Source organism: Yinghuangia soli (genome assembly GCF_021502675.1).
Lineage (GTDB): Bacteria > Actinomycetota > Actinomycetes > Streptomycetales > Streptomycetaceae > Yinghuangia > Yinghuangia soli.
Window position 1 is genome coordinate 76,644 of sequence record NZ_JAKFHA010000003.1, and the last position, 56,711, is coordinate 133,354.

Consider the following 56,711-nt stretch of genomic DNA (forward strand, 5'->3'; position numbering starts at 1 on the left):
CCTCGTCCGCAGACGGAGGGGTGCGCGTCCCCGTGGGGAGCGGCCGGCCGATCACCACTATGAACTCGACGGCCGGAACGTCACCGACGAGCCCGGCCTATACCTGGCACTCGGCGAGGCGGTGAACGGTCCAGGCGGCTACTTCGGCTGCAACCTGGATGCCCTCGTCGACTGCCTGCGCGGCCGGTTCGGGTACACCGCCCCGGGAACCCTTCTCTGGCGGGACGCCGCGACCGCCCGCGCCCACCTGTCCAGGCGCCTGACTCCGCACGGCCGGACGTACGATTTGTTCGCCGAGACCCTGCAGATCCTGGCCGAGGGCGGTATGCGCGTCGTCCTGGAGTGAGCCGTATGGCCTGCTCCGCGAGTCGTACGACCGTTCCCCAAGCGTCGGTGAGACCGGGAGACCCGCTCAGCAGCATCAAAGGATCCCGAACTGTGTGCATCTCACCGGCGTACCGCTCCTGAGCAGGCAGTCGCCGCGGCGTCGCGGTCGGGCCGCTGCAGGCCTGCTGCGGCCTCCGGGTGCAGGACGCCACGGCACTGATGCGAGCATTGCGGATATGGATCTTGAGCTCGACCCGCCGAACGGCGTCGGTGCGCTGCGCATAGGCATGTTGACCGCTGAGGCCCACACGGCTCTCGAGTCTTTCCGCGACCCGGCAATGCCCTCGGCGTCCGACGCCCCCGGCCGGCACATCACTCGTCCCAGTAGCCTGATGATCAGCATCGGTTGCCTCAACGGGAGGCTGCAGGCCATCGAACTCTGGCGCCCGGAAACAGCCGAGGATGCAGTCCTCTTCCGAGGCATCAATCTCTTCACCCTGTCCGCGCGCGAAGTCGTCGAGACCCTCCGACGCGAGGTCCGTATCGAGGCCAACGCCGACGATCCCGCATCGTTCGTCGCTCCGGATCTGCTCTTGTCGTTCTGGCGGCCCTTCGAGGCGGACGACAACCCCGACGAAGAGCAGGGCTACTACTTCAATTCAGTCCTGCTCGCCAGACCCGGGTACTACGACGGGCCCGGCGCCAACGCTTAAGCGCCACCACTGGATCAGGACGAACGACCGGCGCGGGCCGGTGTCCGCGCCCGTCGGAAGATCCGGCTGCGGTCGGGGATCACGGGGTAGATGGTGCGCGGCAGGTACGCCGAAGGGGCGGTGCATCGCGCTTGGTCTTTCGCGGGTCAGTCCCGCAGCCAGTGCAGTTCGTGTGCCACGGTCTTGGCGACGGCGCGGATGCGGTGGCTCAGGGGCGACTGCTCGTGTGGGAGCACCAGGTGGATCGTCAGGCGGGGTGCGCCTCGTAGGGGTCGCCAGGTGAGGCCGGCCGGTTGTGTCGTCGCTGCGGCTTCTCCGGCCGGGGCGAGGGTGGCGCCGTCGCGCAGGTCGTGCTGGGACATGTCGAAGGACACTGCGGGCGTGTGGAATCGCGGATGTGGGCGGATGTCCCGGAACAGCTCGGTGAGCTGATCGTGAATCACCGGGTTGGCCGCGCGGTCCGGGAGTCGTAGCGGATACGCAGCCGCGTCGGCGATCTCGATCTCCGGGTGTTCGGCCAAGGGATGGTTCTGCGCAAGCTGGACCCCGATGCGCGAACTCCGCAGCAGGAACCGGCGCACGCCGCGGCCCGGCTGTTCACCGCGGGTGATCCCGGCATCGATGCGGCCGTCGGCGACCGCGGCGGAGATCTCCGGCGTCGCCATCGGCACCGCGCCGACCTCGAGTCCCGGACTGCTGCGGATGAGCCTGTCCACCAGGGCCGGTACCGTTTCGGCCCCGGTGCTGACGCTGTATCCGATGCGCAGTGTGCCCAGTTCGCCGGCCGCCGCGCTGCGGGCGGTGTCCCATGCCCGGTCCAGCGCCGCCAGCGCGGGCGGCGCGGACTCCGCCAACGCCGCACCGGCCGCGGTCAATACGACGCTACGGGTGTTCCGGATCAGCAGGGCCGTGCCGAGTTCCCTCTCCAATCGGCGCATCCGGGCACTGAGTGCGGGCTGGGCAATGCCGATCCGTGCCGCCGCGCGGGTGAAGTTCAACTCCTGTGCCAGCACCAGGAAGTACCGCAGGCTCACCGTGTCCGGCGCCACGCGCGCCCCCTGCCGATTGATAACGATCCGTTCTGAGTCTATCGCGTACTGGTCTTTCCCTCGGCGGCAGATCCCGACCTAGCCTGCGCATACGCCGTTTCGAACGGCATCAGTACGCGTCGCCGGGATCGATCGATCCGGGTGTCACCTCGACGTCGGATGCGTCCGGCCGAGCACAGGAGGTTCCATGGCCAAGGGCTACTGGGTCAGTGTCTACCCCGCCATTTCCGACCTTGAGCTGACTGCCTACTTCGGCCTGGCCGGTCCGGCTGTCCAGGCCGAGGGCGGGCGCGTCCTGTCCGGCGGCGGTCGCGTCGTCGCGCACGAGGCCGGCCTCGCGGAACGCGTCGTGCTGGTCGAGTTCGACAGCTTTGAACAGGCCGCCGCGGCGTACGAGAGCGAGGCGTACCAGAAGGCGTTGGCGGCCCTGCCCGACGGCTTCGAGCGCGACTTCCGCATTGTGGAAGGTGTCATCGGCTGACCGGTCGACCCGGTTCGGCGCCGGTGTCCTGGATGGCTTGGCCGCATCGGGGGCATCCGCCGGATCGGGGCATGAGAGAAGACCCGACACGCCGCCAGATGTAATGTGACATGGCATCAGGTGCCGAGGGGGCGACCCCTCTGCATCGCGTTGCCTTGCCCTTTCGCGTTGATCTCGGGAGTTCGCATGTACGCACGGCCGCTCGGTCCTGATGCCACCCTCTCGCCCCTGGAGCCTTGGCAGGCAGAGGAGTTCCTCGCCAACCTGGACCGGTGCCGTGACCACATCTCACCCTGGGTCGGCGCATCGTTCGTGGCTGTCGATCTGGAGGCCGCGGAGAGGGTGCTGGGCCGGTACTGGGAGCGCCAGGCGCGGACCGGGGGCGGTATCCACGGCATACGGGTGGACGGTGTTCTCGTCGGCGGCGTCATGTTCGTCTCGGTCGACACCGCGACCGGCGAGGCCGAGATCGGCGTGTGGGTCGAAACGGCCGCCGAGGGCCGCGGTCTGGTGACGCGGGCCGCCGCGCTGCTGATCGACTGGGGGTTCCGGGAGCGTGGTCTGCGTCGGATCGTGTGGCACACACTCTCGGACAACAAGCGCGGCATCGCCGTCGCCCAGCGCCTCGGCTTCACGTTCGAGGCAACGGACGAAGCGAGCGAGATCCCCATGGAATTCTGGACGATCGGGCCGGACGCCTGGCTCGGCACTCGCCCCGATGCCCCGGAGATGTCGGACGAGGAGCAAGTGGATGCGCTCGGCGAGGCGTTCCTCGGTGCGTTCACGAACGCCGGCGGACGTACGGTCGACCTCCCCGCCCTGCTCCCGTCCTTCGCGCCCGGCGCCGTGATCATCAGCCACGGCGATCCGGTGAAGCACGAGTCCCCGGAGGAGTTCCTGACGCCCCGCCAGGCGCTGCTCACTGGCGGCGAGTTGACCGATTTCCGGGAGTGGACGACGAGCCGCTCCACGGTGGTCTCCGGCAACGTCGCGCAGCGCCTGGTGCGGTACGCCAAGTCCGGCATGCTGCGCGGCGCCCCCCTGACCGGTGGCGGCACCAAGTCCATGCAGTTCGTGCGTACCGCCGACGGCTGGCGGATCAGCGCGATCACGCTGGCCGACGACAGCACCGGCTGACGCGGCGGCATGCCGTCCCTCGGCCGCGAGGCCGGTGCCGCCCGTTGTCCGGATTGCGCGGCGGCGGTTTCGAGTGTCGGTCGGCCGTGCCATCCTCGCCTCGCGATCAGCGCCGGGTCACGCCCACGTCGGGAGGCCAGAGCATGGCGGACTACGTTCGTACGTACCGCTTCGGCATGACGCCGCGCGAAGCGTACGGGGAGGCGGCCGGCGACAGCATCGCGGCCATGCTGGACCGCGCGGAGGCCGACCGGCGCCGGCCGCCCGCCCCGGATCCGGAGGGTCCGGAGGGTCCGGCCGGCGACGGTACGGGTCGCCGGACGCTCGGCCGGGCACTCGATCTGGGTTGCGGGCGCGGCGAGTTCACCCCGCTGCTGGCCGCTCGCGGCTGGCAGGCGGTCGGTATCGACGGCGTCCCGGCGTCGGTCGAAGCGGCCCGGCGGCGCGGCAATGCCGGGGTCTCGTACGTCGCCGGGGACGTCACGGATCTGGCATCCGCCCGCCTGGGCACCTTCGACCTCTTCTTCGACGTCGGCTGCTTCCACGGCCTCGACGCACGACGCCGGCACGCCGTCGGGCAGGGCGTGACCACACTCGCGCGCCCCGGCGCGGTGCTTCTGATGCTGGCGTACGGGCCGTCGCAGTTCCGCACAATGGTCGGCGGGGCGAGCCGGGAGGAGGTGGAAGAGGCCTTCCCGCGCTGGGAGTTGCGCGCGATCGATCCGGCGGACACCACCGGCTTGGGCTGGCCGATGAACCGGACGAAGCCGCGGTGGTACCGGCTGCGCCTCAAGCCGTAGGCCTGAGCGCTCATGCCCTCAGGCCTACTGCCTTGGAGCCCTGAAGCCCCCGGATCACACCCGGTACGCGAACCCCGTCCGGTACGCCCACACCACCGCCTGGGTGCGGTCCCGCACCTCCAGCTTGGTCAGCACGTGCTTGACGTGCGTCTTCACCGTCTCGACGGACAGGTGCAGGGACGCCGCGATCTCGGTGTTCGACTGCCCGGCCGCCATCGCCCGCAGGACGTCCGCCTCGCGGTCCGTGAGCCGGGCCGAACGCTCGTGGTCGGGTGCGGTCCGGGCCGCGTGCGCGTCGAAGAGGCGGCGGGCGACGGACGGGGAGACCACCGTCTCGCCGTCCGCGACCGCGCGTATCCCCGCGACCAGTTCCTCGGGCGACGCGCGCTTGAGCAGGAACCCGTCGGCGCCGGCCACGATCGCGTCGTCCACGACGTCGTCGAGGTCGAAGGTCGTGAGCACCAGGACGCGCGGGCGCGGGTCGGCGGCCATCAGCTCGCGGGTCGCCGAGACGCCGTCGCGCAGCGGCATGCGGATGTCCATGACCACCACGTCCGGCCGGTGCAGCGCGGCCGCGTGCACGGCTTGGTGGCCGTCGGACGCCTCGCCGACCACGGCGATGCCCTCCTCCGCGGCCAGCAGTGCGCGCAGGCCGCCGCGTACGAGGGCGTCGTCGTCGGCGAGCAGTACGCGGATCATGCGCGTCCCCCGGCCGGCAGCGTGGCGCGTACCCGGAAGCCACCCTCGAACGGCCCCGCGTCCAGCTCGCCGCCCGCGGAACGCGCCCGCTCGCGCATGTTCGCGAGCCCGCGTCCGGGCACGACCGTGGGACGGTCGCTCTCGTTGACCACGTCCAGGACGACCTTGTCGCCGACGCGGGCCAGTCCGACGTCGATGCGTCCGCCGGTGCTGTGCCGCAGCGCGTTGGTGACGGCCTCCTGGACGATCCGGTGCAGGGCCTGCGCGGCGCCCGGGCCGAGGTCGACGTCTTCGGCCTCCAGCCGCATCTCGCGTCCGGCGGCGCGTACGCGGTCGGCCAGCAGCCCCAGGTCGGGCGCGGCACGTTCGTCACGGACGACACGCACCAAGCGGTCCAGCTCGCCGAGCGCCTCGCGGCCCACGCTCTCGACATGCCCGAGCGCCTCCAGGGCGAACGCCGGGTTGTCGGCGAACACGCGTCGCCCGACGCCGGCCTGAAGGACCATCACGTTCACCGCGTGCCCGAGGGAATCGTGCAGCTCGCGCGCGAGTACCTCGCGTTCCTCGGCCCGGAGGCGGGCCTGTTCCGCGGCGGTGGCGATCCGGCGGCTGTACGCGGCGTCCCCGGCGGCAGAGGCGATCAGCGCGCACATGGCGATCCCGAACAGTTCGAGGGTGCCCACCGGCCCGCGGTCGAACGCCGCGTACCCGGCGACCGCCCCTACGGTCAGCACGACCGCGACGACCCGCGCACGCCGCCCGCGCAGCGAGAAGCAGGTGAACAGCGCGATCCACGGGAACCAGTGCACGACGGTCGCCGCGTATCCGGCCGCCGCATTCGCCACCACGACGACCGCCGTCGCGGCCAACACGGCCACCGGCGCGGACTTGCGCCACCACAGCACCGCGGCAGCCGCCATCGCGAACCCAACGCCGAAGATGTCGGCCCCGCGGTACGGCTCGCCCGCATCCAGGACCGCGGCGGCCGATCCGGCCGCGAGTACCAGCGCGGCAACCAACCCGGCCTCGGGGCGCCGCAGCGCGTTGTATGCCTTTCGCCTCACGGGCCAAGTCAACCTGCTGGTCCAGCTACGCCGCCTCCCTCGCAAGAGGGAGACGGAACCCCTGCGACGAGGGGCGCAGCGGACGGCCTGCTCTTTCTAGCGTGAGACATCGGGACAGGCGGTCAGCCGGACGCCGGTCCGCCGGGAGGGGTGTGCGGCGTCGACGGTCGTCGTCGCCTAGCACCGTCGACCGCCCACCCCACCGGTCTCCCCCCACCCGGCACAAGCCACCGCGCCCGCCGCTCACCTTGCCCCCTGCTGCCCGCATCCGGCGGCCCCAGCCGACTCCGAAAGGCCTCGCCTCATGCCTGCCGTCCCCGGTCCGCCTGCCCCTCCGTCCCCTGCCGCCGCCCCGCTGCTCACTCCGGTGGCAGGACGCGCACCGCGCTCGCGGCGGCACAGTGTCGGCATCTGGTGGCTGGCGCTCACCGCCCTGGCCATCGCCGTCGTCGCGCCGCTGCCGTACCTCACCGAGACGCTCGACCGCCTGGCGAACGAGGACGCCGACCTCGCCGCCAACTACGCGGACCGGCCTGCCTGGGTGCAGGCGTTCTTCTACACGCACATCGTGGCGGCCGGCATCGCGCTGTTCCTCTCCCCTTTGCAACTCTCCGGGCGGATCCGCCGCCGCGCGCCCCGGCTGCACCGGGCAACGGGACGGGTCGTCATCGTCGGCATCTTCATCGGTGGCGCCGCAGGGCTGGTCCTCTCCCCCATGAACGTCGCCGACGAGATCGGCTTCGCCGGCTTCGGCGCCCTGGCGCTCCTGTGGCTCACCTTCGCCGCCGCAGGCCTGCGCGCGATCCTGCACGGTGACGTCGCGGCCCACCGCCGCTGGATGCTGCGCGCGTTCGCCATGACCTATGCCGCGGTGACGCTGCGCCTGTGGCTGCTGATCCTGGTCCCGGCGATCGGCGACTTCAGGGACGCGTACGTCTTCGTACCGTTCCTGTGCTGGGTCCCCAACCTGATCGTGGTCGAACTCGTCCTCCGCCGCTCGGGCACCGCCCGGGCACAGCTCCGGCCGCAGTCCGGCTGACGCACAAATCCGATTGCCGGGGCGGGCGCCCCCCAGCAAACTGCCGCGGTGGAGATGCCTTCGCCGTGGACCGGCCCGACCGTCCTGCCCGCTCCGGATGCGCGCGTTCGGGACCTCGTCATCGACTACGGCGGCATGGACGAAGTGGTGGCCGGACTGGTGCTGCCCACGGGTGCGCCGATGGCTGTCCTCAGCGCGTTGGAGACCGCGCGGGAACTGGTTCGGCACTCGTACTACCGGTACGAGTTCGCCACAGTCGGCGTCCTGCAGTCCCTGGTCGCGCTGGAGATTGTGCTCGATGGCCGGGCGGCGGAGCTGCCGGCCGAACTGGTCGAGCGGATCGATCGCGTTCGGCTGCTCCGCGACAAGGTCTCCCGGGTCGCCGCCGCGCGCCACACGCCGTCCGCGGGAGCGACGTACGACGACGCCTAGCCTCATCAATGCGCAACCCTGAGGTTGCGTATTCTATTTCGACGTGCAACCCTGAGATTGCACCTGATGGGACGACCGCATAGGGAGACACCCCATGACCGAGGACCGCATCGAGCGCGAGACCCTGATCGACGCGCCCTTGGAACGCGTCTGGAAGTTGGTCGCCGAACCCGGCTTCTGGGTCGCCGAGGCCGGCTCCTTCGAAGGCACCGTGGCCGAGGAAGGCCTGGAAATCGTCGCCCGGAACCCGCAGTACGGCGACTTCCCGGTACGCGTCGAGAAGGTCGACGCGCCCACTTACCTCTCCTACCGCTGGGCCAGCGCCTTCCCGGGCGCGGAGCTGACCGAAGGCAACAGCACGCTCGTCGAGTTCACCCTCACCTCCGAGGGCGACAAGACCCGGCTGCGGGTCGTGGAGAGCGGGTTCGCGGCGCTGGTCGCCGCCGAAGAGGTCCGCGCGCAGGCCGTACGGGACAACACCGGCGGTTGGGCCGACGTCCTCGAGGCGTTCAAGGGCCGCGCCGAACAGCCGCCCGCGGCGTGACCGGACCCGACGACGAGCCCGTCCCGGCCAAGGACTCCGGCGCCGACACCGGCACCGGCAATCGCAGCAGCGACGTCGACAGCGTCCTGGCCGCGCTCGCCGATCCCACCCGACGGCAACTCCTCGACCTGCTCGCCGCCGACGGCGAGGCCACCGCGACGCAACTGGCCGAACGCCTCCCCGTCAGCAGGCAAGCCGTCGTGAAGCACCTGGCCGTCCTGGACGCCGCCGGACTCGTCACCGGCGGCCGCGTAGGACGCGAAGTCCGGTACGCCGTACGCCCCGCCGCACTCGACTCGACCGCGCGCTGGATGTCCGCCCTGGCCGCCGACTGGGACCGCCGCCTGGCCGGCCTCAAGCGCCGCGCCGAAGCGGACCCCGGCGGCGGCTGAGCAGCCGGACCCGCACACCCGCACCCGCACCCACACCCACACCCACACCCACACACGCGCTGCCCCCGCCCCCCGCACGCATGCGGGGGGCGGATGCGCTTCGAAGCCGCGGTCCGGCTGCACGAGGACACAAGGAGGAATGTCCGAGCAGACGCAGAGCACGCCGGGGAACTCCCCACGTTCCCGGTCGCCGCGACCGAGTCGCGATCGAGTACAGCGTCATCGGCTCCGACAACACGGTCGAGCAGGAGCATGCGCCCGCGTGTGTGCGCGGTTGTGGGGATTTGGTGAAAGCGTTGGTTGGCAGTCGTCCCATTGGTACGTTCCGTAAACGAACCACCTTGCTGTGTAAAGGCTTTACCCGCCGTCGCTGACGTGGGGGCCAACACGGGGTTCGGGGGCGCTGGACCTCCCGCCCGTCGTCGCACGGGTGCGGCAGCCGATGAGCTGCGTCATTTCCTGGATGGCTGCACGAACCGGTGACCGGTGCTGTCTCCCGGTCCCGATCAGCTGTAGTGGGGCCGCCGCTTGCCCGAGAAGGGCGGTGGCGGGGTGTTCGGGTTTCGCGGACTGTCCATGGCCCGCCTGGGTGCGGGCACGACGGGTGGGGGTTTCGTGGCGCATGACGAGAGCTTGACGAGGGTGTACGCCGACCGGAAGTACGTGTCGACGACGATGGTGCGGCACTCGGGTACGACGGTGGCGTTCGCGATGGACGCGGACCGCAAGATCGTCTACAGCGTGCTGGACCTGGAGCAGGCGTCGGCGAAGCGCGGTCCGCTGGACGCGCGGTACTGGAACGAGGAGCCGGCGGCCGTGCCCTTCCCGGGCGAGCTGGTGGAGGTTCCGGCGCCGGGGGCGTCCGCAGCGTCGGGTGTGCTGCGAATGCCGTGGGTGCGGTCCGGAGGACGCATCGAAGCACTGGCGGGTGTGCCGCTGCCGGTGGCCGAGCGCGACCCGTTCTTGTCGACGACGGCGCGGCTGAGCGCGGCGGCACCGTTCCAGGTGGTCTCGGACGGCCGCTACATCCTGGTCTTCCGCCAGGGCGTGGACGCGAACCACAAGGACGTCGTGTTCTACGCCGAGGGCGGCACGGTCTCCGGTGACCGGGCCACCGCGGCCGCGGGGACGAAGGCGACCGCGGCCGCCGTGGTCGACGGGTCGCTGCTCTGCGACCGGTTCGTCCTGGTGGGTTCGGTGCTGAAGCCGGTGGTGGAGGTGCGGTACCAGCGGTCGCGGTCCAAGCTGCGCGGCGCCTCGGAGAGCGACACGCTGGGCACCCGCGACATGGAGGGGAACCCGTTCTTCGAGCCCACCGCGAAGCTGTCGTTCGTCGCGCCGCTGCAACGCGGCGCGTTCACCGTGCTCTTGCTGCCGACCGCGGTCGCCGGGGAGTCCCGCTGGCAGGTGTTCGCAGCCAACAAGGCGACGGGCCGGGTGGAGGGCTACAACTGCGCGCAGGGCTCGGACGGCCTGTTCGACGTGGTCGGCGCCCAGCTGTACACCAGTCCCGACCCGAAGTTCGCCCCCTCGGTCCTGGAGCGCGGGCCGGGGACGTGCCCGCACACCAAGCGGCCGCTGGTTCCGGTGCCGGCGACCCGCGACCGGGCCGGCACCGCGCTGCGGTTCGACCCGGCGAAGAGCACGCATGTGCTGCTGCCGGCCGCGCCGGCCGGATCCGCGGCGGTGGCGTCGGCCGGTTACACAGTCGAGGCGTGGGTGCGCACCGCTGCGAGCTCGGGGACGATCCTGGCGCACCACACCGGGGCGTCGCCGAGCAGCACGTTCGCGCTGGAGTTGGACGCGGACCGGAAACTGGTGGCGGACCTGGCCGGAACCCGGGTGGTGTCGGCCGCTGCGGTCCCCCTGAACGCCTACGTGCACGTCGCGGCGGTGTTCGACGGCAAGAACGCGGCCGTGTACATCGGCGGCGTGCAGGCGGGCGTACGCGCGGTGACGGCGGTGCCGGACGCGCGATCGGCGGCGAGTGTCGGCGCGAGGCTGGTGTCGGGCACCCCGGACGCCGGGTTCAAGGGCGACGTCGACGAAGTGCGGGTGTGGGAACGGGCGCGGACCGAGGCCGAGTTCGGCGACCGGGGGCTGCGTCTGTCGGGCATCGAGCCGGGCCTGGCGGTGTACTGCCGCTTCGACGAGGGGGCCGGCACGGTGGTCGGCGACCACACCCGGGCGATGCGTGACGGCACGGTGCAGGGCGGCGCGGTGTGGGCGGCCTCCGACGCTCCGGTGGGTGACGGGCCGGGGCTGTCGCGGGACGTGTTCGGGTTCGCCGGCCGCGCCGTGTCGACCGGTCTGGCCGCGGTCGTGTACGCCCAGCAGGAACCCGCCACCTCCGGGTACGGCACGGCGGTGGGGCACGAGAAGCGGCAGACGCGGGTGCTGGTGGCGTGCGGAACCTCCGGCCCGGCACCGGCGGGAGGTTCGGCGAGTCGCAGCTACGTCGCCGCGGTGGACTTCGCGGTCGCCCGGGACGGGCGCCTGGCCACGGCTCCGTCGCTGGTCGCGCTGACCGAGGCGGGCAAACCCGCGATGGTGGGCGACGCGGCAGCGGTGGCCGCCGCGCAGGCGGCCGTGGACGCCGCGCGGGCGAGTCTGGACAAGGACCGGCAGTCGGCCGCGCAAATCCCGCAGACCCAGGCGAACATCAGCTACTGGGAAGGGATGTTCGGCTACGCGTACGTGTCGTTCTCCGGCTGGTACCGGCAACTCCAGGAGCAGCAGGCCGCGCAGCAGCGGCTGGGCGCGCGTCAGACGGCCCTGGACGCCGCGGAGGACGCGTTGGTGACGGTGTCGGGCGGCACCCGCGGCGGCGGCGACACGGTGGTGGCCATGCCGGTGGTCTCCACCGACCGGCAGGGCCTGACGGTCTACGGTGCGTTGCTGGCGTTCGCATGGACCGAGGACGCGCCATTCCTCCTGGACGGCGCGGGCGGCGACGTGGTGCTGTACTTCCGGGGCGGGGCCGGGCAGTTCTTCTCTGCCTACTACTCCACGCTGGTCACCCGGGCGACCCGGAGCATGGGGGCGGGCTCGGACCGGCTGGAGTTCGTCGCGCGCGACACCTCCACACGCGCCAAGGACTTCGCCGTGCGGGTCACCGCCGATGCCGGTTCCGCCGCGGACCTGTGCACGGTGACCGTGACCTGCGGGTCGCGCACCGATACCTACCTGCGCGTGCCGCGCGCCGCGGCCTCGCTGGCCGCGGTCCTCAACGGCAACCTGCCGACCGGCACGCTGCTGGGCACCGTCCTGTCGGTCAAGGACCGGCTCGTCGAACTGGGTTCCCCCCTGCCTGCACCGCTCGCGGTCGGCAGCCGGGTCCTGGTCGGCGGGAAGGTGCGCAAGATCGACGCCGCCGCGCCGGCGGGCGCGACCACGTTCACCGTCGCCGGCGACCCGGTCACCGCCGCGGCCGGATCGCAGGTGACCGCGGTGCTCTACGACTACGCCGACGCCACCGCCAGCGTGACCGGCACCGACCTGTCCTCGGGGTCGCAGATCGTCGCCGTCACCCGCGTGGGTTCCACCACCGCCGTGATCGCCGACGGCGACGCGAAGGACGCCGGCGACGGGGTCGGGCCGCACTGGCGGGGCCATGCCCCGGGCCGCGCACCGGCGTTCGACGGAACCACGCAGTACCTGACCGCCGTGAACGGCGCGGACTTCGGCACGGACGGCGACCTGACGCTGGAGGCGTGGCTCAACCCCGCCGCGGCGACCGGCACCGTGCTGCGTGCCGCCGGTCCCGCCACCCCCTACGGCCTGGCGCTGCGCGGCACCACGTTGTCCAGCGGCATCAGCCTCGAACCGGACAACGTCATCGAGTGCGGCGACCGCCTCACCCTGACCGGCACCAGCTTCACCATCGAGATGTGGGTCTTCCGCCAGGCCGCAAACCGCGACGACGTGCTGTTCAATACCGGCGCCAGCCTGCTGGTCGGGATCAACGCATCCAACAACTTCCTGTTCGCCGGCGACTTCGGCACCCCCGGCCAGGCCGACCTCACCGTGGCCGTGACCACCGCCACCGTCCCCGCCCAGGAATGGCATCACTGGGCGGTGGTCCACGACGCCTCCGCGGGCACCCGCCGGGTGTACCGGGACGGCGTGGAGATGGCGTGCACCTCCGAAACCGGCGGCGCGGTCGCCACGGGCACCTTCGGCGGCCAGAGCCTCGCCGGCCCCAACGACTCACGCACCTTCAATCTCGGGTGTCTGGCCCAGGACGGCAACTCCGGTGCGCGCATCTGCCTGGACGAGGTGCGGGTGTGGGGCCGCGCGCGGACCGCGGACGAGATCAAGGAGACGATGCGCCGGCGGCTCCGCGGCCGAGAGGACGACCTGCTGGCGTACTGGCAGTTCAGCAACGGATCGACGCTCGACCGGTCCGGCCGCGGCAACCACGGGACCCTGGTGGGCCCGTACCGGCCGTCGATCTCCGGGCTGGACGCCTACGCTCCCGTGGCCACGGTCGGTGCGCAGACCTTCGCCTTGCCGGAAGGGGTCCCGATCGGCGACTGGAGCCATGTCGCGCTGGCGTTCAAACAGCACTGGGCCATGGCGATGGACGGCGGCGGCCACCTGGACGCGGGCGGGCCCGAAGGGCTGAACCTGCTCGGCGACCTGACCATCGAGGCCGGCGTGCGCCTGGACGCACTCGGCGTCGTGCACGGTCTGGTGGGCAAGGGCGTGGTGGAAGGCGGGGCGGCGGGCACGGCCGTGCCGTACGCGCTGGTCGTGGAAGCGGACGGGCAACTGGCGTTCATGTTCGAGAAGGGCGGCGGAGGCAAGGACAGCCTGGTCACCGTCCGCTCCGGGACGAAGCTGCAGGCCGGCAAGTTCACCCGGGTCGCGGTCACCCGCAAGGGCGGCCACAACGACAAGGGCGGGGTGGCGATCCGCCTCTACATCGACGGCATCCCGGTCGGGTCGAAGCCGTTCGTGTACGAGGGCGCCGCACCGGTGGGCAACGACGAGAACTGCGAACTGGGCCGCCACCGCCAGGGCCGGACCACCAGCCATCTGCGCGGCTGCCTGACCGACGTGCGGATCTGGAACATCGCTCGTGACGAGAAACAGATCGGCGCCGCGATCACCCCCAAGGCCCCGGGGCTGACCGCGTGGTGGTCCTTCCCCGAGAAGGAGGGCGCCGTCACCGCGGACGCCTGCGACACCTTCCCCGCCAAGGTGCGCGGCGCCCGCCGCGTGCGCACCCCCGACCCCAACGGCAACCTCGCCACCTTCTACGTCGACGGCACCCCGCAACCGGCGTCGATCGCGCCCATGTACGCCCAACCGACGTACCCGGGCGAAGCACACGCCACCATCGCGGGCCGACGCCACAGCGGGACGCTGGCCAACGGCTACACCGGGGCCGTCGACGAGCTGCGGATCTGGCGGACCTGCCGCACCCGGGAGCAGATCCTGGACAACATGTTCGGCCGGCTGCGCGGCGAGAAGAAGGACCTGGTCGCCCACTTCCCCTTCGACGGCGCCTCCACCCAGGCCGGCGCCACCGTCAAGGACTCCGGGCCGCGCGGCAACGACCTGAACCCCTCGCCCGACGCACCGCGGAACATCATCTCCAGCGCACCCATCGCCGCCGACGCCGCGGAAGTGCGCTCCGCGCTCACCGGAATCGGCAGCACCTTCAACGCCCGCATCGACGCGCCGCCCGCCGCGTCCGAGTACGGAGACCTGCAAGCCGACGCCGACGGGCGGGCGTTCGGCGTCATGAAGCGCGCCTACGCCTTCGTCCGGCACGGCAGGTGGGAGCTGCACACCGGCTTCAAGACCGGGGAGCTGACCAGCACGTGGGTCGGCCAGGCGCAGTTCGACCCGCAACTGGTCGGCTTCCTCGAAGGCGCGCCACCGATGCCCTCGGAGAACATGGTCTGGGGAACCGCCGACGACTACGCCGAGAAGGCGTCCGTGTCCTTCGTCCAGGCCGACTCGGTCACCAACACCATCTCCAACGACGAGAAGCGGAGCCTGGACGCGTCCGCCAAGGGAACGGTGGAATTCTGGGTCAACGACGACACCTCCATCGTCGTCGCGCCGCTCGGCGTCGGCACCGCGAAGGAGGCCGTCAAGGTCAAGGTGGGCCTGACCGTCGAGGCCGAGATCAAGTTCTCCAACAGCTGGGCCACCAACCTCGCGGTGTCCCAGAGCACCGAGACCACCCGCACCAGCGGCGTCGTGCTGACCGGCCAGTGGGAGGAGGACGCCCGGACCGGGCAGGTCAACCCCGACGCCGGGCGGCGCTGGGTCCCCGCCAACACCGGCTTCGCGATCGTGCAGTCCGCCACCGCCGACCTGTACGCGCTGCGTCTGGCCCACACCGGCGTCCTGGTGGCGTACCGCCTGATCCCCAACGCCGACATCCCCCGCGACTGGAACATCATCGCGTTCCCCATCAACCCCCGCTACACCAAGCAGGGCACCCTCGACGGCCTGGTCGGCTTCGCCCCCAAGAGCACCGGCGGGCTCCAGCCGTTCCCCGACCCCGCGTTCCCCGGCGCCGGGGACGGCGGCGAACACAGCTACTACCGCCCCCGCGAGGCATACGCGATCAAACGACGTATCCAACGCGAGGAGCAGCAGCTCCAGAGCTTCTACGAATCGGTGTCCACCGAGAGCGCCACCTTCGCCGCCCACAACCCCGTCCGCGACCAGGCCAACCGGGTCCTCGGCGGCATGATGGGCGGCACCGGGACCGGCCTGGCGAACGACACGGCGAACCCGGCCGACGTCCGCAAGGCCGCGACCAACGCATCGCGCCGCCACATGGTCAACACCTACGTGTGGACCGCGGCCGGCGGCCTGTTCTCGGAGACGATGTCCACCACCGACCAGGTCACCCAGGTCACCACCGGCGACTACAACGTCTCCGGCTCTCTCACCGTCGGCGGCTACGCCAACATCGAGGCGGGACCGGTCGGCGTCAACCTCTCCGGCAGCGTCACCCTCGGCGGCGGCTACGCGGTGACCCGCAGCAAGACCAAGGAAGCCAAGCGCACCTTCAGCCTGGAGGTGAAAGCCGAACCCGGGCGCGACCTGCAAAAACGTAAAAACGACAAGCCCGTCTTCGACATCGCCCGCAACCCGGTCCTTGTGCCCGGCCGCGTCGATGCCTACCGGTTCATGACCTTCTACCTCGACAGCTCCACCGACAACTACGAGGACTTCTACGGCAAGGTCGTCGACCCCGACTGGCTGGACCGCAACACCGGACCGGACGCCCGCGCACTGCGCCAGACCCGGCAGGCCGACCGCAAGCCCCCGTGCTGGCGCATCCTGCACCGCGTCACTTTCGTCAGCCGCGTCCAGGACACCGCCACCGCGACCCCGTCCCTGGCCAAGGCGATGGGCTCCCTCGGAATCACCAGCGACTACCACCTGATGCGGCAGCTCGAACCCCACCTGGCCGGCGCCACCAGCGACCGTGCCGCACTCACTGCCGCCGCCAAGTCCACGATCGCCACCCGGTTCCCGGCACTCGCCCCCTACACCGACACCATCACCGAACGGCTGACCGCCTACTACAACCTCCCCGCCGAGACGGCACCGGTGCTCACCCCGGTCGCCCCGGCCCCGAATCCGACGCCGGCAACGACCAGCACCCTCACCACAACCACCCCCACCGTCGCCGCCGGTGGCACCGTCACCATGCGTTACTCCACCCCGGCCGCCACCCTCGCCCCCAAGAACTGGATCGGCCTCTACCGCGACGGCACCTCACCCGGCAACGGCGAAGCAGCCGACTGGGGGTACGCACCCAACGCCGACAGCAGCCTCACCTTCCCGATCAGGGTCGCCACTCTCACCCCCGGCAACTACCGGGCCTGGTACCTCCACAACGACGGCTACACCGCACTCGCCGGGCCGATCACCGTGACCGTCACCTGACCCACCCGAGCATCGGCGCATCCTCGGCCGCACCGCGCCAGGGCCGCACGCACGCGGCCGCCCCCGTCGCACACCGACGGGGGCGGCCCAAGCCCGGTTCCGTATCCCCCGACCGGAAGCACCCGGTTCAGAACAGCGACAGGCCGCTGATGTCAGCGAACGCCTCCAATGCCGCCGCGCCCGACACCGAGTTCCCCTTCGGGCCGAGACCCGGCCCCCACGCCGCCACCGCGCAGCGGCCCGGAACGACGGCGAGCATCCCGCCGCCCACCCCGCTCTTGCACGGCAGTCCGACCCGGTACGCGAACTCGCCCGCCTCGTCGTACGTCCCGCAGGTCATCATGACCGCGGTGAGCCGCCGGGCCTCCGCGTCGCCGAACAGCCGCGTCCCGTCCGCGCGGACCCCGCGCCGGGCCACGAGCAGTCCGGCCCGGGCGAGTTCGGAGCAGGTGATCATGATCGAGCACTGCCGGATGTAGTGGTCCAGGGCCTCCGCCACCTGGCTGCGCATGTTGCCGAAGTCCGCCATGAGGTACGCCAGCGCCCGGTTGCGGTTTCCGCACTTCGCCTCTGACTCCGCGATGACGCTGTCCATGTGCAGGTGCGGGTTGCCGGTCTCGGCGCGCAGCAGTTCGCGTACGGCTGCGTAGGCGTTGCCGGTCAGCGCGTGCAGTTGGTCGGTGACCACGATCGCGCCCGGGTTGATGAACGGGTTGCGCGGGATGCCCTTCTCGATCTCCAGGAGGATCAGCGAGTTGAACGGCTCGCCGGACGGCTCGCGCCGCACCCGCCGCCACAGGCCGCCGGCGCCGCTGCCGACCGCGGTGCCGTCGCATTCGGCGTCGCGCGCCAGGACCAGCGCGAGCGCGAAGAGTTTCGAGATGCTCTCGATCGCGAACGGGGTGTCGGCGTCCCCGGCGGTGTGCATCGCGCCGTCGACGGTCGCGACCGCCAGGCCGAACTGGCCCGGGTCGACGCGGGCCAGTTCCGGGATGTAGTCGGCGACCTTGCCCGCGCCGACGTGCGGGGCGACGGCATCCATGACCTTCGCGACCACGGCCGCGTAGTCGACCGGTTCCGGGGTCCGGCCGATTCCGCCGAAGTCGCCGACCGCCGCGTCCGGCATCAGTGGTGGAACCCGGCCCGGTCGGCGTCCGCGGGCACGCCCTGGGTCAGCCGGGCGAGCGAGCGCCGCATGTCCTGGGCGAGCAGCGCGATCTCGTCCAGGCCCACGCCGTGCCGGATCAGGACCCGCTGGATGACGGTGTCCTCCTGGTTCGCGGGCAGCGGGTAGGCGGGTACCTGCCAGCCCCGCATGCGCAGTTGGTCGGACAGGTCGTACAGGCTGAAGCCGGCGTTCTCCGGGTCGGTGAGCTTGTACGAGACGGCCGGCAGCGCGCCGTTGCCGTCGTACAGCAGGGTGAACGGGCCCATCGCGGCGACTTCCCCGGCCAGGTACTGCGCGGTCTCGGCGCAGGCCTGCTGCACGCGCCGGTAGCCGCCGCGGCCCAAGCGCAGGAAGTTGTAGTACTGCGCGACGATCTCGCCACCGGGGCGGGAGAAGTTGAGGGCGAAGGTGGGGATGTCGCCGCCGAGGTAGTTCACCCGGAAGATCAGGTCTTCCGGCAGCAGGTCCGCGGTACGCCAGACGGCCCAGCCGACGCCGAGCGGCGCGAGGCCGTACTTGTGCCCGGAGGCATTGATGGACGCCACCCGCTCGAGGCGGAAGTCCCAGACCACGTCCGGGTGCAGGAACGGGGCGATGAAGCCGCCGCTGGCCGCGTCCACGTGGATCGGGATGTCCCAGCCCTTCTCGGCCTGGATCCGGTCCAGCTCGGCGGCGAACTCCTGGACGGGTTCGTAGTCGCAGGTGAAGGTGACGCCGAGGATGGCGACGACGCCGATGGTGTTCTCGTCGACGTAGTCCTTCAGCTGGTGCGCGCGCAGGCCCGTCGCCCCCGCTTCCAGGGGGACCTGGCGCAGTTCGACGTCGAAGTAGCGGGCGAACTTGTCCCAGCAGATCTGCACCGGGCCGCAGACCAGGTTGGGCCGGTCCGCGGGCTTGCCCTCCTTGCGGCGGCGCTCGCGCCAGCGCCATTTCAGGGCGAGGCCGCCCAGCATCGCGGCCTCGCTCGACCCGGTGGTCGAACAGCCCATCGCATTGGGCGAGTCCGCGCCGGTGGCCGGGGCGTGCCACAGGTCGGCGAGGATGTTCACGCAGCGGGACTCGATCTCCGCGGTCTGCGGATACTCGTCCTTGTCGACCATGTTCTTGTCGAGGCACTCGTTCATCAGCCGGTGGACCTCGTCGTCCGCCCAGGTGGTGCAGAACGTCGCCAGGTTCTGGGCCGCGTTGCCGTCGAGCATCAGCTCGTTGTGGATGAGCGAGTACACCACCTCGGGCGGCGCGTGCTCGTCCGGCATGCGGTACTTCGGCAGGACGTGCTTGCTGAGCGGCGACGTGAACAGGTCGGTGGCGCCGTCGCCGGCCTGACCTCCTGCAGTCGCGTCCTTGGTCTCGTGCAGGGCCACGGGCGTCATCCTCCGACAGCAGGGAGCTGAGGTCTGGATAACGATATATATCGGACAATTAGCCCATAAGCGATGCGGCGCACCGGCGCTCAGGTGCCTTGGTACGGGCGGTCAGACCTGCGCGGACACCGGCCGCGGGTCCCGGTCCAGCTGCGACCACCAGCGGTCCGCCGCCTCGTGGCAGTCCAGCCAGGTGCGCACGAACACCTCCGCCGCCTGCCGCCCCGGCCAGTCGTCCGGCAGCAGCAGACCCGGCAGCCGCGGGTCCTTGTCGAACGTCAGGCGCCACGCGTGCACCAGGCGCGTCCGCAGGACGAACGCGTCCTCGTCGCCGTCCGCCCGGGCATCCGCGAAGCGCTCCAGGAAATCCGCGTGCAGCGGACGTACCGCATCCAAGTCCCAGGCCTGCGCGGCAAGTTCGCAGTCCGGACGGACGTCGCCCCCGGCACCGGGGCGCCCGTCGGCCGCCTCGCCGCCGGCGCCCGCGGTACGGCAGGTCAGCCACGTCGCGTGCGCGCCGAGGCCGAGTTCGTCGATCAGCTCGCGCAGCGCCCGCACCCCGCCCGCGTCCGCGGCGATCCACACACCCTGCCCCAGCGTCCCGAAGCCCTGGAACGCCAACTGCTCCTCGATCGCGGCCCGCTCGGTCCGCGCCGCGGCCGGGATGCGGAGCATGAGCTGCTGCCAGGTCCCGTCCCACGGCGTCTCGGACATCGCCCGGCGCAGGCGCTCGGTCCAGCTCGCCAGCAGGCGGACCAGGCGCGGCGTCATCACCAGGCGCGTGAAGCGGCCGGCCGGCTCGGTGGCCAGCCAGCCCTCGTGGGTCAACCGGGTGATCGCGCGGCGGGCCGCGGTCTCCTCGACCCCGCAGGCCTGCAGCGCGTCCACGACCGCGGCCGACCACACCCGGTCGGCACCCGCGTAGCCGACGTACTCGCCGAGCACCGTGAGAAGCAGCGTGCGGGCGCTCGGGCTGCCGTCGCTGCGGCGGCGGGTACGCGGTGCGGTGGTCATGTCGGTGCGGTCCCTTGCTCGTGGACGGGCGGGCGCGCGGGGGCTCGTAGATGATCTCCGATCCGCGCCCACTTGTCAGCAGCCTCGCGGCAGCCGGACGACAGTCGGACGACAGCCGCCCGACGGCCGCCCGAAAGAGACTCGACGGACGCGAAGCGGCCCGTGCGGCCGGGCCCGGATGCCTCTTGACCCTTGCCGCCGTCAAGGGTAGGACATAAGACAGCACACACGAATCTTGCGTCCAATGAGCCGATCCCGCGCCGCCCCAGAGCCGAGAGGTGTCCCCGTGACCGACGCCGCAGCACCCCAGAACCACGCCGCTCCCGGCGCCTCGCCCGCGTCCGCCGGGGATACCGCACAGGCCGCGGAAGCCGCGCAGGCGGCACCGGTCCAGGGCCCCACCCGCTTCGGCACGTTCATCGCGCCCTACCACGGCATCGACGGCAACCCCACCCTCCAGATACGCCGCGACCTCGACCTCGTCGCGCACCTCGACGACCTCGGCTTCGAAGAGGCCTGGATCGGCGAGCACCACAGCGCCGGCTACGAAACCGTCGCCTCCCCCGAGGTGTTCATCGCCGCGGCCGCCGAGCGCACCCGCCGCATCCGCCTCGGCACCGGCGTCAACTCGCTGCCGTACCACCACCCGCTGGTCCTCGCCGACCGCATCGTGCAGCTCGACCACCAGTCGCAGGGCCGCGTCATGTTCGGTGCCGGTCCCGGCCAACTCGCCTCCGACGCCTTCATGATGGGCATCGACCCCATGCGCCAGCGCGGCATGATGGCCGAGGCCCTCGAAGCCGTCGTCGCACTGCTCCGCGGCGAGACGGTCACGATGAAGACCGACTGGTTCACCCTCGAAGAGGCCCGCCTCCACCTCGCGCCGTACCAGCGCGGCGGCATCGAGGTCGCGTGCGCCTCGACCATCTCCCCGTCCGGCTCGGTGCAGGCCGGCACGCACGGCCTCTCGCTCCTCTCGCTGGCCGCCTCCGACCCGTCCGGCTTCGAGGCGCTCGCCGGCAACTGGGACATCTACGCCAAGACCAGCGCCGCGCACGGCCACCCCGCCGACCGCGACAGCTGGCGCCTCGTCGTCCCCATGCACCTCGCGGACACCGAGGAAGAAGCCCGCCGCCAGGCCGAGTACGGCGTCCTCCACCTGGTCCGCTACATCGAAGGCCTGTCCGGCATGACGATGCCGTTCGGCAGCAGCGCCCGCGCCGCCGTCGAGCAGTGGACCGGGGCCGGCTTCCCCACCTTCGGCGTCGCCATGATCGGCACCCCCGCCGACGCCATCGCGCGCATCGAGGCGATGGCCGAGAAGTCCGGCGGCTTCGGCACCCTGCTGCTGCTCGACCTGCCCATCGCCGAACCGGCCGCCAAGCGCCGCAGCTACGAGCTGTTCGCCGAGTACGTCATCCCGCACTTCACCGGCGCCAACCGCCCCCGGCACGCGTCGATGGCCTGGGCCAACCAGAACAGCGGCCGCTTCATCGGCGCGCTGCGCCAGGCCGTCGAGGCCGCGTTCGCCCAGCACCAGGCGGCCACCGGAGATGGCGCAGCCACCGGCGACGCCGCGGCCGACGCGCCGGCCCCCGCCGCCGGCTGAACCGCCCGTACCCTCACACGACCAGGAAGAGAGGCCACCCCCATGCGTGCAGCGGTCCTGCGCGGCGGTTCCTTCACCGTCGAGGACATCCCCGAGCCCACTCCCGGCCCCGGCCAGGTCCTCGTCGAGACCGCCGCCTGCGGCATCTGCGGCTCCGACCTGTCCGCGTACAAGCACACCGCGGAATTCCTGCAGGCCTCGATCGACTCCGAGACGCCGTCCTTCATCTTCGACCCGGACGCCGACCTCGTCATGGGCCACGAGCTCTCCGCCCGCGTGGTGCGCACCGGCCCCGGCGTCGAGGGCTTCGACGAGGGCCAGGTCGTCGTCGGGCTGCCGTGGGCGCTGGACGGCGGCGGCACGCTGCGCACCATCGGCTACTCGAACCAGTTCCCCGGCGGCTTCGGCGAGCGCATGGTCATGCAGGCCGCGGCCCTGGTGAAGGTCCCCGACCACGTCCCGGCCGCGGTCGCCGCGCTCACCGAGCCGCTCGCGGTCGGCTTCGGCAACGTGGCCCGCTCGGGCGCCGAGAAGGGCGGCGGCGCCATCGTCATCGGCGCCGGACCGATCGGCCTGGGCGCGGTCGGCGGCCTGATCGAGCGCGGCGTCGCCCCGGTCATCGTCTCCGAGCCGTCCCCGCGCCGCCGCGAACTCGCCCGCGCGTTCGGGGCGCACATCGTCGTCGACCCGGCCGAGCAGGACCCGTTCGCCGCGTGGCGCGAGGTCGCCGAGGCCGGCCAGCCGCTGACCGTCTTCGAATGCTCCGGCAAGGCCGGCATGTTCAACGACGTCCTCTACAAGGTGCCGCGCGGCGCCACCGTCATGCTGATCGGCGTCTGCATGACGATGGACTCCTTCCGCCCGGTGGTCGGCATCTACAAGGACCTGACCGTCAAGATGTGCCTGACCTACCCGCCGGAGCAGTACCCGGCCACCCTGCAGCGCATCGCGGACGGCACGGTCGACGCCGCATCGCTGGTCACCGGCGAAGTCGGCTTCGGCGGCGTGGCCGCCGCGATCGACACGCTCGGCCGGCCCGACGACCACGTCAAGGTCCTGGTCCGCCCGCACCTGGACGGCAGCGAGGTGCACGCCCCCGACCTGACCCGCTGAACCCCTGCTCGGCGACCGGCGCGCACGTGATCATCCGTGCGCGCCGGTCTGCGTCCGCGCACCTCGCGCGCCCCGCGCGGGATCCGGCACACCCCAATCACCGACACTAAGTAATCAATTCGCCACCCATAGTCGCGAACGGGTGGGTACGCTGCTCCGAACAGCCGCATCCGCCCCCGGGGACACCATGAGTCACCCTTCGCACCACATGCCCCGTACCTCCCGCATGCGCACCGTATGCCGGCAGGACGACCCCACGCCGGCGTACCGCACGGAGGCCTCGGCATGACCACGCTCCGCGATGCCACCCCGGCGTGCCGCTTCCAGATCCCGCCGCACAACGCCGCGGTGCCGCAGGCGCGGCACGCGGTCGTCGACGTGGCGGCCGGCTGGGGCCTCCACCCGGACCACGAACGAGCCGACACCCTGCGGCTGATCGTCTCCGAACTGGTCACCAACGCGGTCAAGCACGCCGGCATGCTCTCCCCGCAGATCGACGTCGTCCTGCACCTCACCGAGGACGGCTGGCTGCGCCTCGGCGTGCACGACCGGCACCCCTTCCGCCCCAAGGCGCTCCTGGAGACCGTCGACGACGACAGCGGCCGCGGCCTGCTCATCGTCAAGCACCTGGTCGCCGAGTGCGGCGGCACCGCGGGCATCGAGCCGGATGCCGACCTGGGCGGCAAGACGGTCTGGGTGGCGGTGCCGCTGCCCTGACCGGCAGCTGCGGGTTCCGGGTTTTCCGGGGTTCCACCCGGCAGGGGCCTGTTACCGGAGAGGGCAGCACCGAGCGCCCGCCGGACCACCGCGGTGCGCAGGTACTTCACGCTAAGTCGAACACCCGCCACTCCGCGGCCACTTCACCGGCGCATCACCCGTTCGGCCGACACGCCGTCCCGGGCTCGGCTCCGGGCCTGCGGCAATGTGGCACGATCGATCGCGTGACCAGCAAAGCGGACGAGGCCCAGCGCCTGCGCGACCTCCGGCGGCTGCGCCGCATACGCGACCGGATCGACCGGGAGTACGCGCAGCCGCTCAACGTCGAGGCGCTCGCCCTCGGCGAGCACATGTCCGCCGGCCACCTCAGCCGCGAATTCAAGGCGGCCTACGGCGAATCGCCGTACAGCTATCTCATGACCCGGCGCATCGAGCGGTCCATGACCCTGCTCCGCCGCGGCGACATGAGCGTGACCGACGTGTGCTTCGCGGTCGGCTGCCAGTCGCTGGGCACCTTCAGCACCCGCTTCGCCGAACTGGTCGGCATGCCGCCGAGCGTCTACCAGAAGCAGCACGCGGACGCGACCGTGGGCATCCCGCCGTGCGTCGCGAAACAGGTCACCCGACCGGTCAGGAATCAAGAAGCACGGTCATCGGGCCGCGACTAGCGTGAGGCCCATGGACATCAGCATTCACCAGAGCTTCCTCCCGCACAACGACCCGGACGAGGCCTTGGCCTTCTACCGCGACGCGCTCGGCTTCGAGGTGCGCAACGACGTCGGCTACGAGGGCATGCGCTGGATCACCGTGGCGCCGCCCGGTTCCGACGCCCCCTCGATCGTGCTGCACCCGCCGGCCGCCGGCCCGGGCGCCACCGACGAGGAGCGCCGCATGATCAACGAGATGATGGCCAAGGGCACCTTCGCCAGCATCGTCCTGGCCACCGGGGACCTCGACGACACGTTCGACAAGCTCCAGGCGTCCGGTGCCGAGGTCGTCCAGGAGCCGATGGACCAGCCGTACGGGGTCCGCGACTGCGCCTTCCGCGACCCCGCCGGGAACATGGTCCGCATCAAGCAGCTGGGCTGAGGCCCGCGGTACGGCGCGCCGCCCCGGCAAGGCCCGCGCCGTACCACCGCCGACCGCACGTGTACCGCCGCGCCACCGATCCACCGCCGCCGCATCCGGATGGAGAGTCATGACCAGGGCCAAGAAGACGGCCGCGCAGCCCCCCGCCCCGGCTGCCGGGCAGCATGCCGCCGACAGCCACGACTTGATCCGCGTGCACGGCGCGCGTGTGAACAACCTCAAGGACGTCGACGTCGAGATCCCCAAGCGGCGGCTGACCGTCTTCACCGGGGTCTCCGGTTCGGGCAAGAGCTCCCTGGTGTTCGGCACCATCGCGGCCGAGTCGCAGCGGATGATCAACGAGACGTACAGCACCTTCGTGCAGGGCTTCATGCCGACCATGGCCCGTCCCGAAGTGGACGTCCTGGAAGGCCTGACCACCGCGATCCTGGTCGACCAGCAGCGCCTGGGCACCGACCCGCGGTCCACGGTCGGCACCGCCACGGACGCCAACGCGATGCTGCGCATCCTCTTCAGCCGGCTGGGCAAGCCGTACATCGGCTCGCCGCAGGCGTTCTCCTTCAACGTCGCGTCGGTGACCGCGAGCGGGGGCTTCAAGGTGGACCGCGGCGAGGGCAAGACCAAGACGGTCAAGAAGACCTTCTCGCGCACCGGCGGCATGTGCGTGCGCTGCGAAGGCCGCGGCGCGGTCACCGACTTCGACCTGACCGCGCTGTACGACGCGGGCAAGTCGCTCAACGAGGGCGCGCTGACCATCCCCGGCTACAGCATGGAAGGCTGGTACGGCCGGATCTTCAGCGGCTGCGGGTTCTTCGACCCGGACAAGCCGATCGCGAAGTTCACCAAGCGCGAGCTGCACGACCTCCTCTACAAGGAGCCGACCAAGATCAAGGTCGACGGCATCAACCTCACCTACGAGGGCCTGATCCCGAAGATCCAGAAGTCGATGCTCGCGAAGGACCGCGAGTCGATGCAGCCGCACATCCGGGCGTTCGTGGACCGGGCGATCACCTTCACCACGTGTCCCGACTGCGGCGGCACGCGCCTGAGCGACCTGGCGCGCTCGTCCAAGATCTCCCGGAAGAGCATCGCGGACGTGTGCGCGATGCAGATCAGCGACCTCGCCGAGTGGGTGCGCGGGCTCGACGACGCGTCGGTGGCCCCGCTGCTCGCGTCGCTGCAGCAGACCCTCGACTCGTTCGTCGAGATCGGCCTCGGCTACCTGTCGCTGGACCGGCCGTCCGGGACGCTGTCCGGCGGCGAGGCGCAGCGCGTCAAGATGATCCGGCACCTGGGCTCCTCGCTCACCGACACGACGTACGTGTTCGACGAGCCGACCATCGGCCTGCACCCGCACGACATCCAGCGCATGAACGACCTGCTGCTGCGGCTGCGCGACAAGGGCAACACGGTCCTGGTCGTGGAGCACAAGCCGGAGACCATCGAGATCGCCGACCACGTCGTCGACCTGGGCCCGGGTGCCGGCACCGCGGGCGGCACGGTCTGCTTCGAGGGCACGGTCGAGGGGCTGCGCGGCGCCGACACGGTCACCGGACGGCACTTCGACGACCGCTCGTCGCTGAAGGAGTCGGTGCGCAAGCCGTCCGGCGCACTGAAGATCCGCGGCGCGACCGCGAACAACCTGCGCAAGGTGAACGTCGACGTCCCGCTCGGCGTGCTGGTGGTCGTGACGGGCGTGGCGGGCTCCGGCAAGAGCTCGCTGGTGCACGGCTCGATCCCGACCGGCGAGAACGTGGTGTCGGTCGACCAGGGCGCGATCCGCGGGTCGCGGCGCAGCAACCCGGCGACGTACACCGGGCTGCTCGACCCGATCCGCAAGGCGTTCGCGAAGGCCAACGGCGTCAAGCCGGCCCTGTTCAGCGCGAACTCCGAGGGCGCCTGCCCGAATTGCAACGGCGTCGGGGTCATCTACACCGACCTGGGCATCATGGCGGGCGTCGCGACGCCGTGCGAGGTGTGCGAGGGCAAGCGGTTCGACGCCGAGGTGCTGGAGTACCGGCTGGGCGGGCGCGACATCAGCGAGGTGCTCGCGATGCCGGTGGCCGAGGCGGAGCAGTTCTTCGCCGAGGGCGAGGCGCGCATCCCGGCCGCGCACACGATCCTGACCCGGCTGAACGACGTGGGGCTGGGCTATCTGAGCCTCGGGCAGCCGCTCACGACGCTGTCCGGCGGCGAGCGGCAGCGCCTGAAGCTGGCCACCCACATGGGCGAGAAGGGCGGCGTGTACGTCCTGGACGAGCCGACCGCGGGCCTGCACCTGGCCGATGTGGAGCAGTTGCTCGGCCTGCTGGACCGGCTGGTGGACGCCGGGAAGTCGGTGATCGTGATCGAGCACCACCAGGCGGTCATGGCGCATGCGGACTGGATCATCGACCTCGGCCCGGGCGCGGGCCACGACGGCGGCACGGTCGTCTTCGAGGGTACTCCGGCGGACCTGGTGGCCGCGCGCAGCACGCTGACGGGGCAGCATTTGGCGGAGTACGTGCGCGCGTGAGCGTGAGCGTGAGCGGTGGCGGCGATCGGGCGGGGAGCCCGCTTCGGTAACCACACCGCCTGCGGGGCCCGGGAGCGACAGGACCGGCAGGCCCGCACGCAGCCGGCCCGCCCGCTTGTTCGGCCCGGCGCCCGGCATGACTGTCCAGCGGTGCAACCGGCAGCGCCCCGGGGTGGACTGACCTGTCGTCAGCCCACCCCGGGGCGCTGTTGCGTGCGGCAGCCAGGGGGTCGGTGGCCGTCCGTACTTCCCGCATGCCATGCTGGCGCTGCTGTGCGACGGCGAAACCGAGGAAACCGGTGTGAATCCGGTGCGGTCCCGCCACTGTGAGCCGCGACGCCGCTCTTTCCGGAAAACGCCGGAGGGAGAGGTGATCCGGGAGCCAGAGACTCGCGTCGTCGCCACCTCGACACCACCGGGGCGGATTTCCCCGAGAGAGGCAGGTGGCTTGCCGTGTCCATCTCCATGTCCATCTCCAGGTCCATCTCCATGCCCGTCTCCGCGCTCACGCCTGTGCCTGCGTGCAGGGTTCCAAGCCGTGTCCGCGCGTGCGCCCGCGTCGCCGGTTCGTCCGCGCCGGGCGGCGGGCGCTGACCGGGGCCGACGGGGCGGCATCGGCGGCGCGGCGGGCCGAAGTGGTGCGCCGGCTTGCGGAGTTCGGGCCGTACTTCGCCCTCTCCGTGGGTGCGCGCACCGACGATGCCGGGTTCCGTCCCCTGCGCGAGTTGTACGAGGTACCCGGTCTGCTCGCAGAGCATGTGCGGCAGATCGGCACGCTGCTGCGGACCGACGAGCTGCGGGTGGCGGCGTCCGTCCTCCACCTGGGCCTCGCCGCCCGGCTGTGGTCGGTCGCGTTGGGCGGTGCGGTGTCCTGCGGCGCCGTCCCGCTGCTGGATCCGGGCCGTACGCAGTGGCGGCGCGAGGCCCCGGGCCCGGTGGAACTCTGGGACCCGGAGCTTGGGTTCGCCGCAGGCGACCCCTCCGGCATCGACGGCGGGCTCGCCGAGGCCCTCCATGACGCCGTGGTGGATCGCCACCTCGTCCCGCTGGCCCGGGCCGTGCGCGCCGTCACCCCGGTGGCCGAGCAACTGCTGTGGGGCAACGCCGCGTCGGCGCTGGCCGGCACCGCACAGGTGCTCGAACAAGGATTGCGTCCCGAAGCCCCTGCCCAGGCGGACGCCGCGCTGCGGCTCGCCCGGGCCCTCCAGGCCTCCGGCGTCCTGCGCGGGACAGGTACGTGGGCGGACCCGCCACCGTCCTTCCGGCGCAACAGCTGCTGCCTCTACTACCGCACGCCCGAAGGCGGGACGTGCGGCGACTGCGTCTTCGGCGACGACCCGCCGCGTACCCGTCGCACCGAACCGCCGACTGCCGGCCGCGCCGCCCTCGAGGAGCCCTCCGCATGACCGCAGACTCGTTCGCCGCTGCCCCGGACTCCCCCGCCCGCCCGGCGTCCCGCTGCACGGTCGCCGTCTGCCGGGGATGCTGCTGCGGCAGCGCCAAGGTCGCGGGCGTCGACCATGCCGCGCAGGTCGCCGGCCTCGAAGCGGCGCTCGAAGCGGGCACCGCCCGGCTGCGCGTCACCGACTGCCTGGGGCCTTGCGCGTACGGCAACGTCATCGTCGTGCAGCCGTCCCCCGAGGGCCGGGCACGCGGCGGGCGGCCGGTGTGGCTGGGCCCGGTGAACGACATGGCGGCGGTCGCGGATATAGCCGCGTGGACGCGGGCGGGCGGCCCGGGCATCGCCGAGCCTCCGCCCGTCCTGGACCTGTACGTCTTCACCCCTCCGCCCCCGAAGCGCCGCCGCAAGTAGGGCACTTGCCGGGAGGCGGGCACCTGTCCCCGGCTTTTGGGGAGGCCCCGCTCCTCGGGCATCGGTTAGGGTGCGGGCAAGCCGTGACTGGCGCTGAGGTGGATCACCACCGGGAAGCGGCCCGACCCTGTGTCCGATGCCGCGCGCCTGGGCGTACCGCCGTCGCCCCAGGAGTACGCCCGTGGACAACCCGACGCAGACCGCCGCCGCCCGCCTCATGGACGGCACCGGCTTGGCCCGACGCATCGTCGCCGACGCCGCTGCCGCAGCCGCCGACCTGCGGGAACGCACCAGTACGAGCCCGTGCCTGGCGACCGTCCTGGTCGGTGAGGACCCGGCCTCGGTCACCTACGTCCGCATGAAGCAGCGGCGCTGCGCGCAGGCGGGCATCACCTCCCGCCACGTGGCGCTGCCCGCCTCGATCGGCACGAGCGAGTTGGTGGACACGGTCGCCGGGCTGTCCGAAGACCCGTCCGTGCACGGGATCCTGCTGCAGCATCCGGTGGGCCGGCACATCGACGAGCGCGCGGCGTTCGAGGCGATCGCCCCGCACAAGGACGTGGACGGCGTGACGATGCACTCGTTCGCCGCGATGGGCTTCGGGGAGCCGGGGTTCGTGTCGTGCACGCCGGGCGGCATCATGCGGCTGCTCGACGAGTACGGCGTCGAACTCGCGGGCCGGCATGCGGTCGTGATCGGCCGCAGCGCGATCCTGGGCAAGCCCGCCGGGATGCTGCTGCTGGCCCGGAACGCCACGGTGACCTACTGCCATTCGCACACCAGGGACCTGTCGTCGATGATCCGCCAGGCCGACATCGTGGTGGCGGCGGTGGGGCGTCCTCGGCTCATCAAGGGCGACGACATCAAGCCGGGCGCAGTCGTGATCGACGCGGGCTACAACGCCGGGAACGTCGGCGACGTCGACTTCGATTCGGCCGCCGCGCGGGCGTCCTTGATCACCCCGGTCCCGGGCGGGGTCGGCCCGATGACCATCGCCACGCTCTTGGCCCAGACGGTGGAGGCGGCGACGCGGCAGCTTGCCGGAGCCTGACTCGTCCGGTTCCGCCAATGGAGGTCCTTGCACGGGTAGTTCGGCGCCGCGGCCATCGGTTGCGGAGGCGGCTGTTCCGTTTCACGCGGCCGGGAACCGGATGGTCGTTCGGTGCGTCGAAGGGCTACCGCGCAGCGGGCGCGGCCCCTTCTCCCCGGAGGTCCGACCGTGTCTCAGCCCCTCCCCCGCGTCTCGCCCAGAGTCCGCCGGCCGTCCGACGCGGATCCCCGAGACCGCCGTCGCGTGCTGGGGCCGGCCGCGGCCACGGCCGGGGTGCTCGTGCTGACCGTTCTCCTGGGTGCGTGCGGCACCGAAGACCCCCGCAAGTCCGGTGCGCAGGCGGCGCCGAGCGGGAGCGCGTCAGCTCAGCCGAACTCCGCGCCTGGCAGTCCGGGCCAGGTGGCGCCGGCCGGGCCGACCGGTGCGTACCCGTCCATGCCGGCTTTCCCGGCGTCGCCGCCGGCCGGCGGGTTCGACGCCCCCTGGCCGGGCAGCCGGAGCGGCGACCCGGTCGCGGACGCGCGGAAGGCCGCGGCGGCGGCCGCCGACACATGGACGGCCGCCCACCCGGATGGCGTACAGCCGCAGCGGTTCACCGTGACCGACGGCAGCCTCCCGGCCGTCATCGGCACGTCGGGCCCGCAGGAGGGGACGTACAAGACGTCCCTCTCCTTCGGCTGCGTCAAGCTCCCTCCGACCGTCGCCATCCCACCGCATCCCACGCACGGTGAGGTCCGGTTGGCTGACGGCACGGTGTTGCTGCGTCCGTTCGTCGAGCCCGACGCGGTGATCGCCAAGACCCTTCCGCCGCCGCCCGGCAACTGCGGGGCGGCGAACATGCCCTGGCTCACGGTCTCCTCGATCAAGCTCACCACCGCGACCGCGGCCACACTCGACGGCCAGGCCACGGTCCCAGTGTGGGAAGCGTCGTTCGCCGAGACCACAGTGACGGCCCGGGCTCTCGCGGTCACTTCCGACCCGCGCGCGACTCCGCTCCCCTACCAGCCGTACGTGGGCCCTGAGGCAGACAGCCCCGGAGTGACCGCTCAGATATCCGCGGACGGCCGGACGGTCACGCTCTCCTTCATGGGCAGCCCGGACGGGCCGGGCCCCTGCGGCATGGAGTACCTCGTCGAGGCCGCCCAGCGGGACAAGGTCGTCGCCGTCGTGATCGCGGAACGCCCGCGGCCGACCACCGCCACCGTGCCCGCCAACGCCGTGTGCACGCTGATCGGCGCCAACCGCACAGCCTCCGTGACCTTGGACGCGCCCCTCGGCGACCGAGCACTGATCGGCCCGAGTTCGATGCCCGTGGCGCACAAGTAGTCGCCGACGGGTGACCGTCGATCAGTTCCTAAACTGGCCGACATGGCATGCCGCATCAGTGAACTGGTCCTGGACGTCGCCGACCCCGAGCGCCTCGCCGCCTTCTGGAGCGAGGTCCTCGGCTACGTCGAGATCGAACGCGAGGCGGACGGCAGCATCGCGATCGGACCGCCGGACACCGGCTTCGGCGGTCCGCAGCCGACCCTCGTCCTCAGCCGGAGCACCGCGCCCCGGGCCGGGAAGCTCCCCCTGCACATCGACGTCAACGCCACCGACCGCGACCAGGACGCCGAACTCGAGCGCCTGCTCGCCCTCGGCGCCACGCGCGCCGACGTGGGCCAGACAGGCACCGAGAGCTGGCACGTCCTGGCCGACCCGGAAGGCAACGAGTTCTGCCTCCTCCGCACCCGCCTCCAGCCCCTCTGACCGCAGCTGCGATGTCCGACGGCGGTGCGACAGTTCGCGCATGCGTTGTGGTCCGTACACAGTTACGGCAGAGCCGCGCCCGCACCAGCATCGCTCAGCACAGACAAGGCGGGCTTCGAACTGCCCGAGCCGGAGCGCCGTCGGCGAGCGGACCGCGCGGCCGGGCCGACCGGCTCGGCCACGCGATCCGACCCGGCATCCGGCTGTGCGGGGGCAGGCCGAACTACCCCGCAACGCCCCGATGCTTCGCCCAGACTCGGCACGCGTCGAGCATCACGCCGAACCATGCGGCCGAGCTGCGTTCCTGACGAGCCCCCCACATGCGGACGTTCGCCGCACAGAACGCATCGATGGCGGGCGGGTCGGCGGAGCGCCATTGCCGGCACTCGGCAACCACCGCCTCGGCATCCGCCGCTGCGTGCCCAGCGGCAATGAGCTGGATCACCAACAACGCGGGGTCGATGAAGCCGGCGCCGAGGGTTGGCCATGCCCAGTCGACGAGATGAACGTCCGCGCCGATCAGCACGTTGTCTTCGTTGATGTCCGTGTAAAGGAGAGCGTCACCGCGGAACAGTTCGGGCGTGTCGCTGAACCGGTCCCACCGGTGTTCTGTCCAATCCTTCGCGACCTCGGGCGCCCGGATGCTGCCGACTCGATCGAGCGCCCCGGCCACAGCGGGAAGATCGGACGACCCGGGCAGGAAGGATGCGTGACGTCCTTCGACCGCGTCGAAAACCAGGATGTACCAATCCGCATCCTCGATCCGCTGCCGGAGGCTCGGCGCCACGGGTCGGACGAACGGATTGATGGCCTCTTCCCGTTTCAGCGAGTCGAGCCGCCCGCCCGGTCGGTTGCGCTGCCCCTTGACGAAGTACCGCTGCGCGTCGGTATCGACGAACAGCAACAGGTCGGACATGTATCCGGCGTGCGGGGGGCGGTGGGCGGTGATGGTGCCGATGTGCCGCTGAAGGAGGTCCAGCGGCACGTCGGCAGGCATGGCGTCCGGCACGGTCTACCTTCTCGGGTTACAGGTGCTCAGGGGAGTTCCGGGGCTGCACTCGTCGTCTTGCGGGCTGCACGGTGGCGGCGGGGGTTGCGGTCCGGGCGGGGGCAAGGGCTCGTTGCCGGCGCGGGCCTCGCGGATCGTCGCGATCGCTTCGGCCATGCGGTCGCCGTCCAGTGTTGCGGACAGCGGGGCGGATCGGACGTTTCCGACCGGCAGCCACGCCGACATCACGCACGGGGAGACATCCCCGTTCGGACCTATCGCCGCGCGCCCGTCGCCGCAGCGCCCGCACAGCCCCGCCGGGTCAGTGCTGCCGCCGGCGCGACCGAAGGGGCGTTCGTCGTCCACTCGGACATCGGTCACGCCGAGGTCGCGAAGGTGGGCGACCGCGCCGTTCACGTCCTGGTCGACGTTGATCCGGATCAGGCCGACGCGCAACGGGATGCCGTGCCGCAGTGCCGTGATGATGTTCGCTTCCGTCCGCGGGTGCGACGGGCGCCGAGTGACCTCGTTGTGCGCGTCCGCGTCTGCCGAGTAATAGGAGGTCGCAAGCGACACCCCGGGGCGGCGGAACAGCGCCCACCAGGCCGGCGTGACGTGGACCAGGTTGGTGAACACCTCCACGGTCATCCCGAGCGTCAGCGCGTGGGCGACCAGCTCGGGGGCGTCCGGGTGCATGGTCGGTTCGCCGCCGATCAACTGCACGGCGGTGAATCCGCGGTGCCCGGCTTGCTCGACCGCGTGCAGCCAGTCGGCGCGGGTCATCTCGCCGTGGGTGCCTTCCGGTCCCGACCCGTTGTAGCAGTGGGTGCAGTTCAACGCGCATTTGCGCGTCAGGTCGAGTTCCAGCAGTCCCCCCCGGAAACGGCGTTCGCCCTGCGGTGCACGTCCGGGTCCTTCCAAGATCACGGTCATGGTCTGCAGCTCCTCATTGGTGAGTCGGGCGGACGTGATCGACGGGGCAGGGGCGGAATCCCGGCGACCTTCCCGGACGTGATCAGGTACGGCATCTCGGCGCCCCGGATCGCTTCCGGTACTGGGGTGCTTCGGAGCAATCGCAGAACGCGGGTTCCTTCGCGGCGGGTCGTAACGGGGCAACAGTCGTGCTGTTGTCGGCGTACTGCCGGATCAGGGTGTCTTCGGCATGTGATTCGGCCATATACGCTCGCTGGTCCTCTCGGTCAGCAACGCCACCGCGCGGATCGAGCACCAGAACCGACGACAAACCGGACGGCTTTCTTGTCCACCCTGCACGCTCCTGCCACTCGTCTGGCGTCTACCGAATCGAGCGAACCGCGGGGGCACGAACCCTGCCTAGCGGCCTCATGCAGCCCCGGATGTAGGCCAGACTTGAAGGATGCGGAGGCAGACAGCGGGGCAGTTGATTCGCCGGCTACGCGAAAGCCATCGTTGGAGCCAGGCAACACTTGCCCGTGAGGCGTGCCGTGCGGCCGGCTTGCCCCTCGACTCGCTGACCCGCCAAGACATCTACCGGTACGAGAAGGGACAGCGAACGCCGCGCGACTGGTTACCCTTCATCGCCGCTGCACTCGGTATCCCGATCGAAGAGTTGAAGAGCGCCGCAGCCGTGAAGCCTGAGGAGGCGAGCCCAACGACCCTTGCGGACTTCCTGCCCGAAGGCGATCCACTCGCGCCACTCGCAGCGCGGACGGGGCGCCGCATCGGATCCGCCGCGGTGACTGACCTTGCCCAGCGTGCGCATGGTTTGCGGCTCGCCGACGATGTGCTCGCTGGAGGCGACTTGATCGCACCGGCACTACGGGAACTTCGCTCGGCCGTCAGGCTGTACCGCGAAGGAACGTACACAGATTCTGTCGGCCGCGGGCTGCTCATCGGCATTGGCGAGCTGACACAGATCGCCGGATGGATCGCGAGCGACGCCGGACGCCACGACGAAGCCGAGCGCATCTACCGGCTCGGCTTGTCGGCTGCGTACGCGGCGAATGACTCGACGTTGAGCGCGAACCTACTCGGCTCGCTGGGGTACCAGCGCATCAACATTGGCGACATCCGCGAAGGGCTGTCGATGGCCCGAACTGCCCAGCATCAGGCCGAGACAGCTCCGCCCCGCGCCCGAGCGCTCTACTTCGATCGCGTCGCATGGGCGCAAGCCCGAGCACAAGACGCCCAAGCCGCCATGTCTGCGCTCGGCGCTGCCGGCGAAGCTCTGGCCGAACATGCCGACGAAGACGAACCCGGCTACCTCTATTGGGTCGACGCGGACGAACTACACATCATGGAAGCGAGGGTCTACACAGAGCTTCGCCGTCCACTGCGCGCCGTCCCGCTGCTGACTGCCGTGCTGAGCCGATACAACGCAACCCACACCCGGGAACTGGCGCTGTACCTGTCGTGGCTCGCTGTCGCCTACGCAGATGCGAATGAGCCGGAAGCAGCAGCAGAGACAGCGGAACGAGTCATCACCTTGTCCTCTGATGTCGCCAGCGAACGCACTGCCGAGCGCGTGCGGGTCGTACTCGGTGCGCTCGAACGTTTCCGCAACGTCCCGCAAGTCGGTGCCCTACTGCGCGCAGCGGACTGACATCCCGCCGCGCGCAACCCCGAACCCCGCGGCGAACAACCATTCGGCGAGCGCTAAGGGCGCGCCACACCCTGAGTGCCTGCCGCCACGGTGCGAGCGGGGCAGGTTCGCCCGGTGGGGGTTTGGCGTCTTTGACCTGGGCGGCCGTGCACCCCGGTGACCGCACATTCGTAACCGGCCCGGCGGGCCGTCGTTAGCCGACCATGGTCAAGAAGATCGTTGTCGCTGCGCTCCTCCTCGCTCCCGCATCCATTGCCGTGGCAGCCCCGGCGCATGCCGACGTTGCCACCACGGAATCGCGGACTGCGGAAACCCGTGTGGTCAGCTACGGACACAGCTTGGGCGGTGCTCTGGCTGAGCTCCAGGCGATCTACCTGAAGTAGCCGCACAAGGGCGACGGGCGCTCGAACGTGCCGGTCTTGGACGCGCCGACGTCCGGGAGCCCCATCGGCTGGACCGAGCACCTGCCGCTGAGGCCCACCCGGTACCGGACCGGTCGGGGCTCGGGGGGAACCGCCGACCGGGCCGGCACCGGGTGGGCGCGGCCGGCAGGGGTCAGTAACTGCCGGTTGTCCCGTAGAAGGTCCAGGGGCCGTTGTCGTAGTGGGCGGTCGCGTACGAGGTGACGTTCGCGTCGTTGACCTGCTTGGTGTAGCAGGCGCTCTTCCCGGTCGGGATGTTGCAGGTCATTTCCTTGCCGTCGCTATTGCGGTGCACGGTGGCGCTCCCGCAATAGTCCACGCCCGGCTGGCAGGCCGGTGCGCCTGTGACGATCTTGGCCCAGGTCGTCCGGCAGGCGGTGCTGTAGTACAGGTAGACGGTGCCGCTGCTTCCTCCGGGCGAGGTGAGCGGGGCGCTGCGTACAGGTGATCCGGTGTCCGCACACTTCACGCCGTTGACGTAGCTGCCGGGGTCGGTGCCGTCGTACGGCGCGTCGTACGCCTGGGCCGGCAGCGCCCCCAGGCCCACCTGCGCCCCGAACAGCGCTCCGGTGGTCCCGGCGATCGTCGCCGCCGATCTGGTCATCCGCATCTCTTCGCTACCTCCAAGGCAGGCACACACGAGGGATGGCACGCAGGACTGGTGGCACATAGGGCACGTAGGGCGGGCACGCCGGGCCACGGGAACCCGACGTGCCCGCCTCGGATACGTCGCGCCGGAGCGCCCGACGGATCGGGCGACTCCGACGGGCGAAGGCTAGTGGCTGCGGGCCGTCCGGCAGGAGTCGTCGACTCTTTCCTTTTGGGTATGGGCAACTCTCTTGCTTTGAGCGGCAGTTGACAGATCGGAACGGGTGCGTTCGGCAAGACGCGGGCCGCCGCGCGGAGGCTCCTGCGGCGCTTTCGGAAATTGCCGCAAAGATTCTCGGCCGGTGATGTCGAGAACGCGCGTCCGGCTTCGTCCCCGCAGTGAACGCGACCACAATGGGGTCGCACCGGCACCTGGGAGACCCGTCATGGCCAAGTACCTGCTGCTCAAGCACTACCGCGGTGGTCCGACCCCGCTCTACGACGTGCCCATGGACCAGTGGACGCCCGAGGAGGTCACCGCCCACATCCAGTACATGCAGGACTTCGCGGACCGGCTGGAAAAGACGGGCGAGTTCGTCGACGGCCAGGCGCTCGCGCCCGGCGGGACGTTCGTGCGGTACGACGGCGAGGGCCGTCCGCCGGTGACCGACGGGCCGTTCGCGGAGACCAAGGACCTCATCGCCGGCTGGATGGTGATCGACGTCGACACGTACGAGCGGGCCCTGGAACTGGCCGGCGAGCTGTCCGCGGCGCCGGGGGCGGGCGGGAAGCCGCTGCACGAGTGGCTGGAGGTGCGCCCGTTCCTGACCGTGCACCCGACCACCACGGACTGACGGACTGGACGGGCGGACTGGACGGGCGGACTGGACGGGCGGACTGGACGGGCGGACCTGCAGACTGGGTCCGGAGCCAGGCCCACGAGCGGTCCGGGGCACCTGGCCGACGGTGCCCCGGGCCGCCCCGGAATTCGTCGACTCATGGATTCGTGGATTCCTGGTGGCATCGAGGATGCGGAGGTACTCGTGGCCGAGCGGCGGATCGGCGAGGCAGCCGGACCTGGGACTGGGACTGGGCCCGGACCTGGCGCTGGGACTGGCACTGGGACTGGGCCTGGGCCTGCAAGCAGCCTGGACGAGCCCCTGCTGCGCAGCCTTACCCCCGGCGTTTTGGGCGTCCTCGTCCGCCGCGGAGCGGACTTCGCAGCGGCCGAGGACGCCGTGCAGGACGCCTTGGTCGAGGCGTTCCGCGTCTGGCCCGCCGACGGCGTGCCGCGCGACCCGAAGGGCTGGCTGGTCACCGTCGCGTGGCGCAAGTTCCTGGACGCGACGCGGGCGGACACCGCGCGCCGCCGCCGGGAGGATCGCGTCGACGTCGAACCGCCGCCCGGCCCCGCGCCGGCTGCGGACGACACGCTCCAGTTGTACTTCCTATGCGCGCATCCGTCCCTGACGGCGTCGTCGGCGGTCGCGCTGACGCTGCGGGCGGTCGGCGGGCTGACCACGCGGCAGATCGCGCAGGCCTACCTGGTGCCCGAGGCGACCATGGCGCAGCGCATCAGCCGGGCCAAGCGCACCGTGTCCGGGGTGCGGTTCGACCGGCCCGGCGATGTCGCGACCGTGCTGCGGGTGTTGTATCTGGTCTTCAACGAGGGCTATTCCGGCGACGTCGACCTGGCCGCGGAGGCCATCCGCCTGACCCGGCAGCTCGCGGCCGCGATCGACCATCCCGAGGTGGCGGGGCTGCTGGCGCTGATGCTGCTCCATCACGCCCGGCGGGCGGCCCGGACGGCACCCGACGGCAGCCTCGTTCCGCTCGCCGAGCAGGACCGGACGCTGTGGGACACGACGGCGATCGCCGAGGGCGTGGAGATCCTGCAGACCGCGCTCGCCCGCGACCGGCTGGGCGAGTTCCAAGCGCAGGCCGCGATCGCCGCGCTGCACGCGGACGCCCTGGCGGCCGAGGAGACCGACTGGGTGCAGATCGTCGAGTGGTACGACGAGCTCGCCGGCCTGACCGACAACCCGGTCGTACGCCTCAACCGCGCGGTCGCGGTCGGCGAGGCGGACGGCCCGCGCGCGGGCCTGGCGGCGCTCTCCTCGGTGGACCCGGCGGTGCCGCGCCACGCCGCGGTGGCGGCGTACCTCCACGAATGCGACGGCGACCTCGCCACGGCGGCGCGGCTGTACGCGCAGGCCGCCCGCGAGGCCCCCAACCTCCCCGAACGCGACCACCTGACCCGCCAGGCCGCCCGCTTGAACACCCGGCTCAATACCCGCCGACCGCGCTGATCGGACGCAGCTGCCCAGGGCCCGACCGCCGCGACATGGCCGGGCCCGGTACGCCCCGTCACGGGCGTACCGTCCGCATGGCATCGTGCCCCGGGCGATCCGGAAGGCCACGCAGTGGAACCCGGCACATCCGGCATGAGCGATGCTTCTGCGACGGGGCGCACCTACCGGGGAAGGGGCAGTGGTGCAAGCGGACAGGTCGGAGGCCGGTGGGCCCCGAGGGGACTACTCGGCAATGGCAGGTTTTGCACTGTCGCTGTACGAGTCCGGGCTGGGGCCGGGCGAAGTTCTCCGGCGGTGCTACGGGGTGCCGTTTCCGCACGAGTTCTTGATTCTGTCCGAACCACAGGAAATGAACGGGGATTTGCTGGTCGACCTCTTCGACCAGCCGTGGCAGATGGCTGTCCCCCCGGAACGTGGCGGCCCTCGCACTTCCGCATTGCCGCGCCGGGAGGAACACGAGCGGGCCCTGCTTGCCCGTGATCCGGACCTGCTGCCCCTGCTCGTGCCGCTCGGTGTGCGTGAACGCCATGGCGGCAAGACCATCGGCTACCGGCTCAGTGAACTGGCCGTCGGACGCACCACGGTCTTCGCGCTTCCCCGCGACGCCCGGCCCGGCAGCGCCATCGAGCGTGTCGGCCACTCCCTGCTGGCGCTACTGCACGAACACCACGCCGACGCCCACAAGGCTGCGCGCGATCAGTACAACGCACCGTCCAACCGAGGCTTCGGGATGGTCGACGCCGACGAGGTGGACGAATTGGCCGCCCTGCTCCGTCACGTCCAGGACTTGCAGCGCCGCACGACCGAGCAGCCACAGTGATGGTCTGCCCCTGTGACCCTCACGAAGTATCTGCCGCAGCCGTTTTCAAGAAGCCTCGACAACCCTGTCGACTGCGTTCAGCCGGAGCAGGCGCCGCGCTGGTCGGCCTGCCATTCGCAGACCGGGCACAGGGTGATGCCGCGCTGGGCGGCCGGATACTCGGTCGGCTTCCCGCACTGGACGCAGTCGGCGTAGGGCGGCCCTACGGGGACCGGTTGTTGTGCGTCGCTGCTGCTGCGGGGGCGGCTCGGCGTTGCGCAGTAGGACGACGTGTCCGGGTCCGCGGCCTCTGCCGCCGCCGAAGGCTCTGCCACGTCCTGCGAGTCGCTCATGCCGCGACTGTACTGGCCCGGGCCGGGCGTACCGGGGTGCGGGTCACCGGCCGTCGGCCACCGGGGCGGGCGGCGGCGCCGTGGATTCGCGGGCCGCGGCCAACACGATGGGGTCGCTGCAGCCGCGAGCGTAGTGCGCGATGCGGCGGCGGATCTCCCGGCCGAGGATGAACGTGCCGATGCGGTCGGCGACCGGTGCCAGCCAACTCGGGCGGCATCCGAAGTTGTAGCGCCAGACCGCGCGGGTGCGGGACGGGTCCCCTTCGACCGGCAGGAAGCGCCAGCCGCCGCCCATCTTGGCGAAGAACCATGAGCCTTCGACCATCTTCATGCCCACATTGGTCGGCGGCTGGTACGAGACGTACTCGCTGACCATGCGGAACCCGGCGCGGTGCACGGTCAGCGTGCGGACGCCCTTCGCGGGGGCGGTGGCGCCGTCCAGGAAATGCTGGCGGCGGATGAACGGGTCCCAGCGCTTGCGGCCCTCGCCGGTGGTCTGCGACACGGCGAAGGCCGTCGCGATGTCGACGGGGACCTCGACGGACGCTTCGACCATGGGCATGACCCCATCCTGCCAAACCCGCCTCCTCGCCGCCGGACACGTGACGGCCGTGCCAAGCCGAGGACCTGACCGGTGAGGTCGCCGACCCGCAAGTGATGGTACGTACGTATCCAATAAGCGCCGCGCCATCCGCCGATCGTTTCAGCGCCGGCCCCGGTCACCGCCCCTCCTTCGGCCCGAAGATGCGGTCCAGGTGGTACGTGACCACTCGTCCCGCCGCCTCGGCGCTGCGCTGGCCGACCAGCACGCTCGTGCCCAACCCGGCCGAGATGGCCAGCAGTCCGGCGATCTCCGCGGCCGGATCCAGGCCGGCCGGCACTTCACCCGCGTCCTGGGCCGCGCGCAAACGTCCCACGAGGTGGTTCTCGAGCGCGTCGGGGCCGTCGGTGAACGCCTGCGCGGCCAGGGTGCGGTCGGTCAGCGCGAGGGTCGCGTACGCGGTGTAGACCAGGTGCAGATCGCGACTGGCACGGTCGGTGGGCAGGCCTTCGTACAGCGTGGCCTCGAGGATGTCGCGGACGCTCGGCCTGCTGCCCGCCGCCCTGATCCGGGCCTGGATGCGCTCGCCGAGCTGCTCCCCGAGCCGCTCGTACGCGTAGAAAAACAGCCGGTCCTTGGACTCGAAGTAGTACTGCACCAGCCGCACCGACACCCCCGCCTCGGCGGCGACCTCGCGCATGCCCGCGGCGTGCAGCCCGTGCGCGGCCGCGACCCTGACCAGGGCGTCGGCGATCTGGCGGCGCCGTTCTTCGTGGTCCACGCGCTTGGGCACCTGGTGCGTTCCTTCCGTGGTCGGACTGCGGCGGCCGACCGGTGCGCCGCCGTGCTCGCCTCATTCTCCCATCATGATACGTTCGTGGAGTAAAAACTTCCCCAGGCTCCCAAGGAGGCAGCAATGGGCGACGGCGGCACCCGGGCAGGCATCGGCACGTTCCGCACCGAGGAAGCCCGCACCCGATTCCTGGCTGCGTACGACGAGGCCTTCTACGCCTGGCCGCTCCCCCGTACCGAGGTCGACGTGACCACGGACTTCGGCACCACACACGTACACCGCTCCGGACCCGAGGCCGGCGAACCCGTCGTACTGCTGCACGGGCACGGCGCGAACGCCTCGAACTGGGCGCCGCAGATCGCCGCGCTCGCCGCACGCCACCCGGTGTACGCGGTCGACACGATCGACGACCCGGGACGCAGCGTGCAGACCGCGCCGATCTCGGGTTCCGCGGATGCGGCCCGCTGGCTCGGGCAGGTGCTGGCCGGGCTCGGCCTGGACCGCGTGCACCTGGTCGGCCATTCCTACGGCGGCTGGCTGACCCTCAATCAGGCCGCGCACGGCCCGGAGCGCCTGGCCACCGCAACCGTGCTGGACCCCGGCGGTCTGCAGAAGGTCCGGGCCAAGTTCTACTTCACCATGATCGGCGGCGCGCTGGCGGCGGCCGCACCGCGGCGTACCCGACCGTGGTTCGCCGACAAACTGGCCAACCACGCGCTCGTCATGGATCCGCGCATGATGGCGCCGGTGATGATCGGCGCGCGCTCGTTCGGCCCGCAGCGCAGTGCGGCACGGCCGTTCACGGACGACGAACTGCGTTCCATCGGCGTCCCTTTGCTGGTCCTCAACGCCGCACGCAGCACGCTCCTGCATCCGGCACCGGCGCTCGAACGCGCCCTCTCGCTGGTCCTGCGCGCGGAGGGCGAGGTGGTACCGGGCGTGGGCCACGGCCTGTCGTTCGAGGACCCCGACTATGTGAACGACCGCATTCTGAAGTTCGTCGAGTCCGAGCGCGACTGAACGCCGGCTTCGCCTCAGGCGGCCGCGTCGGGCTCAGACGGCCTCCGTCGGGCTCAGCCGGGCTCGGTCGGCCTCATCCGGGCTCGGCCCGACCTGGGTCGGACTCAGCCGCAGCCGTACTGGAGGGAGACCTGCGTGCCTCTGGCCACGGCCGTGCCCGCGGGTGGTGTCGAGTAGAGGAATCGGCAGTTGTCCCAGTACGGGTCCACGTAGGTCGCCCGCCATACCGGGTCCAGGGTGAGTCCGGCCGCCTCCACTGCGGTGATGGCGTCGCGCGGACGGCTGCCCCGCAGGTCTGGCATGGTCGCCTGGGTGGCGCCGGGCTTTGCAACGCTGACGGTCACCTTGGCGCCGCCGGGCAGTTGGGTTCCGGACGCGGGGTTGGTGGCGGTGACCGAGCCGGCCGGCCGCGTGGACACCACGTCCGTACGCGCGACGGTGAACCCTGCGGCGGTCAGGCGTGCCGCGGCCTGGTCGTACGTTGCGCCCACGACGTCGGGGACCGGCACCCGCTGCGGGGGCGGCGCGGCCGTCGGACGGGTCGTTGCAGGGGTCGCCTTTGCCGAACTCAGCGGCGTGGGGGTGGATTTCGGTGTCCGCGATGGCGAGGCGGCCGATGCGGGCCAGGTGCTCGGCGCAGTGCCGGGACTGGCTCCTTGGCCGCCCGGCGACACCGTGACCGGCACCGATTCCGACGTCGACGGCGCCGTGCTCGCCGCGGCACCGGCGGTCTTCCCGCCGCCCCCGTCGGCGCATCCCACCGCCACCGACAACGCCAACAGCAACCCGGCAGCGCCAACAGCGCGGCCTATGCCTGGCAGGCGCCCCGATCCGTACCTTGAGTGCCCGATCGGCCGCACACAAACTCCCGTTCCAGGCTGCCTGTCGGGCAGCGCCCCCTCACAACGACCAGGCAGGTTAGCCAGCCCGACGAGCAGAGTCGATCACGCTAGCCATTGCGCGCCGAATCGCTTTGCTGACAGGAGGTGTTGGGGGGTGCCGACACGCTTGCAGGCGGCCTAGCGGTACACCCAGTAGTCCACTTCATCCGGGTCGTCCGGTTCCTCCGGACCCCTGAGGCGGGCCTCGTCGTTGCGGAACGTCCGGACGAGCGGGTGTGCGGCGCCCAGCACTTGCGCCGCCTCGTCGGCGAGCACCGCCAGATGGTGCACTGCCGTCGACGTCCGCCCGAGATGGCCGAGGACGACGGCGTACTGGTGGCGTGCCGAGAACGTGGCCGGGTGGGTGGGGCCGCGCAGGGCGGCGAGGTCGCGGGCCAGGCCGTCGAACAGCGTCAGGGCGGCCTCGTGGTCGGCGGCGCGCAGCGCGAGCGTCGCCTGCTTCTCGCGGGCGAGCAAGGTGGCTTGGTGGTCGCCGCCGAGTCCGGCGTCAAGTGCCGGGATCAGCCCGGTAAAGAGGCGGTACGCCACGACGTGGTCGCCCGAGCGGTCGGTGAACAAGGCGTGCGTATATCGCACTTGCAGTGTCTCGGGGTCGTCGGGGCCGAGGACGTCGGTGTAGTGGGAGGCCAGTTCGGCGAAGCGCTCGCGGCTCTGCGGGGCCGGGAGGCTGTCGACTTCCTGCCACAGGCCGGCGAGTTGCTCGCGCAGTTCGTCGGCGGTGTAGCGGCTGTCCGCGGGCGGAGTACCGGGGTCCTGTCGCAGTTCGGAGCGGATTGCCGTGGGCGGGGGCGGGGGTATGCGTGGATACGTCGGGACGGGCGGGGCCGGCTCGGCATCGGTGCGTCCGGCCATGGGCGCGAAGGCGGGGCGGGGTGGGGGCGGCGGGACCACGGGCGGGGCAGGTGCTGCCCAGGGTGCGCGCTCGGGGATCGGAGGCGTTGCCGAGGGCGCGCGCGGTGCTGCGCCGGCTGCCGCTCCTGCTCGGGCTCCCGATGCCGGCGCCGGTGTGGATGCCGCTGCCGGTGCCGGTGCCGGTGCCGGTGCCGCTTCTGGCGTCTGGTTCGGGTCCCGATGGCGGCGCAGCAACTCGACTACCTGGGGCGGCAGTACGTCCGAGGATCGGTGCGCGGCCGGGAGGGCGGCGAGGTGGGGGGCGAAGTCGTCGAGGATGTCGCCGATGCCGGGGCGGTCGCCGGGGGTCTTGAGGAGGCATGCGCTGACCAGCCCGCGGAGTTCGGGCGGCACCGGCGCGAAGTCGGGCTGCTCGTACGCGGTCCGGTACATGACCTGGAACGCCGGGCCGTCCCCGAACGGGGCCTTCCCCGTCACCACCGTGTACAGCAGGGCCCCGAGTGCGAACACGTCGGTGGCGGCGGTGGGTTCGGCGGGCGGCTCGGTCAGCAGCTCGGGGGCGAGGTAGCCCGGGGTGCCGACCACCGTGGTCGCGCCGGTCAGGCCCTGGCCGGGGGCGGTCTCGCGGGCGATGCCGAAGTCGATGAGCATGGGCCCGGCGTCGGTGAGCAGGACGTTGGACGGCTTGACGTCGCGGTGCACGATGCCGGCCGTGTGCACGGCGCCGAGGCCTTCGGCGATTCCGGCCGCGATCCAGCGGGCGGCGAGGACGGGCATCGGGCCGCAGCCGGCGAGGACTTGGTCGAGCCCGGGCGCCGGGACGTACTCGGCGGCGATCCACGGCTGCGGGTCGTCGGCGTCCGCAACGGCCAGCACCGCGGCGGTGAAGGCGCCGCCGACCCGCCGGGCGGCCTCGGCCTCGCGGCGGAACCGGGCGCGGAAGCCGTCCTCGTGTGCGAGCGACGGCCGGATCACCTTGACCGCGACAAGCCGTCCACCGGGTGAACGCCCCAGGTAGACCCGGCCCATGCCGCCCTCGCCGAGGACGGAGAGCAGCCGGTACGGCCCCATCGCGCCGGGGTCTCCGGCCCTGATCGGCTCCCCCCAGCCCACCGCACCCACTGCGCCTCCCCGTACCGCCGCCAAGATCCCACGCGATGCTATTACCCGACGAGCCGCCGCGGTCCGGCCGCGGTCGCTGCGTCGAGGTGTGGATGCGAGGTATCGGACGGGCTGCCACGTGGACGAAGTCGCTGCACGCCAGGTCGCGGGTCGGGGACACTGGCGTCGTGGACAGCCTTCGACAAGACCTGGTGGCCGAGGCCGTTGCTTCCGTGCGTGAGGAAGTCGGCGAAGACCTGTACGTGTTCGCTCCGCCGGAGGAGAAGTTCTTCTTTGCGGAGGGGGCGATCCTGTTCGTGTCCGGGCTGGTGGTCAGCCGCTTCCTGGACGGACTCGCGAAGAGCCGTCTCGGCACCGATTTCGAAGGATGGGGCAAGGGGGCGGGCGACTGGATCGCGGGGCGGTTCGCGGCACTTACCCGGTCGTCGGGGTCGGCGCCTGCGCCCGTTGCCGCCGGTGCCGCTGGCGCCGCCGGTGCCGGTAGCGATGCCGATGCCGACGAGCAATCCGCAGCACTGCAGGGCGACATCGCCGAGCAGGCGGAGACGGTGCTGGCGTCCGGCCCGCCCGACGCGGGTGAAGTCGAGACGGTACGAGCCATGCTGGAAAGAGAGTTCGTCGCCCGCGGGATGACCCGCGCGGCCGCGGCTCGGGCCGCCGACGCGGCCGCCGAGGCTGCGACCTCGGCGCTGGGCATCCAGTAGCCCGGGCCAGGCACCCGCTCTACCCGCTCCCGCTCCCCGCCCCCGCTGCCCACTGCCCACTGCCTGGAGGACGCCGCCGTGGCCGAGTTCGCTCCCCCGTACGGTCCGGTCGGAGCGCCGGAACGGCTGGTGGCCATTGCCCGGTACCTGATGCTGGACGAGCCCGGCGTGGCCAACTCGGCGATCGCCTCGATCCTGGCCACCCGGCAGTGGCAGGACGAGCACGGCTCCCTCGTCGGGCGGTGGTGGGGAGCGGCGCACGGCGAACGCGGCGTCACGTACCACCGGGAAAACGCGGACGGCACCGGCGTCACGCAGTTCGAGCCCCCGGACGAGCCGGTCGCCGTCGTCATCGACGTGAGCGGCCGACCGCTGTCCGACCTCATGAGGAGGCAATACGGCGCCGTCCGGGACGGGACATGGCCGCACCGGCCTTTGACCGAGCCTGAATCGGTGCGGATCGAGGCGGCAGTCGACGCGCTGAGCCCGGGCGCCCACGAACGATGGATGCGGACCTTCGGCAGCCGGAACGAGCTTGCCGGGGCGTGGCATGCGGGTACGCCCCTGCCCGACCTCGCGGGGTTCGCCTGGGAGTGCCATACGGCCGGCGAGCTCGGCGGCGCCGTACTGGCGGGTGTCATCGGCGCCTACCGGATCTGCGCGGCGATTCCGATGGAAGTGTCGACGAACGCGGATTTCCTGGCGTCGCGGCGCGCGGCGGCAGGCCCGTTCAGCCGTGGTGACGCGCATCATCCCCGCACACTCGTCGACGGCACGGTAGCCGCCGCCGTCGAGGCCGGACATGCGGGCACTGTGCTGCGGGTGTGGGAGGAGGCCTACGAGGAGTTCGACGAGGGCCTGCGCGCCTCGTCGTCCTGCCCCGATCTGGAGACCTACCTGGAAGCGCTGTACGCGGTCAGGCCGCTCGGGATGCTGGCCCTGTGGACCGGGGTCTCCCTGCTCAGGTACGCCAGCCCGGACGCGTCCACCGGCGAGCGCCTGACCCGGGCCGGCACCCTGATCGAGGAGAACGCGGTCCGCTGCTCCGACGCCTGGCTCAACCACGTCAACGATCTCCTGAGCGAAGGCGACCGCTGGCGGCACCACGTCGCCGTGGTGGCTGCGGCCGGGCACGCGGGCGGGTCGGCCAAGGCCCGCGAGGCGGCGCGGACGATCTGCCGGGCGAGGCGCCTCTATCCGCTGGCGTACGCCGAAGACCTTGTGGCGCAGGCAGCGGCCTGGCCGACACGCGCGGCATAGCGGGACCGGGATCCGTTCGCGCCGCACATGAGCCGGCGCGGGCGGGCGCTGCCTCGCTGCGCCCGCCCGCACCGGTACGACCTGGCGAGCAGGGTCCCGGCTCAGGTCTCGGCAGTCTCGGCGGCGTTCTGCCGCGCGTACTCGTCGTATCTGTCGACGGCGTCCTTGAGCCGGATTCCATGGACTCTGTAAATCACCTTGATCGCCTGCACGCCATGCCAATCGCGGGAGCGCAGGTAGCGGCGGAACTCGTCGTGATCATGGTTGCCTTCCCACACTGAGCGTGCCTCGGCAACCATCTCGCACCACCGGCACGCGCAGTTCTCGTCCTGGTCTCGGTGGGTGCTTCTCAGGTCCATGCAGGCACGGTTCCAGGTCCGGCGCCCGGCTTGCCACAGCTTTTGGGGCCGCAGCTCCTGACGGATCGCAGGCTCCTGGCCCTGCGCGCCTGGCCCTCACGGAGCCGGGTCGGGAGCCCGCGTCAGGCCTGTCGTCAGCGTGATGAGCTGGTCGGTGAGCTGCTCGATGCGGGTGCGGGAGCGGGTGATCTCGGCGGCGGCCTGCTCGCGTTCGGCCTCCGCGGCGGCGAGGCGGGCTTGAAGGGCGGCGAGTTCGGCGCGGAGGGTGGCGGCCTCGACGCGCAGGCCATCCGCGTCCGCGGTGGCGCGGGTCGCGTGCGCGCGGGCCGACTCCGCGTCGGCGCGGGCCGCGGTGCGTTCGGCTTCCGCGGTGGTGCGGGCGGACTCGGCAACGGCTGCCGCGGCGTCCGCTGCGGTACGCGCTTGTTCGGCCGCGGCGCGGGCGGTGTCGGCTCGCTGGGCCGCCGCCAAAGCTTCGGTGCGGGCGGACTCTGCGTCGCGGGTGGCGGCGTCCGCGAGTTCGGCGCGGCGCAGGGCCTCGGTACGTGCTGTCTCGGCGGCGTCCGCGCGGGCCGCGGCGTGGCCGGCTTCGTCGCGGGCAGTCGCGGCGCGGGTTTCGGCCTGTTCGCGGGTGCCCCGTTCGGTCTGGGCGCGGGCGAGGGCCAGGTCTCGTTCGGCGCGGGCGGCTTCCGCGGCCTCGGCGGCGCGGTCCGCCTCGAGGAGCGCGCCGTCGCGGGCGGTGTTTGCCGCGGCGGCTTCCTTCCGGGCCGCGGCTTCCTCGGTACGTGCGGCCTCGGCCTCGGTGCGGGCCAAGGCGGCGTCGGCCCGGGCTGCTTCGGCGTCCGCGCGGGCGGACTCTTCGGCTTCCCGGGCCGCTTCGCGTCCGGTGTGCGCGGCGGCGACCTGGCCGGCCGCCTCCGCACGCACCTCGGCGATCTGGCGCTCGACGCCCGACGCCCGACGCGCTCAGCTCACCGGTCAGCGCTTCGGCGAGCGCGTCGCGAGCTGCTCCATACGTTCGACCATCTCCCACGTACGCGCGACCTGGCCCGGCAGACCGGGGGCGTGGCGCTGCCGTTGCCGGGAGTTGCGTGCCTCTTTGATGCACGCGCCGTCGTTGTCCTGGCAGTAGCGGAAGGGCCGCCCGGCACCGGGCTTTTGGGCTACCGGGCGGCCGCAGTGCGCGCAGGGTCGTACGAGGAGGTCGGTCGTTTCGTCCACAGCCGTTCACCCTGGAGCCTGCCGAGCGCACTCCTGGGGACCGGAGTCCCGGGTGTGGTGGCGGGGCCGTCGTCGGGGGGCTCGGGCGGTCGCGCGGATCGGACGGGATCGGACGGGACCGGGGTCAGGACGCCATGTCGAGCAGCATCTTCGCGGCCACCTCGGCGCCGTCGGTGCGGACCTGGCGGCCGATCTCGGCGGCGCGGGCGGCGGTCTCGGGGGCCAGGGCGGTGGTGAGGGCCGCGGTCAGCGACTCCGTGGTGGGGACGGGGCCGTCGTGCGCGGCTCCGATGCCGAGTTCGGCCACCTGGGCGGCCCAGTACGGCTGGTCGACCATCTGCGGCACGATCACCTGGGGTGCGCCGGCCTGGGCGGCGGTGGTCGTGGTGCCCGCGCCACCGTGGTGGACGACGGCGGCCACGCGGCGGAACAGCGCCCGGTGGTTGGCCTCGCCGACGACGAAGCAGTCGTCGCCCGTGTCGACCAGATCCAGGTCGGCCCAGCCGCGGGAGACGAGGACGCGGCGGCCCTGCGCGCGGATCGCGTCGACGGTCACCTGGGCGGCGTCGGCGGAGGCGCGCATGGTCATGCTGCCGAAGCCTGCGTACACGGGCGGGGTGCCGGCGTCCAGGAAGGCGGTCAGGTCGTCGGGCAGCGGGCGTTCGTCGGGAAGCATCCACGCACCCGTCTGGACCAGGTCGAGGTCGGGCAGGTCGCTCCAGGGCGCCAGCACAGGGTCGGCGGCCAGCAGCGGCCGGTCGCCGAAGACGTGGTCGCGGACGTTCTCGATCGGCGGCATGCCGAGTGCCGCGCGGTGGGTGTTGAGCGAGGCGGCGTAGAGCGCGTCGACCTTCTGGGCGTCCAGGTCCCACATGGCCTTGCGGTCGGTCATGTCGGCGGGGATCGGCGGACCGGGGCGCTGCGACGGCGGGTAGTGCGGGGACGGCATCTCGAAGGTGTGGAAGCACGTGTACACGTAGCGGGCGCCCACGTGTTCGGCCACCGAGCGGATGCCGGCGGGCATCATGCCGCCGGTGACGAGCACGTCGCAGCCTTCGGCCGCGGCCGCGATGTCGCCGAAGTGCGCGCCGACCAGTGCGCCGACGACGCGGGCCGGGAGGTCCGGCGTCATCGGCCCGTTGACCAGCGCGCGGACGTTCAGGCCGAAGGGGACGAGCTCCACACCGGCGCGCTCCAGCACGCCGACGAACTCGGCGTCCGGCGGCGCGCACACCCGCGCCTCGGCACCGAGCTCCCGCAACGCGACGGCGAGCGCCACCATCGGTGCGACGTCTCCACGCGACCCATACGACGACAACAACACACGCACTTGGCAATGCTCCTCTTTCGGGGGTTTCCGGACCTTCCACGGGTCCAGGCCGATGAGTCTGCGGCACCAAGGGGGCCTTGCCGCAAGGCCCCTGGTGCGCTATACCTTGAGCATGGCGAGGAGAGCTTGTGCTCCTGGCCTTTTTTGTTGCCCGGGTGTCCGGCGTCAGACCGGGGGCGCAGGTACGGGGACCGCGAAGAGGCGGCGTTCGCCGCCGAGGTAGATCGCGCCGTGGCCGAGTGCTGCGGAGGTGACGTACCTGGGTGCGGCGGCTTCCTCGTCGAGTGCTGTACGGTGCGGATCCGCCCAGGTCCAGAGCGTCCGGCCGGTGCGGCGGTCGAAAGCGGTCGATGCGTCGGGGCCTACTGCGAGTGCAGTGTCCGGGCCGCCGAAGAGCCGGGGCGCGGGGTCCGCCTGCGTGAGCGGTCCGGACGGATCCGGGATGTCGGGTGCGTCCAGGACATCGGCTGCGTGCCACAGAACGGCTCCGTCCTCGACGTCGAGCGCGTGGAACGACGTCTTCTCGTCCGGGATGTAGACCGCCGCGTCGGTGACGACCGTGTCGCGGACCCAGCCGGTGCGGCAGCGGGATATGGAACGCATTTGCGTACGCCATATGCGACTACCGGTGGCGAGTTCTATGCGCTCGCAGAACTCGTCCTGGCGGATCACGGCGGTGTCGCCGACGAGGCCGGGGAAGGCGAGGGGGTTCTCGGAGGTGCCGCCGACGGGCCCCAGCATCGCGCCGGTCACGCTGTCGAGGAGATGGTGCTGCCCCGAACTGTCGCGTCCGGAGATCGCACACGCGCGGCCGTCCGGGAACGCGACGACGATGGCGTGCTTGCGGCTCCACAGCCGGTCGCCGCTCTCCGGGTCGAGTGCGATCAACTCGCCGGGCTCGCCGGTCGGACCGAGGAGCAGCGGGCGGCCGGTGGCATCGAGCACTCCCCCGAGGCCGACCGCCGCCGCCTTGCCGCCGAAGTCCGCGGGATGCGCCCATCGCAGTGCGCCGGTGTCCGCGTCGAGTGCGTGGACGCCTCCCCCGCCGTACGCCAAGACGTGGCCGCCAGGCAGCGGATGCACGCGGTCGACCGGCGCCGTGGCACCGCGACTGCGCAGCCGCCCGAGCAGCTTCTCGGCGAACCTGCGCTCCCAACGGACTTCGCCGGTCCGGGCGTCGACCGCGCAGATCTTCTTGTCGGCCGAGGTGTAGAGGACGGGACCGTCGACGGGCCCGGCCATGGCATGACCGGGAAGCGACCAGAGCTGCTGCCCGGTCGCCGCGTCCCAGGCCTCGAACGCCGTGTCCGAGTGCGCGTGGACGACTCCGCCGAAGACCTTTATCCGCCGGGCCCGGCCGAACGCCACAGCCCAAAGTTCCGCAGGCCTGACCGGCCGCGCACACTCGCTCATGACAGCACAGTGACAGATCAACTGGTCCGCAAGTGCACACATGCGTATATGTGACGCCCTGTCAGTCATCACCCGAGGACAACCCAGTGGCTGCGGTCGGTGCACTCGGGCGCGTCGCGCGCATGCGGTGTGTTCTGGTGTCGGTTGTTCATCCGCTGCAGGGGGTGCCGTTCACTGCGCCCGCGGTGGTCGACGTACGACGTACTCGACACCACTGCGCTTTGAGTGCGGCAAACATGCGGGTGGCGGATCATGGACGGCATGACCTGGTTGCCGCCGGAGCAGTACGTACGGACGCTTCCCAACGCCACGATGTACGCAGGCCTGTACTTCACCGACCGCAACGGGCACCCGCTCGCGCTGCGGTCCGTGCAGGGCACGGAGGCTTGGCAGTTGCCCGGGGGAAACGTCGAGCACGGCGACGACACGCCCTTCTCGACAGCCGTACGCGAGTGCCGGGAAGAGACCGGCATCGCCTTCGCGGGCGCACCACGCCTGCTACTCACGCACTTCCTCCCACCGGAGCCGGCGTGGCCGTGCGCAAAGGTCGGCTTCGTCTTCGACGGCGGGATCCTGACCGGCGACGAACTGGCGCGGATCACACTCGACCCCACCGAACACGACGAGTGGCGCATCCAGTCGCTCGAAGCGTAGGAGTCCACCATGAGCGCGCGGGTGTTCGCCCGACTCCAGTCCCTCGCCGAGGCCCGACGTACCGGCGCAACCGTCTACCTCACCGGGCCCGGCACGCGTTAGGCCCTGTCTTCAAAACGCTGGCGCGGGATCATGTGGTCTGTGATCCGGCGTTATGAACTGAGCGACAACGGGTGGGCGTTGATGGAGCCGTGATCGCCGCGGCCGCCGAAGGGGCGGCCGCGGTGGACGACCGTCGGGTGCTGAACGGGATCGTGTGGAAGATACGAACGCGGCCTCGCTGATTGGCGTTGAGGATATCCAGGGCTGTCGCGAGCGGGTGCCGTACGGCCGAGGTACCGGTGTCGGCAGCGTCCATCTCGTCCAGGCCGTCGAGCAAGGGCAGGACCATGCCCGCGTTGGTCAGCGAGTCGTGCCGGATTGTCCGGGCCGCGTGCGTCGAGCAGGGCGAGGATCAGATGGAAGGCCGGCACCGTCTTCCCCGAACCTGGGGGCGCCGGTAACCACCAGGCGGCCCGACCGCAACTGCCGGCAGTAGTCGGCGATATCACGCAGCGTGCCCTCGGGTCGGGCTTCCGCACTTTGACCTGCGGGAACCCGACACCGTCGCGGGCTCTGCCTCGCGCGTCAGCCTTCCGAGGCGTGTTGACGGTGTGACTCGTCGATCGCGACGTCTGCGCGCTTGTCGGGTTGGCTTGGGTAGATCGTGGTGTCGCCGAGTACCCGGATCGCGCACAGGACGGCGAGCGCACCAGGGGCCAAAAGGGTCGCGTTGCCGAGTGTTTCGGCGGTCATCACCAGGACCGCCAGCGGCGCCCGTACGACTGGCCCCAGGCAGGCAGCCATGCCCGCGGCGACGAACATGGTGGGGTCGTTGGGGCCGTACCCGAGCCCTTCTGCGATCCGCCACACCGATGCACCGATGGCCGCGCCCACGACCATGCCCGGGCCGAAGACACCGCCGGAGCCGCCGGTGCCGATCGACAAGGCGGTGCCGGCGATCTTTGCGGGGGCGATCAGCAGGACGGCCCACAGTGAAAGGTCCAGCAGGACCTCGCGGTTCATCGCGCCTTCCATCAGCCCATAGCCGGTGCCGAGAACTCCGGGCACCCACAGACCGAAGGCGCCGACCGCGAGGCCGCCCGCGGCAGGAAATACGAGCCTTCTGGTGGTGGTTCGGGCTGCGGCATTGGTGCGGTTGTGGACCAGGATGAACATCGTGGCGTAGACGCGTGCGGCCCCACCCGCGAGCAGCCCGACGGTCGCGATCAGCAGCAGGCCCCCAAGCCCGCCGATGTCCGCATCCGGGTGGTATCCGAAAATGGGGCCGAATCCGAAAACGGAACCGAAGACTCCGTAGCCGACCAGAGCCGCGGGCAGGGCCTTGGCGACCACCGAGGCGTCGGCGTCTTTGCGGTACAGCAGTTCCGCGCCCAGCAGCGCCCCGCCGAGAGGGGCACGGAAGATGGCCCCCACGCCCGCCGCCAGACCGACGACCACCGCGGTACGGGCCTGATCGCGAGTCAAACCGGTGCGACGGGCGACGACGGAGCCGAATGCGGCGGAAATCTGCGCCGCCGGGCCCTCGGTGCCGCCTGATCCTCCGGCGCCGATGGTGACCGCGGAAGCGACCATCTTCACGCCGGCCACCCGTCCGCGGATGCCGAGGGGGTGGTGATGGGCGGCGGCGATGGCCGCGTCGGTCCCGTGTCCGCCCGCCTCAGGGGCGAGCCACCGCACCAGCGCCGCGGCAACCAGGGAACCGCCTGCTACGACCAGGGGGACCGCCCATACGGCCCGTTCACGTGTCCACCCGGTCTCGAAGCCGCCTTGGGCGGTCGTGGTGTAGGGACTGTGTCCGCCGAGCGCGCCGAGCAGCCAGTGGTTTGCCAACTCCAGCAGACCGAACAGCCCGATCGCTCCGATCCCGGCCACCGCGCCGAGGACTATCGACAGAACACCCCAGCGAACCGGCGGGCGGGCACCGATCCACCGCCACAAGCGGGCACACCCTCCCAGATCAGACATGGGATCGGTCATCAGCGTGCGCACAGCGGAGAGCGAGAGGTTCCACAACGGCGCCCCCCGATCGGGGGGAGCGGATGAGGAATGGAACCAGCATTCCGGGGGCGGCTGGAGTGTCGATCCGGGCGTATATCAGGCGCATGCAGCGCTGCCTTTCTCAGGACGGCGCGCATTCGCGCCGTCATCGTGGGCGTAATGCCGTTTTCGGGATGGCTGACCCAGGTGCAGGGCAACGGATTGCCGTGTCCGGATGGCTCGTCAGCCGAGATCGCCCAGGCGCATGTCGAGTACCTCCGACAGTGACCTGGTCTCGCGGACGGAGCGGTCCAGATGGTCGCGATGGAACGTCGAGGCGTAGGTGGTCACCACAGCGGACCCCGGCTCGCGTGGGGCCATGGCCGGCAAGCCTGGGAGTGCTGCCTGTGCGTACGCGCTGGGGCTGGCCCGGTAGTGGGTCGCTTTGGGAGGTGTCACCAGCAGCGGCGCGTCGCACTGCATCATTGCTGCGACCGTTCGGTTGTACAGGCCGCGGTCGGTGATCAGATTGCGGACTTGCCGGGCGAACCGGTCCCGGCCTACTCGGCCGCGACGAGCCGTGCCGGCAGGCGTGACTCGCGGCGCAGTCCGCGCTGGACGACCACCATGGAGCGAGTGCCCGGTCGCTCGTCATGGGGAGTCTGGGTGTTGCTCGTGGTTTCCATGTGTCAGAGCTTGGCCGGGGGTTCATGGAAGGCACTTGGAAACGACTTGGAGCCGACACCGCCACCCGCAACGTCGTCGGCTGGGCCACCGTCGACCACCTGCGCACCAGGATGGTCGCCGATGCCCTGCAAGGCGCCGTCCGCACGCCATCCGAACACGACATGAGACGCGCACTGCCCGGGCTGCTACGCCGCGTCTGCACCGAGGTCAGCGACGGCGGCTTCGGCCCCGACTCCCGCCTCGCGTCCCTGCGCCGGACCAACCGCGCACCCGGTCGATTCACCGATTGGCCGTGCGCCGTCCGGAAACGCACCGGCAGCGGGAGAGACACGCCCCCGTCGTGGACGTTCCTGACCTACGACGGCTGCACGATCACGTCCTACCTGTCGACGATCGCCATCGCCATCGCCAATCCGGTGCTGGTCCACGACGACGCGGGCTGGAAGCCCGCCTGGGGACAGGAACCGCACGACGCGGTCCACCACGCGATGCCGATCCGCCGCCGGCCGTCGATCTGGGCCAACGGCGGCGTCGTGTGGGATGACGTCCTCGCCGAGGACCCTCACGAAGGGGAGGCGTCCGACGGTGGAGAGGCCGTCTATGAGCGGCCGTCACCCGGCGGAAGGACGGCGCCTTCGAGCAGCTCGACGGCCTGCGCCGGCCCCTCGTCCGCCAGCAGGCCGGACGAGACGCCGAACCGAGCGCCTGCGTCCTGGACAGCCTGAGCATCAAGACCTCCGCCAACATCAACACATCCGACCAGGGCATCGACGCCGGCAAGCGGATCGCCGGCCGCAAACGCCACATCGCCGTCGACACCCTCGGATTGCTCCTAACTGTGTCGGTCACCGCGGCCGGCGTCTCCGACAACACAGGCGGCATCTGGCTGCGCCCTTCTGGCTGGGCTTCGGCTGCGCTGCGGTGTTCACGGCCGGCACCTGGCGCATCCTCGACAACCGCGACATACGCGCGGCCCGAACCACCGCCACGTGAACGAACTTTTTGGGAATCGGGAACTCACCTACCTACGTATGCAGTTGACTGGCATGTGAGGTCCTGATTCCACGGCGCCGGGGGGCGAACCGGTCATGCTCGAGTCGTGCGGTGACGCATGCCCTGCGGCGGTCTTGTGAAGGTGACGGTCGCGGGTCCCGAAGCGCGGCACAGGCGAGTGCGCCTCGTCGGCATCGGTGTGGTGCTGAGTGCGGTTGCCGCGTATGTGGCGAGCACGGTCGTGTGGCCGGCGTACTACTGGATGGCGGACCTGCGCGTGTATCGCGCGGGCGGGCGGATCGTCTTGTCCGCCGGGCGGCCGCTGTACGACGGGCCGGTGCTCGGGCTCGACATGGAGTTCACGTACCCGCCTTTCGCAGCAGTCGTGTTCGCCCCGCTGGCAGTACTTCCGCTTGGCCTGGTCAAGGTGCTGTGGATCGTCCTGTGCGCGGCATGCCTGTACGGGACGGTCCGCATAGTCCTGGCACGGCTCATTGGCAGCCGGCATCGGGATATTGCCGTGCTCGCCGTGCTCATGTCCGGGGCTCTGATGTTCGTGGAACCGGTGCGCAGCACGGTCTCGTTCGGGCAGATCAATCTGCTACTGATGCTTATCGTCGTTGCCGATCTCACCGGTTCGCGTACGTCGCGGTGGCGCGGCATAGGCGTCGGGATCGCGACCGGCATCAAACTGACGCCGGCGATCTTCATCCTGTACCTGCTCCTGGCCCGCCGCTTCCGAGCCGCCGCGGTCGCTGGCGGCGCCTTCGCCGGGACCGTCGCCGTCGGCCTCCTGTGCGCGCCGCGGGACTCGACCGACTACTGGGGCGGCGTCTTCCTCGATGCGGACCGGGTGGGCTACGCCCGCAACGTCACCAATCAGTCCCTGCGAGGCCTGATGGCCCGGACGTTCGACACCGACACGCCGCCGCAGTTGCTGTGGGTGCTCTCCGCCGCGGCGCTGGCCAC

Annotated in this window: 54 protein-coding genes, 1 pseudogene and 2 riboswitches (1 of these 57 only partly in view); of the genes and pseudogenes, 33 read left to right on the forward strand and 22 right to left on the reverse strand. The window is 71.4% G+C overall.

The features are described from left to right. Positions 1-346: barstar family protein (locus LZ495_RS07295; protein WP_235051174.1), on the forward strand; the 346-nt coding region annotated here is incomplete at its 5' end. Positions 347-563: 217 nt separating this feature from the next. Then, positions 564-1,040, forward strand: a complete 477-nt coding sequence (locus LZ495_RS07300; RefSeq protein WP_235051175.1) for a hypothetical protein — start codon at positions 564-566, stop codon at positions 1,038-1,040. 146 nt (positions 1,041-1,186) lie between these two features. Here LZ495_RS07300 and LZ495_RS07305 read toward each other — a convergent pair whose 3' ends face one another. After that, positions 1,187-2,089 (reverse strand): LysR family transcriptional regulator, encoded by a 903-nt coding sequence (locus LZ495_RS07305; RefSeq protein WP_235051176.1) that lies wholly within the window; start codon positions 2,087-2,089, stop codon positions 1,187-1,189. Between the two features lie 187 nt (positions 2,090-2,276). Between LZ495_RS07305 and LZ495_RS07310 the strand changes: the two genes are divergently transcribed. The 3 genes from LZ495_RS07310 (at position 2,277) to LZ495_RS07320 (ending at position 4,507) form a co-directional block, all read left to right on the forward strand. Continuing rightward, on the forward strand, positions 2,277-2,570 hold the full coding sequence (locus LZ495_RS07310) for a DUF1330 domain-containing protein (protein ID WP_235051177.1): 294 nt from the start codon (positions 2,277-2,279) through the stop codon (positions 2,568-2,570). Positions 2,571-2,756: 186 nt separating this feature from the next. Next, positions 2,757-3,707, forward strand: coding sequence for a GNAT family N-acetyltransferase (locus tag LZ495_RS07315; protein WP_235051178.1), 951 nt, complete (start codon positions 2,757-2,759; stop codon positions 3,705-3,707). Positions 3,708-3,850: 143 nt separating this feature from the next. Beyond that, on the forward strand, positions 3,851-4,507 hold the full coding sequence (locus LZ495_RS07320; protein ID WP_235051179.1) for a class I SAM-dependent methyltransferase: 657 nt from the start codon (positions 3,851-3,853) through the stop codon (positions 4,505-4,507). Between the two features lie 54 nt (positions 4,508-4,561). On the opposite strand, the gene LZ495_RS07325 is transcribed toward LZ495_RS07320, so the two are convergent. Together LZ495_RS07325 and LZ495_RS44720 are read right to left on the reverse strand one after the other, a co-directional pair. Then, on the reverse strand, positions 4,562-5,206 hold the full coding sequence (locus LZ495_RS07325) for a response regulator (RefSeq protein WP_235051180.1): 645 nt from the start codon (positions 5,204-5,206) through the stop codon (positions 4,562-4,564). Beyond that, entirely contained in the window at positions 5,203-6,270 is a 1,068-nt protein-coding gene (locus tag LZ495_RS44720; protein ID WP_235051181.1) for a sensor histidine kinase, read from the reverse strand. The genes LZ495_RS07325 and LZ495_RS44720 overlap by 4 nt, the downstream gene beginning before the upstream one ends. Positions 6,271-6,574: 304 nt before the next feature. Here LZ495_RS44720 and LZ495_RS07335 point away from each other — a divergent pair, with 304 nt between their 5' ends. The 5 genes from LZ495_RS07335 to LZ495_RS43865 all read left to right on the forward strand — a co-directional run bounded on the left by LZ495_RS07335 (position 6,575) and on the right by LZ495_RS43865 (position 16,603). Further along, positions 6,575-7,309, forward strand: coding sequence for a DUF2306 domain-containing protein (locus LZ495_RS07335; RefSeq protein ID WP_235051182.1), 735 nt, complete (start codon positions 6,575-6,577; stop codon positions 7,307-7,309). A gap of 48 nt (positions 7,310-7,357) precedes the next feature. After that, positions 7,358-7,741, forward strand: coding sequence for a hypothetical protein (locus LZ495_RS07340; RefSeq protein WP_235051183.1), 384 nt, complete (start codon positions 7,358-7,360; stop codon positions 7,739-7,741). Positions 7,742-7,835: 94 nt separating this feature from the next. Further along, complete coding sequence (locus tag LZ495_RS07345; RefSeq protein ID WP_235051184.1) at positions 7,836-8,285, forward strand: SRPBCC domain-containing protein; 450 nt, start codon at positions 7,836-7,838, stop codon at positions 8,283-8,285. 86 nt (positions 8,286-8,371) lie between these two features. Continuing rightward, complete coding sequence (locus LZ495_RS07350) at positions 8,372-8,677, forward strand: ArsR/SmtB family transcription factor (RefSeq protein WP_235051501.1); 306 nt, start codon at positions 8,372-8,374, stop codon at positions 8,675-8,677. A 642-nt stretch (positions 8,678-9,319) separates the two neighbouring features. Then, positions 9,320-16,603, forward strand: a complete 7,284-nt coding sequence (locus LZ495_RS43865; RefSeq protein WP_308267808.1) for a LamG domain-containing protein — start codon at positions 9,320-9,322, stop codon at positions 16,601-16,603. Between the two features lie 127 nt (positions 16,604-16,730). Here the strand turns inward: LZ495_RS43865 and LZ495_RS07360 are convergent, their stop codons facing one another. The 3 genes from LZ495_RS07360 to LZ495_RS07370 form a co-directional block, all read right to left on the reverse strand. Beyond that, positions 16,731-17,729, reverse strand: a complete 999-nt coding sequence (locus LZ495_RS07360; protein WP_235051185.1) for a glutaminase — start codon at positions 17,727-17,729, stop codon at positions 16,731-16,733. Beyond that, positions 17,729-19,135, reverse strand: coding sequence for a glutamate decarboxylase (gene gad, locus LZ495_RS07365; RefSeq protein ID WP_372498538.1), 1,407 nt, complete (start codon positions 19,133-19,135; stop codon positions 17,729-17,731). Before gad ends, LZ495_RS07360 begins: the two co-directional genes overlap by 1 nt. Positions 19,136-19,246: 111 nt before the next feature. Then, positions 19,247-20,149, reverse strand: coding sequence for a PaaX family transcriptional regulator (locus LZ495_RS07370; protein ID WP_235051187.1), 903 nt, complete (start codon positions 20,147-20,149; stop codon positions 19,247-19,249). Positions 20,150-20,435: 286 nt separating this feature from the next. On the opposite strand from LZ495_RS07370, the gene LZ495_RS07375 reads away from it, so the two are divergent. The 11 genes from LZ495_RS07375 (at position 20,436) to LZ495_RS07425 (ending at position 31,808) form a co-directional block, all read left to right on the forward strand. Continuing rightward, complete coding sequence (locus LZ495_RS07375; RefSeq protein WP_235051188.1) at positions 20,436-21,758, forward strand: LLM class flavin-dependent oxidoreductase; 1,323 nt, start codon at positions 20,436-20,438, stop codon at positions 21,756-21,758. Between the two features lie 42 nt (positions 21,759-21,800). Beyond that, on the forward strand, positions 21,801-22,871 hold the full coding sequence (locus LZ495_RS07380; protein ID WP_235051189.1) for a zinc-binding dehydrogenase: 1,071 nt from the start codon (positions 21,801-21,803) through the stop codon (positions 22,869-22,871). Between the two features lie 285 nt (positions 22,872-23,156). After that, positions 23,157-23,588 (forward strand): ATP-binding protein, encoded by a 432-nt coding sequence (locus LZ495_RS07385; protein WP_235051190.1) that lies wholly within the window; start codon positions 23,157-23,159, stop codon positions 23,586-23,588. A gap of 224 nt (positions 23,589-23,812) precedes the next feature. Continuing rightward, a complete protein-coding gene (locus LZ495_RS07390) occupies positions 23,813-24,256 on the forward strand; it encodes a helix-turn-helix transcriptional regulator (protein ID WP_235051191.1) in 444 nt (147 codons plus the stop codon). Positions 24,257-24,266: 10 nt separating this feature from the next. Further along, a complete protein-coding gene (locus LZ495_RS07395) occupies positions 24,267-24,677 on the forward strand; it encodes a VOC family protein (protein WP_235051192.1) in 411 nt (136 codons plus the stop codon). 109 nt (positions 24,678-24,786) lie between these two features. Next, positions 24,787-27,192 carry an ATP-binding cassette domain-containing protein gene (locus tag LZ495_RS07400; protein ID WP_235051193.1) on the forward strand — a complete coding sequence of 802 codons (2,406 nt, stop codon included), beginning with the start codon at positions 24,787-24,789 and terminating at the stop codon, positions 27,190-27,192. A gap of 248 nt (positions 27,193-27,440) precedes the next feature. Next, positions 27,441-27,604: riboswitch (cobalamin riboswitch) on the forward strand. A gap of 136 nt (positions 27,605-27,740) precedes the next feature. Then, entirely contained in the window at positions 27,741-28,598 is an 858-nt protein-coding gene (locus LZ495_RS07405) for a (2Fe-2S)-binding protein (RefSeq protein WP_235051194.1), read from the forward strand. Then, positions 28,595-29,005: a (2Fe-2S) ferredoxin domain-containing protein gene (locus LZ495_RS07410; protein ID WP_235051195.1), complete on the forward strand. Its 411-nt coding sequence runs from the start codon at positions 28,595-28,597 to the stop codon at positions 29,003-29,005. The genes LZ495_RS07405 and LZ495_RS07410 overlap by 4 nt, the downstream gene beginning before the upstream one ends. A gap of 73 nt (positions 29,006-29,078) precedes the next feature. Next, a riboswitch (ZMP/ZTP riboswitch) is annotated at positions 29,079-29,165 on the forward strand. A 57-nt stretch (positions 29,166-29,222) separates the two neighbouring features. Further along, positions 29,223-30,056 (forward strand): bifunctional 5,10-methylenetetrahydrofolate dehydrogenase/5,10-methenyltetrahydrofolate cyclohydrolase, encoded by an 834-nt coding sequence (locus tag LZ495_RS07415; protein WP_235051502.1) that lies wholly within the window; start codon positions 29,223-29,225, stop codon positions 30,054-30,056. A 243-nt stretch (positions 30,057-30,299) separates the two neighbouring features. Further along, a complete protein-coding gene (locus tag LZ495_RS07420; protein WP_235051196.1) occupies positions 30,300-31,382 on the forward strand; it encodes a hypothetical protein in 1,083 nt (360 codons plus the stop codon). A 42-nt stretch (positions 31,383-31,424) separates the two neighbouring features. Continuing rightward, a complete protein-coding gene (locus LZ495_RS07425) occupies positions 31,425-31,808 on the forward strand; it encodes a VOC family protein (protein ID WP_235051197.1) in 384 nt (127 codons plus the stop codon). Between the two features lie 223 nt (positions 31,809-32,031). On the opposite strand, the gene LZ495_RS07430 is transcribed toward LZ495_RS07425, so the two are convergent. Both LZ495_RS07430 and LZ495_RS07435 read right to left on the reverse strand, forming a co-directional pair. Further along, positions 32,032-32,817 (reverse strand): phosphotransferase, encoded by a 786-nt coding sequence (locus tag LZ495_RS07430; protein WP_235051198.1) that lies wholly within the window; start codon positions 32,815-32,817, stop codon positions 32,032-32,034. Positions 32,818-32,820: 3 nt separating this feature from the next. After that, positions 32,821-33,729 carry a radical SAM/SPASM domain-containing protein gene (locus LZ495_RS07435; protein ID WP_235051199.1) on the reverse strand — a complete coding sequence of 303 codons (909 nt, stop codon included), beginning with the start codon at positions 33,727-33,729 and terminating at the stop codon, positions 32,821-32,823. A 442-nt stretch (positions 33,730-34,171) separates the two neighbouring features. On the opposite strand from LZ495_RS07435, the gene LZ495_RS07440 reads away from it, so the two are divergent. Both LZ495_RS07440 and LZ495_RS07445 read left to right on the forward strand, forming a co-directional pair. Beyond that, positions 34,172-35,377 (forward strand): helix-turn-helix domain-containing protein, encoded by a 1,206-nt coding sequence (locus LZ495_RS07440; protein ID WP_235051200.1) that lies wholly within the window; start codon positions 34,172-34,174, stop codon positions 35,375-35,377. A 203-nt stretch (positions 35,378-35,580) separates the two neighbouring features. After that, complete coding sequence (locus LZ495_RS07445) at positions 35,581-35,760, forward strand: lipase family protein (RefSeq protein ID WP_235051201.1); 180 nt, start codon at positions 35,581-35,583, stop codon at positions 35,758-35,760. Between the two features lie 172 nt (positions 35,761-35,932). Here LZ495_RS07445 and LZ495_RS07450 read toward each other — a convergent pair whose 3' ends face one another. Then, a complete protein-coding gene (locus LZ495_RS07450) occupies positions 35,933-36,403 on the reverse strand; it encodes a DUF2690 domain-containing protein (protein WP_235051202.1) in 471 nt (156 codons plus the stop codon). Positions 36,404-36,833: 430 nt separating this feature from the next. On the opposite strand from LZ495_RS07450, the gene LZ495_RS07455 reads away from it, so the two are divergent. The 3 genes from LZ495_RS07455 (at position 36,834) to LZ495_RS07465 (ending at position 39,519) form a co-directional block, all read left to right on the forward strand. Continuing rightward, positions 36,834-37,241: a YciI family protein gene (locus LZ495_RS07455; RefSeq protein ID WP_235051203.1), complete on the forward strand. Its 408-nt coding sequence runs from the start codon at positions 36,834-36,836 to the stop codon at positions 37,239-37,241. A 294-nt stretch (positions 37,242-37,535) separates the two neighbouring features. Next, positions 37,536-38,696 carry an RNA polymerase sigma factor gene (locus LZ495_RS07460; RefSeq protein WP_235051503.1) on the forward strand — a complete coding sequence of 387 codons (1,161 nt, stop codon included), beginning with the start codon at positions 37,536-37,538 and terminating at the stop codon, positions 38,694-38,696. A 235-nt stretch (positions 38,697-38,931) separates the two neighbouring features. After that, entirely contained in the window at positions 38,932-39,519 is a 588-nt protein-coding gene (locus tag LZ495_RS07465) for a hypothetical protein (protein WP_235051204.1), read from the forward strand. 77 nt (positions 39,520-39,596) lie between these two features. On the opposite strand, the gene LZ495_RS07470 is transcribed toward LZ495_RS07465, so the two are convergent. The 3 genes from LZ495_RS07470 to LZ495_RS07480 form a co-directional block, all read right to left on the reverse strand. Then, a complete protein-coding gene (locus tag LZ495_RS07470; protein ID WP_235051205.1) occupies positions 39,597-39,851 on the reverse strand; it encodes a hypothetical protein in 255 nt (84 codons plus the stop codon). 43 nt (positions 39,852-39,894) lie between these two features. Next, a complete protein-coding gene (locus LZ495_RS07475; RefSeq protein WP_235051206.1) occupies positions 39,895-40,413 on the reverse strand; it encodes an SRPBCC family protein in 519 nt (172 codons plus the stop codon). A 157-nt stretch (positions 40,414-40,570) separates the two neighbouring features. Further along, positions 40,571-41,185 carry a TetR/AcrR family transcriptional regulator gene (locus LZ495_RS07480; protein ID WP_235051207.1) on the reverse strand — a complete coding sequence of 205 codons (615 nt, stop codon included), beginning with the start codon at positions 41,183-41,185 and terminating at the stop codon, positions 40,571-40,573. A 123-nt stretch (positions 41,186-41,308) separates the two neighbouring features. On the opposite strand from LZ495_RS07480, the gene LZ495_RS07485 reads away from it, so the two are divergent. Beyond that, positions 41,309-42,205, forward strand: a complete 897-nt coding sequence (locus LZ495_RS07485) for an alpha/beta fold hydrolase (protein ID WP_235051208.1) — start codon at positions 41,309-41,311, stop codon at positions 42,203-42,205. 104 nt (positions 42,206-42,309) lie between these two features. On the opposite strand, the gene LZ495_RS43870 is transcribed toward LZ495_RS07485, so the two are convergent. Continuing rightward, a complete protein-coding gene (locus LZ495_RS43870) occupies positions 42,310-43,065 on the reverse strand; it encodes a PASTA domain-containing protein (protein ID WP_308267709.1) in 756 nt (251 codons plus the stop codon). Between the two features lie 159 nt (positions 43,066-43,224). After that, the gene (locus LZ495_RS07495; protein WP_235051210.1) at positions 43,225-45,081 is read right to left on the reverse strand and encodes a serine/threonine-protein kinase; all 1,857 of its coding nucleotides are present in this window, start codon (positions 45,079-45,081) and stop codon (positions 43,225-43,227) included. 191 nt (positions 45,082-45,272) lie between these two features. Between LZ495_RS07495 and LZ495_RS07500 the strand changes: the two genes are divergently transcribed. Further along, positions 45,273-45,785, forward strand: a complete 513-nt coding sequence (locus LZ495_RS07500) for a hypothetical protein (RefSeq protein ID WP_235051211.1) — start codon at positions 45,273-45,275, stop codon at positions 45,783-45,785. A 78-nt stretch (positions 45,786-45,863) separates the two neighbouring features. Then, positions 45,864-47,045 (forward strand): hypothetical protein, encoded by a 1,182-nt coding sequence (locus LZ495_RS07505; RefSeq protein WP_235051212.1) that lies wholly within the window; start codon positions 45,864-45,866, stop codon positions 47,043-47,045. A 101-nt stretch (positions 47,046-47,146) separates the two neighbouring features. Here LZ495_RS07505 and LZ495_RS07510 read toward each other — a convergent pair whose 3' ends face one another. The 5 genes from LZ495_RS07510 to LZ495_RS07530 form a co-directional block, all read right to left on the reverse strand. Then, on the reverse strand, positions 47,147-47,404 hold the full coding sequence (locus LZ495_RS07510) for a hypothetical protein (protein ID WP_235051213.1): 258 nt from the start codon (positions 47,402-47,404) through the stop codon (positions 47,147-47,149). Between the two features lie 96 nt (positions 47,405-47,500). Further along, on the reverse strand, positions 47,501-48,331 hold the full coding sequence (locus LZ495_RS07515) for a hypothetical protein (protein WP_235051214.1): 831 nt from the start codon (positions 48,329-48,331) through the stop codon (positions 47,501-47,503). A gap of 51 nt (positions 48,332-48,382) precedes the next feature. Beyond that, positions 48,383-48,625, reverse strand: a complete 243-nt coding sequence (locus LZ495_RS07520) for a hypothetical protein (RefSeq protein ID WP_235051215.1) — start codon at positions 48,623-48,625, stop codon at positions 48,383-48,385. A 124-nt stretch (positions 48,626-48,749) separates the two neighbouring features. After that, positions 48,750-49,907, reverse strand: a complete 1,158-nt coding sequence (locus tag LZ495_RS07525) for a glycosyltransferase (RefSeq protein WP_235051216.1) — start codon at positions 49,905-49,907, stop codon at positions 48,750-48,752. 213 nt (positions 49,908-50,120) lie between these two features. After that, the gene (locus tag LZ495_RS07530; RefSeq protein ID WP_235051217.1) at positions 50,121-51,323 is read right to left on the reverse strand and encodes a PQQ-like beta-propeller repeat protein; all 1,203 of its coding nucleotides are present in this window, start codon (positions 51,321-51,323) and stop codon (positions 50,121-50,123) included. 306 nt (positions 51,324-51,629) lie between these two features. Here LZ495_RS07530 and LZ495_RS07535 point away from each other — a divergent pair, with 306 nt between their 5' ends. Then, on the forward strand, positions 51,630-52,022 hold the full coding sequence (locus tag LZ495_RS07535) for an NUDIX domain-containing protein (RefSeq protein ID WP_235051218.1): 393 nt from the start codon (positions 51,630-51,632) through the stop codon (positions 52,020-52,022). 627 nt (positions 52,023-52,649) lie between these two features. On the opposite strand, the gene LZ495_RS07540 is transcribed toward LZ495_RS07535, so the two are convergent. The 3 genes from LZ495_RS07540 to LZ495_RS43875 all read right to left on the reverse strand — a co-directional run bounded on the left by LZ495_RS07540 (position 52,650) and on the right by LZ495_RS43875 (position 54,748). Continuing rightward, on the reverse strand, positions 52,650-54,074 hold the full coding sequence (locus LZ495_RS07540; RefSeq protein WP_235051219.1) for a chloride channel protein: 1,425 nt from the start codon (positions 54,072-54,074) through the stop codon (positions 52,650-52,652). A 231-nt stretch (positions 54,075-54,305) separates the two neighbouring features. After that, positions 54,306-54,443, reverse strand: coding sequence for a hypothetical protein (locus LZ495_RS07545; RefSeq protein WP_235051220.1), 138 nt, complete (start codon positions 54,441-54,443; stop codon positions 54,306-54,308). Positions 54,444-54,622: 179 nt separating this feature from the next. Further along, positions 54,623-54,748 (reverse strand): hypothetical protein, encoded by a 126-nt coding sequence (locus LZ495_RS43875; RefSeq protein ID WP_268822477.1) that lies wholly within the window; start codon positions 54,746-54,748, stop codon positions 54,623-54,625. A 24-nt stretch (positions 54,749-54,772) separates the two neighbouring features. Between LZ495_RS43875 and LZ495_RS07550 the strand changes: the two genes are divergently transcribed. The 3 genes and pseudogenes from LZ495_RS07550 to LZ495_RS07560 form a co-directional block, all read left to right on the forward strand. Next, positions 54,773-55,474: a hypothetical protein gene (locus LZ495_RS07550; RefSeq protein WP_235051221.1), complete on the forward strand. Its 702-nt coding sequence runs from the start codon at positions 54,773-54,775 to the stop codon at positions 55,472-55,474. Continuing rightward, positions 55,375-55,629, forward strand: a pseudogene (locus tag LZ495_RS45235) (transposase); the annotation flags it as partial. The gene LZ495_RS07550 and the pseudogene LZ495_RS45235, both read left to right, overlap by 100 nt. 291 nt (positions 55,630-55,920) lie before the next feature. Continuing rightward, a protein-coding gene (locus LZ495_RS07560) for a glycosyltransferase 87 family protein (RefSeq protein ID WP_235051222.1) crosses the window boundary here: on the forward strand, positions 55,921-56,711 show its 5' portion. Its footprint extends 478 nt past the window's final position; only the first 791 of its 1,269 coding nucleotides appear in the window; its start codon is at positions 55,921-55,923; the stop codon falls past the right edge of the window.

Excerpts from the sequence above, each read along its gene's own strand:
- LZ495_RS07300 (WP_235051175.1), top strand. The coding sequence starts at position 564 with ATGGATCTTGAGCTCGACCCGCCGAACGGCGTCGGTGCGCTGCGCATA.
- LZ495_RS07310 (WP_235051177.1), top strand. The coding sequence starts at position 2,277 with ATGGCCAAGGGCTACTGGGTCAGTGTCTACCCCGCCATTTCCGACCTT.
- LZ495_RS07315 (WP_235051178.1), top strand. The coding sequence starts at position 2,757 with ATGTACGCACGGCCGCTCGGTCCTGATGCCACCCTCTCGCCCCTGGAG.
- LZ495_RS07320 (WP_235051179.1), top strand. The coding sequence starts at position 3,851 with ATGGCGGACTACGTTCGTACGTACCGCTTCGGCATGACGCCGCGCGAA.
- LZ495_RS07325 (WP_235051180.1), bottom strand. The coding sequence starts at position 5,206 with ATGATCCGCGTACTGCTCGCCGACGACGACGCCCTCGTACGCGGCGGC.
- LZ495_RS07335 (WP_235051182.1), top strand. The coding sequence starts at position 6,575 with ATGCCTGCCGTCCCCGGTCCGCCTGCCCCTCCGTCCCCTGCCGCCGCC.
- LZ495_RS07345 (WP_235051184.1), top strand. The coding sequence starts at position 7,836 with ATGACCGAGGACCGCATCGAGCGCGAGACCCTGATCGACGCGCCCTTG.
- LZ495_RS07360 (WP_235051185.1), bottom strand. The coding sequence starts at position 17,729 with ATGCCGGACGCGGCGGTCGGCGACTTCGGCGGAATCGGCCGGACCCCG.
- LZ495_RS07370 (WP_235051187.1), bottom strand. The coding sequence starts at position 20,149 with ATGACCACCGCACCGCGTACCCGCCGCCGCAGCGACGGCAGCCCGAGC.
- LZ495_RS07380 (WP_235051189.1), top strand. The coding sequence starts at position 21,801 with ATGCGTGCAGCGGTCCTGCGCGGCGGTTCCTTCACCGTCGAGGACATC.
- LZ495_RS07385 (WP_235051190.1), top strand. The coding sequence starts at position 23,157 with ATGACCACGCTCCGCGATGCCACCCCGGCGTGCCGCTTCCAGATCCCG.
- LZ495_RS07395 (WP_235051192.1), top strand. The coding sequence starts at position 24,267 with ATGGACATCAGCATTCACCAGAGCTTCCTCCCGCACAACGACCCGGAC.
- LZ495_RS07400 (WP_235051193.1), top strand. The coding sequence starts at position 24,787 with ATGACCAGGGCCAAGAAGACGGCCGCGCAGCCCCCCGCCCCGGCTGCC.
- LZ495_RS07410 (WP_235051195.1), top strand. The coding sequence starts at position 28,595 with ATGACCGCAGACTCGTTCGCCGCTGCCCCGGACTCCCCCGCCCGCCCG.
- LZ495_RS07415 (WP_235051502.1), top strand. The coding sequence starts at position 29,223 with ATGGACGGCACCGGCTTGGCCCGACGCATCGTCGCCGACGCCGCTGCC.
- LZ495_RS07425 (WP_235051197.1), top strand. The coding sequence starts at position 31,425 with ATGGCATGCCGCATCAGTGAACTGGTCCTGGACGTCGCCGACCCCGAG.
- LZ495_RS07435 (WP_235051199.1), bottom strand. The coding sequence starts at position 33,729 with ATGACCGTGATCTTGGAAGGACCCGGACGTGCACCGCAGGGCGAACGC.
- LZ495_RS07440 (WP_235051200.1), top strand. The coding sequence starts at position 34,172 with ATGCGGAGGCAGACAGCGGGGCAGTTGATTCGCCGGCTACGCGAAAGC.
- LZ495_RS07445 (WP_235051201.1), top strand. The coding sequence starts at position 35,581 with ATGGTCAAGAAGATCGTTGTCGCTGCGCTCCTCCTCGCTCCCGCATCC.
- LZ495_RS07450 (WP_235051202.1), bottom strand. The coding sequence starts at position 36,403 with ATGACCAGATCGGCGGCGACGATCGCCGGGACCACCGGAGCGCTGTTC.
- LZ495_RS07455 (WP_235051203.1), top strand. The coding sequence starts at position 36,834 with ATGGCCAAGTACCTGCTGCTCAAGCACTACCGCGGTGGTCCGACCCCG.
- LZ495_RS07465 (WP_235051204.1), top strand. The coding sequence starts at position 38,932 with ATGGCAGGTTTTGCACTGTCGCTGTACGAGTCCGGGCTGGGGCCGGGC.
- LZ495_RS07470 (WP_235051205.1), bottom strand. The coding sequence starts at position 39,851 with ATGAGCGACTCGCAGGACGTGGCAGAGCCTTCGGCGGCGGCAGAGGCC.
- LZ495_RS07475 (WP_235051206.1), bottom strand. The coding sequence starts at position 40,413 with ATGCCCATGGTCGAAGCGTCCGTCGAGGTCCCCGTCGACATCGCGACG.
- LZ495_RS07485 (WP_235051208.1), top strand. The coding sequence starts at position 41,309 with ATGGGCGACGGCGGCACCCGGGCAGGCATCGGCACGTTCCGCACCGAG.
- LZ495_RS07510 (WP_235051213.1), bottom strand. The coding sequence starts at position 47,404 with ATGGACCTGAGAAGCACCCACCGAGACCAGGACGAGAACTGCGCGTGC.
- LZ495_RS07525 (WP_235051216.1), bottom strand. The coding sequence starts at position 49,907 with ATGGTGGCGCTCGCCGTCGCGTTGCGGGAGCTCGGTGCCGAGGCGCGG.
- LZ495_RS07535 (WP_235051218.1), top strand. The coding sequence starts at position 51,630 with ATGACCTGGTTGCCGCCGGAGCAGTACGTACGGACGCTTCCCAACGCC.
- LZ495_RS07545 (WP_235051220.1), bottom strand. The coding sequence starts at position 54,443 with ATGGCCCCACGCGAGCCGGGGTCCGCTGTGGTGACCACCTACGCCTCG.
- LZ495_RS43875 (WP_268822477.1), bottom strand. The coding sequence starts at position 54,748 with ATGGAAACCACGAGCAACACCCAGACTCCCCATGACGAGCGACCGGGC.
- LZ495_RS07550 (WP_235051221.1), top strand. The coding sequence starts at position 54,773 with ATGGAAGGCACTTGGAAACGACTTGGAGCCGACACCGCCACCCGCAAC.